We start from the raw sequence: 55530 nt of genomic DNA on the forward strand, positions 1-55530 counted from the left end.
GGCGCGTCCTGGCCTTCGTGCGTTTTGCGGTCACGTCGCCCGGCAGGGACGCGGCACCGGGGGCGGAGGTCGTATCGGCCATCGGTCAGCCCTCCCTTTTGTCGAGGTTCGTCATCACGGTGTAGAACACCCAGGAGATCGCGAGGATCACGAGGAAGTACATCAGCGAGAAGGCCGCCGCCGGGCCGAGGTCGAACTGTCCCAGCGCCATCTTCACGAGGTCGATGGACAGGAGCGTCGTGGCGTTGCCGGGACCGCCGCCGGTGACGACGAAGGGCTCGGTGTAGATCATGAAACTGTCCATGAAGCGCAGCAGGATCGCGATCATCAGGACGCCCATCATCTTGGGCAGTTCGATGAAGCGGAACACCTTCCAGCGCGACGCCTGGTCGATCTTGGCTGCCTGGTAGTAGGCGTCGGGGATCGACTTCAGACCGGCATAGGCCAGGAGCGCCACGAGCGAGGTCCAGTGCCAGACGTCCATGACGATGATGGTGATCCAGGCCGCGACCGTGTCCTGCGTGTAGTTGTAGCTGATCCCGATGGCGTCGAGAGTGTAGCCCAGCAGGCCGATGTCGACGCGGCCGAAGATCTGCCAGATGGTGCCGACCACGTTCCACGGGATGAGCAGCGGCAGAGACATGAGCACGAGGCACAGGCTCGACCAGAAGCCGCGCTTGGGCATGTTGAGTGCCACGAAGATGCCCAGCGGGATCTCGATCGCGAGGATGATGGCCGAGAACATGAGCTGGCGCCCCAGCGCGTTCCACATGCGCTCGGAAGAAAGCATTTCCTCGAACCATTCGAGACCGGCCCAGAAGAACTGGTTGTTCCCGAAGGTGTCCTGAACGGAGTAGTTGACAACCGTCATCAGCGGGATGACCGCCGAGAAGGCGACCAGCAGCAGGACGGGAAGGACAAGGAACCAGGCCTTCTGATTGACTGTCTTATCCATCACGCGGCCTCCCCTGCCGGTACGCTCCGCCCGAGGGGGGCGACACGCCAGTCGTTGGCGTAGACGTTGACGTGGTCCGGATCGAAGACGACGCGGTTCATGTCTGTGCTGACCTGCTCGTCCTCTCCGGCGATGATGTTGATGTCGTGGCCGAAGACCTCGGCCCGGATGATCTTGTGACGGCCCACGTCCTCCACCCGGTTCACGGTGACCGGCAGCCCCTCCGTCTGGCTGAGGCGGACGTATTCGGGGCGGACACCGATCTCCACCCGCCCGTCGAGCGGCCCGTAGCCATGGGCGAGCGGGATGCTGGCGCCGTCGAGATGGGCGGTGGAGCCCTCGACCCGCGCCGGGATGACGTTCATGCCGGGCGAGCCGATGAAGTATCCGACAAAGGTGTGCTCGGGCCGTTCGAAGAGTTCCTCGGGCGTGCCGATCTGCACCACGCGCCCGTCGTACATCACCACCACCTTGTCGGCAAAGGTCAGCGCCTCCGTCTGGTCGTGGGTGACGTAGATCATCGTGTGGCCGAAATCGTGGTGCAGCTTCTTGAGCTGCGTCCGGAGCTCCCACTTCATGTGCGGGTCGATGACGGTCAGCGGCTCGTCGAAGAGCAGCGCGTTCACGTCCTTGCGCACCATGCCGCGCCCGAGGCTGATCTTCTGCTTGGCATCCGCCGTCAGGCCGCGGGCCTTCTTCTTCAGCATGTCCTCCATGCCGATCATGCGGGCGATTTCCTGAACGCGCTCAGCGACATAGGACTCGTCCCGCCCCCGGTTGCGCAGCGGGAAGGCAAGGTTGTCCTGCACGGTCATCGTGTCGTAGACGACCGGGAACTGGAACACCTGCGCGATGTTGCGCTCTGCCGTGGGCGCGTGTGTCACATCCTGCCCGTCGAACAGGATGCGGCCCTGGCTGGGATGCAGCAGGCCCGAGATGATGTTGAGCAGCGTGGATTTCCCGCAGCCCGAGGCGCCGAGCAGCGCGTAGGCGGCGCCGTCGTCCCAGTCGTGGTTCAATTCCTTCAGGGCAAAGTCGTCCTCGCCCGTCGGGTTCGGCAGGTAGGAGTGGGCGAGGTTGTCGAGCGTGATCTTGGCCATTGTCCCCTCCCTCAGGCTGCCAGCGCGTAGGCGGCGGGTGCGACGAGATTGCCGTCTTCGCCGAAGATGTAGATGTGGCGCGGGTCGAGCCAGACGCTCAGTTCCTCGCCAAGCGACAGGTGGTGAACGCCGTGGATCAGGCCGACCCAGCGCTCGCCGTGGTGGTCGAGATGCACGAAGGTCTCCGATCCGGTCAGTTCGGTCACGCCGAGCGTCGCCTTGAACTCGATGGCTTCGGCGGCGTGGCGCATGATTTCGAGGTGGTTGGGCCGGAAACCGGCCGTGTAGCGGCCATCGGGCAGCGTCGCGATCTGGCCCGTGGCCGGTGCGGTCTGACCGTCGCCGAACGCGATCTGGTTGCCGGTCTTGGTGATCTGCAGGAAGTTCATCGGCGGATCGCTGAAGACGCGCGCCGTCGTCGCATCGACCGGCTGGCGATAGACCGAGGGTGTCGGGCCGAATTGCGTGATCCGCCCTTCCCAGAGCGTCGCGACGTGGCCGCCCAGCAGAAGCGCCTCTTCCGGTTCCGTCGTGGCGTAGACGAAGATGCTGCCCGATGCCTCGAAGATCTTCGGGATCTCGACGCGCAATTCCTCGCGTAGCTTGTAGTCGAGGTTGGCCAGCGGCTCGTCCAGCAGCACCAGCCCCGCGTTCTTCACCAGCGCGCGCGCCAGAGCGCAGCGCTGCTGCTGCCCGCCGGACAGTTCCAGCGGCTTGCGGTCGAGCATCGGGCCGAGCTTCATCATCTCGGCGGTCTCGCGCACGCGGCGGTCGATCTCGGCCTTGTCGGCCCCCATCAGCTTCATCGGGGACGCGATGTTGTCGTAGACGGTCATCGACGGGTAGTTGATGAACTGCTGGTAGACCATGGCGACCTTGCGGTCCTGCACGCGCTGCCCGGTCACGTCCTCGCCGTTCCAGAACACCTTGCCGGTGGCCGGCACGTCGAGCCCGGCCATCAGCCGCATCAGAGACGTCTTGCCCGAAAGCGTCGGCCCCAGAAGGACGTTCATCGTGCCCTTTTCCAACGTCAGGTCGGTGGGGTAGATGTGCGTCTGCCCCTCCACGATCTTGGACACGCCCTTCAGTTCCAGCGTCATCCGGTCCTCCTCGTCATTCGGCCGCCGCAGAGGCGCCGCGCCGGTTCTGCGTCATCCATGTGTTCAGTTCCTCGATCTGCGCGCGATCCAGCCGGAGCCCCAGCTTGTTTCGGCGCCAGACCACGTCTTCGGCGGTGCGGGCAAATTCGCGGTCCATCAACCAGTTCACTTCCGCCTCGGTCATCGTGGCGCCGAAGTCGCGGCCAAGGTCCGTGGCCGCCTTCGCGTCGCCGAGGACCTTTGCGGCTTCGGTGCCGTAGGCCCGGACAAGGCGCTTCGCCCAGAAGTCGGTCAGGAAGGGATATTTCGCCTTCAGCGCGCCGATCTGGTCCGCCACGCCCGTCACCGGGAAGTCCCCGCCCGGCAGCGGAACGCCCGCCGTCCATGCGCCTTTTGTCACCGTCAGTTGCGCGCCGATCTTCTCGAGCGCGCTTTCAGAGAGGCGGCGATAGGTGGTGATCTTGCCGCCGAAGATGTTCAGCATCGGCGCGCCGGTGCTGGTGTCGACCTTCAGCGTGTAGTCCCGAGTCGCCGCCGTGGCGCTGCTGGCCCCGTCGTCGTACAGCGGACGCACGCCGGAATAGGTCCAGACCACATCGTCGTCGGTCAGGTCCTTGCGGAAGTAGTGGTTGGCGAAGTCGATCAGGTAGCGGCGTTCTTCCGGCGTGCATTCCGGCTTCACCGACGGATCTTCGTGTTCGGCATCGGTGGTGCCGATCAGGGTAAAGTCGGTCTCGTAGGGGATCGAGAAGATGATCCGCCCGTCCGTGCCCTGGAAGAAGTAGCACTTGTCGTGGTCGTAGAGACGCCTGGTGACGATGTGGCTGCCGCGCACAAGGCGGACGCCCTCGCGCGAATTCACCCGCACCTTGGTCTGGATGATGTCGCCAACCCACGGCCCACCCGCGTTCACCAGCATGCGGGCCTTGTGCGCCCGCGTCTCGCCTGTCTCGGCATTGACCGTCTCGATGTGCCAGAGACCGTCTTCGCTGCGGGCCGACTGGACCTTGGTCCGGGTCAGGATCTCTGCCCCGCGCGCCGCCGCGTCTCGGGCGTTCAGCACGACCAGCCGGGAATCCTCGATCCAGCAGTCGGAGTATTCGTAGGCCTTCTCGAAGCGGTCCTCCAGCGGCGCGCCTTCGGGGGCGGAGCGCAGGTCGACGGTCGAGGTGCCCGGCAGGATCTTACGGCCGCCAAGGTTGTCGTACATGAACAGGCCCAGCCGGATGAGCCACGCCGGACGGCGGCCCTTCATCCACGGCATGAACAGGCTGAGCAGCTTCGAAGTCGGCGTCTCCGACTCGAAGCGCATGTCCTTGTGGTAGGGCAGCACGAACCGCATCGGCCAGCTGATGTGCGGCATGGCGCTCAGCAGCACCTCGCGCTCGATCAGGGCTTCGCGGACCAGTCGGAACTCGAAGTACTCGAGGTAGCGCAGACCGCCGTGGAACAGCTTGGTGGAAGACGAGGACGTGGCAGAGGCGAGATCGTTCATCTCCGCCAGGGTCACAGACAGGCCGCGGCCCGTGGCATCGCGTGCGATGCCGCATCCGTTGATGCCGCCACCGATGATGAAAAGATCGGTAACCGTATCGGCTGCGGTCTGCGTCACGCGATTCCTCCCCTAATGCGCGTATCTTCATCATTTATGTTCACAAAGCGCACGCCATGCAAGCGTTTTCTTTCGCTTTTGTTCGTTTTGAAATTCTTTGACTGTCCAAGGACTTACCATCGCGGCCCTGTCCGGCGCGCAGATGGACCGCTACAAAACGAAGGTTGAAGGTTGCGAAATTGCGCGTTTGAGGCGACGTTTCCGGAAGCGTCTGCCGATGGTCAGGCAGACCGCGAAGTTGCCATTCGAAAGAAACGAACGTGTCCCAAACATTCCGCCATCCGGAGATTCTCGACATCGTGCGCCGCGACGGCAAGGTCACCGTGGACGGGCTGGCCGCGCATTTCGGCGTGACCCTGCAGACCATCCGCCGCGACCTGACCGACCTCGCCGAAGCCGGGCGGCTGGAACGGGTGCACGGCGGCGCGGTCCTGCCCTCGGGGACGACCAACATCGAATACGGCGAACGGCGGTCGCTCAACCGCGAGGCCAAGCGCGCCATCGCGCTGGCCTGCGCCGAACAGGTGCCCAACGCCATCTCGCTGTTCCTGAGCATCGGCACCTCGACCGAAGCCGTGGCGGAGGAATTGCTTCATCACGAGAACCTCATGGTCGTCACCAACAACATGAACGTGGCCAACATCCTTGCCGCGAACCCGCGGTGCGAGATCTTCCTGACCGGCGGCCAGTTGCGCCGCGCCGATGGCGGTCTGGTGGGCAACCTGGCGGCAGAGACCATCCGGCAGTTCAAGTTCGACCTGGCGGTGATCGGCTGTTCGGCGCTGGACCGCGACGGCGACCTCTTGGATTTCGACATTCAGGAGGTCAGCGTGAACCAGGCCATCCTGCGCCATTCGCGCAAGACCTTCCTCGTGGCGGACCAGACCAAGTTCGCCCGGACGGCCCCGGCGCGCATCGCCTCCCTGTCGGATGTGGATGCGTTCTTTACCGACAAGCCCCTGCCGCCAAGCCTTGCCGCGCAGTGCAAGACATGGGGAACACGGGTCGTCACGCCGAAGTGACGCGACGGGCTGCCCTGCCCCACTGACGGGCGTTCAACTCGTTCAGTTGGCGGATTTCGCGGCCAGCCCGATCACATCCTCGCGCTCGTCGGGAATGACGTGCCGCAGGCCGCTGAGCGTGGTCCGGTAGTGGTCCGCCAGGAGGTCGCAGGCCCGGTCCGGATCGTGCTCCAGCACCGCGTCCAGAAGCGCCTGATGTTCGGCGGCCGCCCCTTCGCGCCGCGCGCGGCTGGGGTTGGTGTTCATCGACAGGTTCCGGTAGCGCACCGCCTGATCCATCATCGTCGAACAGAAGTTCAGCAGCCAGGACGACTCGCAGCGCGACAGCAGGAGCAGGTGGAACTCCTTGTGCCGCTCTTCCCATTCCTCCGCCGCTTCGCGCCCGGCCTCCGCCGGAAGACGTCGATGGGTGCGGGTCAGCCGGTGACAGCTGACGACCAGCGCCTCTTCCCAGGCCTCGTCGCCGTTGGCCATCGACTCCCGCAGGGCCAGCGTCTCCAGCCAGATCCGCGTCTTCACCAGTTCCTCGAGGTTGGCCATCGAGATGGCGGTGACGAAGAAACCCCGGTGGCTCTTGCGCTCCACCAGCCCCTCCGAGGACAGGCGGTTGAGCGCCTCGCGCAGCGGCACGGAGCCGATGCCGTAGCGCGACGACAGGACATCCACCTGGATCTTGTCGTTGGGGAAAAGCTCTCCGTTCAGGATATCGCGGCGGACCAGGTCATAGGCCTGTTCCGACAGGTTCCTGACGTCGTGTGCCTTTCCCTCGTGTGCGCTCATTCAGCCGATACCTCCGGGCTTGGACGACTTGTTCCAGAAGACGAAGTAGCGCTGCATCCAGACCACGGTGAAGTAGAGCGCGAGGCCGAGAAGGCTGAGATAGAGGATCAGCGCGAAGACCCGCGGCGTATCGAGCTGGCTGGCCGATTGCCGGATCAGCGCGCCGAAGCCCTTGCCGCCGCCCAGGAATTCGCCGGTGATCGCCCCCGCCATGACACCCACGGCCGCGATCTTGAGACCGGTGAAGATGTAGGGGAGACCGGTCGGCAGCTTCAGCCGGATGAGGGTCTGTATGCGGCTTGCGCCCATGGACTTGAAGAGCATCCGTTCGTTGTCGGTTGCCGCATATAGGCCAGCGGCCGTCGCAACCACAATCGGAAATGTCGCGATGAAGGCGGCCAGCGCGACCTTCGAGGCGATGTCGAAACCGAGCCAGGCAATGAACAGCGGCGCAAAGGCGACCTTCGGCATGGTGTCGATGGCGACGAGGTAGGGCATCACCGCGCGCTCGCCGAACTTCGTCTCGCCGACGAGGACGCCCAGCGAAAACCCGATGCTCACCGCGATGGCAAAGCCGTAGAAGACGGTGCGCGTCGTGGTCCAGAGCGCCTCGAGCATGTAGCCGCCGCTCAGGAGGTTCTCGCCGACAAAGCCCAGGTCCGCGAGGGTTTCGGCAGGCGTCGGCAGGATAATGGCAGAGACCCAGCCCATGCGGGTAACGATGTCCCAGATGCCGACCACCAGAACAAAGAGGAAGGTCATCGCCACCCAGCGCGGGATGCGGTCGATGAAGGCTTCGCGTTCTTCCCAGACGGTGTCTTCCAGCTGGTAGGCGTTGGTGGTGTCGGTCATTCGTGGGCCTCCTTCCCGAGGAGTTCGCGGATATGGGCGACGATCTCGCCGAACCTCGGCGTGTTGATCATTTCGAGCGTCCGGGGGCGCGGCAGGTCGATGCGCACGTCCTCCATCACGCGTCCGGGCCGCGCCGCCATGACGAGGATGCGGTCCGACAGGATCACCGCCTCGTCGAGCGAGTGCGTGACAAGGAACGCGGTCGCGCCCCTTTCCTGGCAGATGCGCTGCAGCTCCATGTTCATGAAGTCCCGAGTGAGTTCGTCCAGCGCGGAGAACGGCTCGTCGAGCAGGAGCATCGCCGGATCGGCCACCAGCATCCGGCAGATCGAGGCGCGCTGCGCCATGCCGCCGGACAATTCGCCGGGATAGACATCCGCGAAGTCGCCGAGGCCCACCAGTTCGAGCAGGTCCATGGCGCGGGCGCGGGCGGCTTTTGCGGCGCCCCTGCCCTCGCGGATCTCGATCGGCAGCACGATGTTCTCGATCGTGGTCTTCCAAGGCAGCAGGGTCGCCTGCTGGAACATCATGCCGATGTCGGGCCGGGGCCCGAGCACGGGCCGCCCGTCGAGAACGACGCGGCCCGTGGTAGGGGGCACGAGCCCCGCCATGATCTTGAGGAGTGTCGACTTCCCGCAACCGGACGAGCCGATCACGGAAACGAACTCCCCCTTGTGAATCTGAAGAAACACATCGGAGAGTGCCGTCACGCTGTTGCTGGCATACGTCTTCGACAACCGTTCGATCTGATAGACCGGCTGGGTCTGGTGAACGGTAAGGTCCGGTCGGATCGGGCGAGGCTCGGCCATTGGCATCAGGAGTTCCAGACCGGCACGAACTCGTTGGTGTAGACCGCCGACAGGTCCTCCAGCGGCTCGGACAGGGCGCCCGAGGCGACGGCGGAATCGTGGATCGCCTGCCAGTGCTCCGGCGGCTGGTAGCCGTAGCCCTTGTCGATGAAGGCGTCCGTGGGTGTCATCCGGTCCACCACGCCGTCGAACAGCGAGGAAGCGTATTCCTGCTCGGCCTCCTGCGGGTTGCCCGCGGCGCAGTGCGCAAGGCAGGTTTCCTTGTTGGCCGGGTCCGAGGCGAAGACGGTGCCGCGCACCAGTGCCCGACCGAAGGCCGGTGCCAGTTCCGGCATTTCCGCCATCTGGCTTTCGAGCATGGCGATGCCGTTGCCGAAGAAACCCAGGTATTCCTCAGGGGTGATCTCGCGCAGGTTCAGGCCGCGCGCCGCGAGGATGGCCGCATCCGACACCGCGCCCGCGTAGGAGTTGACCTCGTCCCGCAGGAACGCCACCGCAGCCGTGCCGCCGTCACCGACCGGCAGGTAGGTGAAGTCCTCGCCCGGCGTCATGCCCAGATCGGCCATGATGGCGCTGGTGAAGGAGACCTCCGCCCCGTCCGCCGTGCCGACACCGATCACCGTGCCCTTCAGGTCCTCGGGCGTCTGGAAGGTGCTGTCTTCCTTGACCAGAAGGCCGAAGACCGACTTCGGATAGAGGTTGTACAGGAACTTCACGTCGACGCCGCGGGACCGCGCACCGAGCGTCGGCCCCGGTCCGGGGGCGCCGACATGCGCCTGACCGGCGGTCATCGCCTGCAGCACGGCGGACGATCCGTCGATGGCCTCGAGCGTCGGGGTAAAGCCTTCCTCCTCGAAGTAGCCCTCCCCCACGGCGACCCAGTAGGGCAGCCAGGTCAGCGCCGACGGGTTCGGCACGGCAAAGGTGATCGCGGTCTGCGCCCGGACGATGGCGGGGGTGCCAAGGGCCGCGACGGTCGCACTGCCAAGCGCAAGCTGGCCGAATCCGCGGCGGGTGATGTGACGTCTTTTGGTCATCAGTTTTCTCCTCCCAGTCGGCTGTTCTCCGCATCGATGGATTCGCGCGGACCAGCCAGATTTGAGGTTATACGATTCTATCCCCATCTCAAAATATTATAAAAAACGTCTCGAATGCCGGTTTATTATCTTGAACTGGAGCGGCATCCGCTGAATCCTGAGACAAGCGCGAGTCGCCGGCCGCCTTTCGCGGCGTCGGCAGCGCAGGGTACGAGGAGGACGTCCATGACCACTTTCGCCGTTTCGCCCCCAGAGGAGGCGTATCTCGACATCACCGGGTCGGAAGAGAAATTCCCGGTGCGCCGCATCTACTGCATCGGCAAGAACTACGTGGCGCATATCATCGAGATGAACGCCGACGAGCGGGACCCGCCGGTGATCTTCATGAAGCCGCGGGATGCGATCGTCCGGAACGGCGGGGAAATCCCCTACCCGGTGTTCACCACCAACTTCCATTACGAGACCGAGCTGGTCGTGGCGCTGAAATCCGGCGGCTACAACATCGCGGAGAAGGACGCCTCGGACCACATCTTCGGCTATGCCGTGGGCCTCGACATGACCCGCCGCGACCACCAGGCCGAGGCGCTGGCCAAGGGCCTGCCCTGGGAAGTCACCAAGGCCTTCGACAAGTCCGCCCCCATGGGTCCTGTCACCCGCGTGGAGGACACCGGCGTGATGACCTCCGGCCACGTGAAACTTAAGGTGAACGGCGAGACGCGGCAGGATGCCGACATCTCCCTGCTGATCTGGAAGATCGACGAGATCATCTCGAAGCTCTCCGAGCAGCATGAGCTGAAAGCAGGCGATATCATCATGACGGGCACGCCCGCAGGTGTTGGCGCCGTGGTGTCCGGCGACGTGCTGGAATGCTCGGTAGACGGGTTGGAGCCGATGAAGGTGACGATCGGCGCCCCCGCCGCCTGAACCGAAACCGGAAAGGAGACTGTCATGGCGAAAATCGCGATCATCGGAACCGGGCGCATGGGCACGGCCTTCGCCAGACGGCTTCTCGAAACCGGCAACGACGTCGTGGTCTGGAACCGGACCACGGAGAACACGGCGGCCGCTTCCGATGCCGGGGCGGAAGTGGCCGAAACGCTGGACGCCCTCAAGGGCAGCGACGCGATCCTGTTGTCACTGACCGACGCGGAAGCGGTCGGTGCGGTTGCCGAACAGCTTTGCGCGGGCGGCCTGTCGGGCCAGCTGGTCATCGACACCTCCACCCTGCTGCCGGACGACACCCGGCGCATCGCCGAAACCTTCACCGCCGCCGGTGCGGACTACGTGGACTGCCCGGTCGGCGGCACCGTGGGACCCGCGCTGAAGGGCCAGCTTCTGGGCATGGCGGGCGGCACGGAGGCGGGCTTTGCCAAGGCGAAACCGATCATGGAGCAGCTCTGCAAGCGGGTGGAGCATCTCGGCCCCGCAGGCTCCGGCGCGCACATGAAGCTGGCGGTCAACCTGCCCCTCGCGATGTACTGGAAGACCCTTGCCGAGGCGCTGACCCTGCTTGAGGACAGCGACATCCCGAACGATGTCGCCATCTCGATGATCGCGGACAGTTCCGCAGGGCCGGCCGTCCTGAAGAACCGCGCGCAGGTGGTGATCGACACGCTGAACGGCACGGACCAGCCGGGCACCTTCGACCTGAACGGGTTGATGAAGGACCTCGGGCTGGCGCTTCAACGCGCCGCGCTCAAGGAAAGGCCAATGCCCTTGTCGGAGGCCACGCGCGCGGGCTACGAGAAGGCAATTGCGGCGGGCCTCGGCGGCTGCGACGGCGCGAGCCTGACGAAATTCCTTCTGGATCGGTGACTTGGACATACTAGCCAACCAAACAGTATTGATAGAGATTGCGGCGGCGCTCGTTCTGGCGGGCGCCGCCATAGGTTTCCTGGCCGGTCTCTTCGGCGTCGGCGGCGGGGCGATCTCCGTCCCCGTCTTCTACGAGATCTTCGGCGTGCTCGGGTATCCGCCCGAGGTCGCGATGCCCGTCGCCGTGGGCACCTCGCTGGCCGTCATCATCCCCACCTCCATCGTCTCGGCCCGCGCGCACAACGCGAAGGGCACGCTCGACATGGCGATCCTGAAGACATGGGCGGTGCCGGTCCTGATCGGCGTGATGCTCGGCTCCTTCATCGCGCGCTACGCCGCGCCGGAGGTCTTCCAGGCCGTTTTCGTCATCATCGCCACCGTCAACGCGGTGAAGCTTTTGCGCAAGGGCAAGAGCTGGCAACTGCGCGACACGCTGCCCGGGCCATTGGTCATGCGGCTGGGCGGTGGCGGCATCGGCCTCGTCTCGGCGATCATGGGAATCGGCGGCGGCGCGGTGTCGAACCTGTTCCTCACGCTGCACGGCGTGCCGATCCATCGCGCGGTCTCGACCTCTGCGGGCGTGGGCGTGCTGATCGCCATTCCGGGGACCATCGGCTACATCCTTGCGGGGATGGGCAAGGACGGCCTGCCGCCCGCATCTCTGGGCTTCGTCTCGCTCGCCGCCTTCGCGCTCACCATCCCGACATCGCTGCTGACCACCCGTTTCGGCGTGGCCATGGCGCACCGGATGGAGCGGCGCTCGCTCGAACTGGCCTTCGGCACTTTCCTTGCGCTGGTCGCGTTACGCTTCCTCTACGCGCTGTTCGCCTGACCGCTGCGGGTCACGGCGTCCGCGCCGTGACCTCTTCAACGCAGGCGCTGATCTCGCGCATCATGACCTTGGACACGGTGGTGCAGATCCGCGGCAGGGTGCGTTTCACGCTGAGCGCGAGGCTGATCGACTGGCTGCGGACCTGCGCGTCGGAAATCGGGATGGCCACCATGCTTCCGCTCGTCAGCTCCGCCGCCGCGTCCAGTTGCGACGTCAGCGCCAGATGCGTTCCCGCCCCCACGAGCTGTTTAAGCAGTTGCAGCGAATTGGTGACCACCGGAGGCTGCGCATCGGCGAAGAGCCAGGTATGGCGCGCCTCCAGCATCCGGCGAATGGCGAGCGCGCGGCTCTGCACCACAAGCGGATAGGCCCGCACCTCCTTGATCTGGATCGACGCGCGTGACGCCGCCGGATGATCCGGCGCGCAGACACAGACCAGCGGCAGGTCGGCCGACCACAGGATGTGCAGGTCCCGCGTCGGACGCAGGTTGAACCCAAGCACAAGGTCCGCCAACCCGTCGACTACGGCCGCCACCGCATCGTCGGGGGTCATGATCTCCACCTCGACCTGCACCCTTGGAAACTCCTCGGCGATGGCGGCCAGGATGCGCGGCAAAGGCCCGTTGGCGAGGCTGTCCATCGTCGCCAGCCGGACAAGCCCTAGGTCGATCCCCTGCATCTGCTTCACGTCCGACAGGATGGCGTTCTCATCCGCCCGCCAGCGCCGCGACAGGACGATGAACATCTCGCCCGCCGCCGTCGTCTCCATCCCCGTGCTCTGGCGGTCGAAAAGCTGCAGGTCCAGCCGGTCCTCCAACAGCTTGATCTGCCGGTCGATGGCCGACGCGGAAATGCCGAGCGCCCGCGACGCCGCCTGGATCGAGCCGTTCTCTGCCACCGCTTCGACGTAGCGCAGGACGCGGGGCACGAGGTGCAGGGACATTGTCACGCCTATCCTAATTTTTCGAATGGAGTGTGGCTTTTTATATTATGGAAAGCAACGCCGCGAATCTTCTAACGTCGGTGTCAGGAAACAACGGACATCTTCATGACACCCGCTCTCAACACGCTGAACACGGTTCGGCGCGAACAGGCACTTGCGGCCATTGCGCCCCTTGTCGAACGCTCGCCCTGGGTGGCCGAGGCCGCCGTCGACCTGCGCCCCTTCGCCTCTGACGAGGCGCTTGCCGAGGCGCTGGTGGAGGTCATCCTGACCGCCTCTCCGGAGCAGCGGCTGGCGCTGTTCAACGTGCATCCCGAACTGTCGGGCACCGAGGCCACCGAGGGCCGCATGACCGCCGAAAGCACCTCTGAGCAGGGGCGGCTGGGCCTGATCGGATTGCCCGGTGACGAGGCCCGGCGCCTCGATGCGCTGAACGCCGCCTACCGCGCGCGCTTCGGCCATCCGTTCATCATCGCGCTGCACCGGGTGCCGGACCGCGCGACGCTTTTCACGATCTTCGAACGGCGCCTGAAGGCGACCCACCTCGAGGAACACACCACCACGCTGGCCGAGATCGCTTCGGTGATCCGGTCGCGCTGCCGCAATGCCTTCGGCGCGGCGGACCAGACGACCCGGAACGATCCCTCAACCTCCCTCCCGGAAACAGAAACGCAGGAGAACTCCCAATGAAACGCCAGATCTTCGCCCTTGCCACCTCCGTCCTCGCCCTTGCCGCCGCGGCGCAGGCCGACACCATCCGCGTCGCGGGCAACTTTGCCACCGATCACTCCTCCTCCGTCGCGATGGAGACCTTCGCCGAGAAGCTGGCAGAGCTGTCGGGCGGCGAGTTCGACGTGAACCTCTTCCCCGCCCGTCAGCTGGGCGGCGCGGCCGAGAACGTGCAGGCGGTGAAGCTGGGCGCGGTCGAGATCATCTGGGTCGGCACCGCCTACCTCACCCGCACCGTGCCTGAACTGGAAATCGTCGGCCTGCCCTTCCAGTTCGAGACCCGCGAAGACGCCTTTGCCGTGGTCGACGGCCCTGTGGGTGACGCGCTGGACGAGAAGCTGGCCGCGCAGGACATCATGTCGCTCGGCTACATGGAGCTCGGCTTCCGCCAGCTCACGAACTCCGTCCGCCCGATCGAGACGCTGGAGGACATCGCCGGGCTGAAGATCCGCCTTCAGCCGAACGAGACGCACCTTGCCACCTTCCGCGCGCTGGGGGCGAACCCGCTGGCGATGGACGTGAACGAGCTTTACTCCGCGCTCGAACAGAAGGTGATCGACGGACAGGAAAACCCGTTCTCCATCATCCAGGTCGCCGGTTATCCGGAAGTGCAGGAATACGTCTCCAACACCGGGCACTTCTTCGACTTCATCTCGGTCGTGGCCAACAAGAAATGGTTCGACGGCCTCTCCGAGGAAAAGCAGGGCTGGGTGACGGAGGCGATGGACGCCGCCGTGGCCGAGCAGCGCGTGCTGGCCGCCGAGCAGGACGGGGCCGCGCTCGACAAGATCGTCGAGATGGGCATGACCTACACCGAGGTTTCCCCGGAACTGGCGGCCGCCCTGCGCGAGACCGTGGCAGGCGTCGCCGCCGAGACCAAGGCCCGCCTCGACCCGGAACTGGTGGAACTGCTGGACGCCCAGACCTCCGGCGTCTCGAACTGACACCGATGAAGACGATCGTTCCCTCGATCCTTGCGCGCGCCGACAGTGGCGCGCGCCTTGTCGCGATCCTCGCGGCAGCCATCATGGTCTGCGTGGTCACCGCACAGGTGGTCATGCGCTACGGCTTCAACGCCTCCTTCGACTGGGCGGACGAGGTGTCGCGCCTCGCCTTCGTCACCACCATTTTCCTCGCCATCCCGCTTGGCATCCGCGACGGCACGCATGTGGGCGTGGACCTGATGGTCGACCGCCTGCCCTTGCTGCCCCGGCGCCTTGTCCGCCGTTTCACCAGCGCGCTTGGCGGGGCGATGCTGCTGATCGTCACCTGGGCCACCTTCGACGTTGCCGCCGCCACCTGGACCGAGCGCATGGGCGCCATCGACATCACTTCCTCTGTCTTCTTCTTTCCCGTCATCGCGGGCGCGCTGCATTCGGCGCTGCACCTGCTGCACATGGCGGTCGACCCGGACACCCCCCTGCCATGAGCCTCGCCGTCATCGCCTGTTTCTTCGTCCTGGGGTTCCTCGGGATGCCGCTCGCCTTTTCGCTGGGCTGTGCCGCGCTGTTCGGCCTGTGGCTGGCGGGGTTCGATCCGTCGATCATGCCGAGCCGCATGATGAACGCGGTCAACTCCTTCCCGCTGATGTCCATCCCGCTTTTCATGATCGCCGGAGAGCTGATGCTGAAAGGCGGGATCATGGACCGGCTGGTGGACTTCGCCAACGCCTTCATCGGGCGGATGCGCGGCGGGCTGGCGCAGGTGTCGATCATCGCGGGCGCAGGGCTGGCCTCCGTCTCGGGCGCGGCGGTGGCGGATGCTTCCGCTCTGTCGTCGACCTTGGTGCCCTCGCTCAAGAAGCAATACGGCCTTGGCTTTTCTTCGGGCGTGGTGGCGGCTGCCGCCAACCTCGGCCCGATCATCCCGCCGTCGGGCGCGATGATCGTCTATGCCTTCATGGCGGGGTCCACCGTTTCGGTCGGCGGGCTGTTCATGGCAGGCGTCGTGCCCGGCCTCATCCTGTTCCTGACGCTCATGGCGCTCTGCTGGTTCATCTCGTGGAAGCGGGACTACCCGCTTGTCGGCGACGGTTTCACCTTCCGCAACGCCCTGCGCCAGACGCGGCGGTCGCTCATCGTCTTCATGATGCCCGTGGTCGTCATCGGCGGCATCGTCGCGGGCGCCTTCACACCGACCGAGGGCGCGGCCATCGGCGTGTGCTACGCAATGGTCATCGGCTTCTTCGTCACCGGCAAGCTTAAGGTCTCGGACCTGCCGGGCGTGCTGCTGACCGCCGCCAAGACCACGGCCATGGTCGGCGCGATGATCGCCTTCGCCTCCACCGTGACCTTCCTTTTCACCATCGACCTGCTGCCTATTAAGCTGGCCGGCGCGATCAAGGGGCTGACCGACAGCCCGATGGTCTTCCTGCTGCTTGTCGCGCTGATGATGCTGGTGGTGGGCATGTTCCTTGAATCGAACGCCGCCAACATCATGCTGGTGCCCCTGTTCCACCCCATCGCCCTGCAGTTCGGCATCGACCCGTTGCACTTCGGCTTTCTGTTCGTGCTGAACCTCGTGATCGGGATGCTGACGCCGCCGGTGGGCGTGATCCTCTTCGTGGTCTGTGGCATCACCGGCGTGAAGATGACGGAACTGGTACGCGAAAGCTGGCCCTTCATCGCTGCGATGTACGCGGTGCTGTTCCTCTGCATGATCTTCCCGGGGGTGGTGACGGCCCTGCCGCGCGCCATGGGCTACTAGGCCCCCGGTCAGTCCCCGCGGAAGAAGCGCGTCAACGACGGGTCCAGTCCGGTCATCGCGATCCCGGAAGGCCGGGCAAGACCACCGGCGGAGGCCTTCGGTAGACCCAGCCGGTGGATCATCTCGGCCATGCAGACCGCCGCGCCCACGGGCGAGACCACGGGCACCGGCACCTCCGGCTGGATACGGGCGGCCATCCCCTCCATCGAGCCTGCGCCAAGGACGATGACATCGGCGCGGTCCTCTTGCACCGCGGCCAGCGACAGGGCAATGGCCGCCGCATCGCCGCGCGGCTGGTCCTCGGTCAGTTCCGTCCCGGTCAGGCCGACGTCTCGGATCGAGACGACGCGGTCCGACAGCCCGGTGGCGGCCACCGTCTCCTCCGTCATCCGCCGCGCGGGCGCGCCGATGGACAGGATCGAGAGCGCCTGCCCGAGCAGCGACGCCGCCGCCAGCCCCGCCTCGCCCGTGGCGATCAGCGGCACCGGGCACATTTCCTTCGCCGCCGCCGTGACCGCCGGCACGATGAAGGCCCCGACAATCACCACGTCATGGCCGTCGTAGTGCCGGGCCAGCGCCGACAGGAGCGCGTGACCGGCCACTGCCGCCTCCCCCCGGGTGGCGATATAAGCCGATCCGAAGGGGGCCGAGCACACGTCGATCACCGTATCTGGCGCGGCGATGCGCCGGGCCTCAGCCGCCATGACCCCGGCCATGGCCTCCGACGTGTTGGGGTTGGCAAAGAGGATGCGCATGGATCACCCGACCGCCAGCGCCGGATCCGCGAGGACCGCGTCGTAGATCTCGGACGGGGTGGCACACCAGACGCCGTCCGTCCCCGCCACCTCGGCCAGCGCCTGGGCCACGGGCCGCAGCCGCCACGGCTGGCCGGATATGAAGCTGTGCAGCACGACGCTCATCACAACCGGGTGCTTCGATGCCAGCAGTTCCGCCGCCTCGTCCCGGATCATGGCGGCAAAGCTGCGCGCGTCCGCCTGGCGGCCGATCATGGTGGTGCTGTCGTTCAGTTCCGCGGCGTAGGGGATGCTCAGCAGGCGCCCCGCCCCGGCCCTAAGCCATACCGGCTGGTCGTCCAGCCGCAGGTCCAGCAGGTATCGGTAGCCCGCGCCCTGAAGGCTGGCCAGCGAGGTCGGCGTATGCGCCAGCCAGGGCGAGGACCAGCCGCCGGGCGCGGCCCCCTCTTCCGCGGCGATACGCGAAAGGACCCCGGCGACATAGCCCGCCTCAGCCCCTTCGGGCAGCGCCGTCAGGCTGTCGGAGTTGGAGCGCCCGTGGCCCACGATCTCGGCCCCCGCGGCGCGGGCGGCGGTCAGGACCTCGGGCGCCTCGTCATAGACATCGGTGTTCAGAAGCACCGCCGGGCGGATGCCCACGGCGGCCAGCCGGTCGAACAGGCGAAACGCCCCTGCCCGGTTGCCGTAATCCCGCCAGGCTGTGTTCACGAGGTCGGGCGCGGCACCACGCGGCAGGATATCCTCCGTCATGCCATCGTCGGGCCGGTAGCTCTCGACCCCTACCGCCACCCAGAGCGCGACCTGCGCGCCGTTGGGCCATGTGCCTGCGTGGCGCGCAGGAAGCGCGGAATAGGACCACGGCAGGGTCATGCCAGTCCCCTTGTCAGCTTGCGGGTCATGCCGACATCGCGCAGAGCCGCGCGGTCGTGCATCGCGCGATAGACCGGCAGCAGATCAGACACTTCATCCGCAGCACGGCGCAGGATCGGAGCCATCCCGCCGAAGACCTCGCGCGCCTCGGCCAGCAGCGCAGCCTCGTCCACCGACGTGACGCACCCGCCTTCCGCCACAACGCGGCCCGCCACCATGGTCAGCCGCACCGAGCTGCCGTTCTCCACATGGACAAGCTGGCGGATGATGTCGTTCATCGGCAGGAAGGCCAGCGACGAAAGGTCGACGAGGATCAGGTCCGCCGGTGCGCCCGCGTCAAGTGTGCCAAGGCCGGGACGGCGCATGACCTCTCCGCCGCCGACCGTCGCCGCGTGCAGCACCTCGCGCGCCGTGGGCCAGCGGTCCGGATCGTCGCCGGACAGGGTATGGATCATCCCTGCGGTCTTCATCACCGACCACATGTTCACCGCGTCGTCGGCGATGGCCTCGTCCACGCCGAGCGAAACGGAAATTCCGCGGTCCAGCATCTCGCGCAGGGGCATCACGCCGGAGCCGAGCCGCAGGTTGCTGATCGGGTTGTGCGCCACCTTCGCCCCCGCCGCCGCGATCAGGTCGAGGTCCGCGCCGTCGACCCAGATCGCATGGATCACCTGCATCCGGTCGGACAGGAGGCCCAAGTCATGCGTGTATCGCACAAGGGACCGTCCGCCGAACTTTTCGTGGCCGAGGACGCGCTGCAGCTTTGTCTCCAGCATGTGGGCAAAGACCGGCAGATCGTGCTGGCGGCTCAAAGCGTCGAGTGCGGCGAAATAGTCCGGGCTGACACGCTGCGGCGCCGAGCAGGAGACCGCAGCACTGATGCGCCCCTCTTCTGCCCCGTGCCAGCGCCCGATCAGGTGGTCGTAAAGCGCCAGCAGGTCCTGCGCGCCCAGCTTCGGACGGCGCGCCAGTTGCGGACGCAGGTGCGCGGGTGCCAGTTCGTCGAGGAAGGGCAGCTTTTCCAGCTCCGACAGTTCGGGCTCGTCCAGGGCCAGCGTCGCGCGGATGCCACTGTCGGCATAGGCCTGCGCCACGGCATCGATGATTTCGGGCGTGGGTTCGGGGACGAAGAAGCAGTCGTCCATCACCGCCGTCGTCCCGCCGCGCAGCATCTCGATACAGCCGAGCATGGTGCGCAAATAGGCCTGCCGGGGCGTCGGGCGCAGCGTCTCCAGCGCCGGGCTCTCGTAGAGCATGAAGAGTTCGAGCGGCAGGCAGGGCAGACGCCCCTTCATGTGGTTCACGGACGAATGGAAATGCGCGTTGACCAGACCGGGCATCAGCAGGTCGCCCTTGCCGTCGATGACCGTCGCGCCGGGTGGCACGGTCAAGGCGTCGCCGGAACCGACGATCCGGCCATCGGTCACCAGAAGGGCCGTCGCCGCGGTCATCCCGTCGTCGCTCTCGCGGTCGAGCAAGTGCACGTTCCGGAACAGCGTGCTGGTCATGACGGGACGTCTCCGGCGATCAGCCGGGTCAGGGCCGGGGAAAGGCCTATGGTTTCGGCAATGGGTGTCGGGCGAGTGGGCAACGCTGCGCCCTTTGCGACACGCTCGACGCTGAGCGCCACCGCCGCCGCCCCGTCGCTGACCGGAATGGCGACGCGCGGCGCGAGGCGCGCGGCCATGCCGACGATGGCCGCGCCGAGTATGACCGCCGCACCGGCCCCGGCCTCCGCCAGCCGCTCCACGGCCGCCAAGACCGCCTCGTCCCGTGCTTCGGCGATCAGGTACTCCGCCCGGGTGGCGAACTCGATCACCTCCCATGCGACAGGCGCGTATCCGTAGCCGTCGAGAAGATGCTGGTAGAGCGGCAGGCTTGACGCGCCGAAGATCACCACGCCGACCGGCGCGTCCCCTGCTGCGGCCAGCGCCGCTTCCGTCAGCCCAGTGACCGGCACCGGCAGCAACTCCGAAAGGGCGCGCAGGGCCGTGTCGAAGGAGATGGCGAGGATCATCCCGTCAACCCCCTCCGCATGTCGGGCGGCGAGTTCCAGCGCTGCATGGGCGGCGATCAGGTTCTCTGCCTCCGTCGTCACGATGCGCGCGCCAAAGCCGCCCGTGACGCCCTCGACCGAGACGCCGGGCGGCGCGATGCGCAGGGCTTCGGCCACGAAGGCCTCGGTCACCTCGGCCGAGGTGTTCGGGTTCAGCGCCAGCAGCCGCATCACAACAGCCCCGGGAAGATCGCGATCAGTGCCACGACCGCGAGGATGCAGGCGAGAAACGGCAGCACGCCGAGGATGACCGTGCCGACCTGCCCCCGTCCGCGCACGCTTTGCGTGACGTAGAGGTTCATGCCCACGGGCGGCGTGATCAACGCCAGTTCGCACATCATCACGAGGAAGATGCCGAACCACACGCTGTCATAGCCAAGGTGCGTGACCACCGGCAGGACGATCGGTATCGTCGCGATCATCATCGCCAGCGCGTCGAGGAAGCAGCCGAGGATCAGGTAGAGCACCACCAGCAGCATCAGCATCGTGACCGGGCCGACCTCCAGCCCCGAGACGAAGGCCGAGACCTGCGCAGGGACGCCCAGCACCCCGAGGATGAAGTTCAGGTAGAAGGCCGCCACGAGGATCAGCAGCGTCATCGCCGTGGTCGTCACGGTCGACAACATCGCCTCGCGCAGCATCGGCCAGGTGAGGGAGCGGTAGGCGCCCGTGAGAATCAGCGCGCCCACGACACCCACGCCCGCGGCCTCGGTCGGGGTGGCGAAGCCGAGGTAGATCGACCCCATCACCAGCACGAAGATCGCCAGCGGCGGCAGGAGGTCGCCCAGCCGCTTGCGACGCTCGGGCCAGGGGGCCATGCGCTCGGGCCGTCCGGCGACGGCGGGGTTCAGGAGGCTCGCCACGATGATCACGCCCATGAAGGCCAGCGCCAGCACGATGCCCGGCAGGATGCCTGCAAGGAACAGCGCCCCGATGGAGGTGTTGGTGATCGCGCCGTAAATGATCAGGTTGATCGAGGGCGGGATGAGAATGCCCAGCGTCGCGCCCGATGCCACGCTGCCGGCCACCCAGGCTTCGGAATAGTTCTGCCGGCGGAAGGTCGGGAAGGCCACCGTTCCGATGGTCGCCGCCGTGGCCACGGACGAGCCCGAGATCGCGGCAAAGACCGTCGAGGCGGCGATGTTGGTGTGCAAGAGCCCCCCGGGCAGCGGCCGTGTCCAGTCGGCCAGCGCGCGGTACATCCGTTCGGTCACGCCGCCCCGGACAAGGATCTCTCCCATCAGCACGAACAGCGGAATGGCGACCAGCAGGAAGTTGTTCAGCGTGCCCCACATCATCGTCCCGAAAGGCCGCAGCATCGCGTCCCCGAAGAACAGCCACGCGCCGGTCAGCGCCACGATGAACAGCGCCGTCGCAATGTGCTGTCCGATGAACAGCAGGAACAGCAGCAGGCCGAAGCCGATGGCCGCGCCTTCAATTCCGAGCATCGTCGCTCTCCCCGGTGTGGTCGATATAGTGGCCGACTTCCTCGTCGACGGTGGGCGGGCCATAGCGTGCCTCGACGGCGCGGGGATCGGTCCGCAGCAGCCAGAGCCCATGCGCAGTGGTCAGGCAGGCGACCAGCGCGAAGATCGCCGTCCCCGCCACCCAGATCGCCTGCGGCACCCAGAGCGGCGTCTGCAGCGGCGTGTTCGTGACCGCGCCGAAGCGCATCGTCTCAGACAGCTCGCCCCAGGCGTGCCACGTCATGAACAGGCCAAGCGCCGCGATGGTGGCCTGCGCCAGCACATGCAGCGCGGCGCGCAGGCCAGGCGGGAACATCCGCAGGAAGATGTCGATCTTCGGATGCCCCCGGTTCAGCAGCGTCAGGGACAGGCCGAGCGAGCCGACGAAAGCCAGCACGTAGCCGCCCAGTTCATCCGTGCCCTGGATCGAGACGCCGAAGACGTCCCGCCCGATGATGTCGATGAAGATCAGCACCGCGAGGACGAGGACCGACGCACCCGCGACAAGCGCGAGTGCGAAGGCCAGTCCCCGGGCAACGCCCAGCGTCCGGAGCATGATCCGTTTACTGCGTATCGAGCGAGATGGTCAGGCCGCGCGCCGCGCCCACGGTCTCGTTCCACAGGTCCACGCAGCCTTCATAGGAGGCTTCGCACCGCGCGCCCCACTCCGGCAGGATCTTCGTGGCGGAAATCTCGGCCACCTTCGCCTTGTCCTCGTCCGAAACCGGCACCAGCGTCATGTCGTAGGATGTGTAGATCCCTTCCGGGCACTCGCCGCCGGTGGAACACGCCTGCGCCGTGCCGTTGGTGGTGATCGCCAGCTCCCAAAGCGCCGCCTCCAGATCGGCCATGACCGTCTCGAAGGCCGCGCGCTTGTCGTCGTCGAGGCCGTTCAGCCAGTCGAGGTTGACCACATGCGCCTGCACCGACCCGGACACCGACAGCGGGTAAAGGTGCGTCGTCACCTCCGGCCACTTGCCGGTGTTGGACGAGGTGGGCGAGGTCACGCCGCAGGAAGCGACGCCGCGCTGCAGGGCCGGATAGACCTCGGGGAAGGACAGGGTCACGGGCGTCGCGCCCAGCTCTTCCAGCAGCATCGACATCGAGGCGGTGAAGGACCGCACCTTCAGCCCGTCCAGATCGCCCAGCGTGGACATGTCGGCGTTGCACAGGAAGACCTGCGGGCCGAACGGCCAGATCGCCATGGCCTTGGCGCCGAATTTCTCGCCCAGGCGGGCGTTGAAGGCCTCGCGGTAGGCATCGACCGCGCCTTTCAGGTCCTCCATGTCGGTCGAGACGCCGATCAGGTCGATGCCTTCGAGGAACGGATCGTCCTTCGCGGCACTGCCCACCTGCACCGTGGCAAGGTCGAAGGCGCCCGAGCCCACCAGCCGCAGCGCATCGGCAAGGTTCACGCCCAGCACCTGGAATTCGTTCCGGGTGACCTCGAAGCCCGCCTCACCGGCAGCTTCGATGGCGGCGATCTCGGCGGGGTATTGCGCGGCGCTTTCCTGGCTTTGGGTCAGCCAGCGCAGGGACTGGGCTTCGGCGGGGGCCGTCAGGGCCAGACCGGCAGCAGCCGCCAGCGAGAGAATCGAGACACGGGAAAGACGAGGCATGGCAGGGAGCTCCTGTTGCAGAGGTGAAATCCGTGGCGCCCGCTCAGACATCAGAACGGTTACGGCGCCGACCGCTCAATCAAGGGGCAGGATTGTTAACAATTCAAATTTATTTTGTGCGCAATTTTTGCGCCAAGCCGGTGAAGGTGGATGCGGAACTGGATATTTTCACGCATTTTCATATACCTAACTGACACACCCCGTTTTCGGGCCCGAACAGGGCAGGATTGCGTGCCTCCCGGCCAGTGCCTAAGATTCACGCGTCACAGCCACACGAGATCGCAATTGGCCCGCCTCAACGTCGCAGAGACAGAAGTCTACGAACGAATCCGCACCGCCATCGGCGACAGGCAGCTCTTGCCCGGCCAGCGGCTGCGCGAGGTGGAGTTGTGCCGGATCTTCGACACCACCCGCGGCACGATCCGCAAGGTGCTGGCGCGCTTGGCCTTCGACGGCCTGGTGGATCATCAGCCCAACCGCGGCGCCTCTGTCGCGCAGCCGACGGTGAAGGACGCCGCCGACCTCTTCGTCGCCCGCCACTGCATCGAACGCGCCATCGCCCACGAGGCCGCGGCGCGCATCGACACCACGGCGACGGGACGGCTGCGCGCGCACATCGAGAAGGAGAAGGCGGCCCACGCCAGCGGCGACCGGCAACGCATGATCGCCCTGTCCGGAGAGTTTCATCTGCTGCTCGCCCAGATCTCCGGCAACACCATCCTGGGCCGCTATCTCGCCGACCTGATCGCGCGTGAATCGCTGATTATCCAGCTTTACGAGATCCCCGACCAGGGCAGCTGCTCTCATGACGAACACGCCGAGATCGTGGAGGCGCTGACCGGAGGCGACACCGACCGGCTCGACGCGGTGATCAAGGCGCATATCGACGGCATCGCGGCGACCCTCGACCTCGAACCCGTCCACGCGGAGCGGCCCAGCCTCGAAGAGATCTTCAACCGCTGACCGCCTGTGCAAGCCTTTCGACGGGACACGACCCGGCGGCCCTTACGGATGACGGCAATCGTCATAGTTACCTCCGCGCCTTGCACCCTCTACCCCGCCGCCTCATGCGCGATCACACGCGACAGCGCGGGCGGCAGCCCGACAGACCCCTTGGCGACCGGCTTGCACGCCCTGCCCTCAAGACGCAGGCGCAGGGAGGCCAGCGTCATGGCCTGCGCCACGGCGGCGGCGATGGGATCGATGACGATGCCCGGGATCTCCGAGGCGACCTCCGGCGCAAGCCCGGCCAACGGCGCGCCGCCAAGGATGACCACGTCGGCACCGTCCTCGGCCACGGCGCGCCGCGCCAAGGCCACCAGTTCGGCGCGCATGTCCCGCGCGGCATTGGCCACGTCGTCGCCATGGGCATCCGGAGTGCGCACCCCAGCGAAGCGCGCGCCCAGCCCGGTCGCGTGAACGCAGTCGGTGTACCAGCGCCGCATCACCGGGGAAAAGGTGACGATGGACAGCCGCTCGCCCAGCATGGCGGCGGTCAGCACGGCGGCCTCCGCCATGCCCACGACGGGCACGTCGAACACCTCACGCGCACCAGCAAGCCCCGGGTCGCCAAAGGCTGCGATCACCACCGCATCGACGTCCTCGATGTGCTCGGCGATCATACCCAGCGCGATGCCGCCTGCGACCTGCGCCTCCGCCCGCGAAGCGATGTAGGGGAACCCGGTCGTCGCCGTCAGCGGCACGATCTCTGCCCGGTCGCCGGCAAGGTTGCGGGCGATGTCGGACATGGTGTCCGTCATGGCCTGTGTCATGTTGGGATTGACCAGCAGAATGCGCATCAGGTGGCCCTTTCGTGCTCTTTCGGGGCCAAGGCGGCCGTGATGGTCCGTGCGGTCGCAAGGAGGTCGGCGTCGCGCCCCCGCGCGGCAATGATCTGAAGCCCGATGGGCAGGCCCACGTGTGTACGGGCAAAGGGGATCGTCAGCGCGGGACAGCCCGCGTGGTTGGCCTGCGGAGTAAATGCCGCATGATCCCGCGGCGCACAGGGCTGTCCGCCGATCTCCTGCGGGGCCAGTTGATCGACGGGCCAGGCGGGACATGGCGTCGTCGGCACCACAACCAAGCCGAAGCGGCCGAGAAAGCCGTTCAGGATCGCGCCCATGCGGGCCGATGCGCTTTTCGCCTCGGCAACTCCCGCGTCTTCCAGTCCCAGTCCGGTCTCGATCTGCACGGCAAGGTCCGGGTCGAAGATGGCCGGGTCCTCCTGCCAGGCCGCACCGAACAACCGCGCAAGACCGGCGTGCTGCAAGGCCATGACGGAACCGCCGTTCAGCCCCTGCCACTCCGGCGCCGCCTCGGTCATCCCGAACCCTTGCGTTTCAAGGCACCTGACAACCGTGTCGAAGGCGGCGGTGACGTCCGCGTCGAGGCGCTGGCCAAGGCCGAAATCCGCGCTCCACGCATAGGGGCCGGGGATGGGCGTGCCGGGGGGCAGATCGCCCAGAACGGACATGGCAAGCGCGATGTCCTCCAGCGTCCGCGCAATCGGGCAGATGACCGAGATGCCGTCCACCGGCTCCTCGAAGCCGGGCCCGTAAGGCACGATGTCCTGCGTCGGCTTGAAGCCGTAAAGGCCGGTGTGCGCCGGGGGACGCCGGGACGATCCGCCCGCATCCGTGCCGAGCGCCAGCGGCGCCATGCCCGCCGCCACCGCAGCCACCGGCCCGCCAGACGATCCGCCCGTGGTGAGGTCCGGGTCCACCGGGTTGCGGGTCTTGCCGTGTAGCGGCGTGTTGGTCACGCCCTTGCAGGCAAACTCCGAACAGGTCGCGATGCCGAGGATCATGGCCCCCGCCGCGCGCAGCCTCAGTACGGCCTGCGCGTCCTCCGGGGCGACGAAATCCGCGAACAGGCGGGACCCTTGCGTGACCGGCAGTCCCCTGACCCAGATGTTGTCCTTGATGACCACCGGCACGCCCGCAAGCGGCAGGTCCTCTCCGGCGGCGAGACGCGCGGCCACATCCGCCGCCTCATCCTCCAGCGCGGGGTTCAGGGCCGTCATCGCGTTCAGCGCCGGATTGCGCTCCGCCACGCGCGCCCGCGCAGCCACGGCCACCTGCGCCGGGGTCATCTCGCCTGAACGGACACGCGCGGCAAGTTCCGCGGCGGAGAGGTCCATGGGATTCATGCCGCGCCCTTCTGCGCCCCGGCCCAGCAGGCCGCGATCTCGCGCCGCGGGGCGATCCAGACGTCGTCCTGCGCCGCGATATGGGCCAGCACGTCCTCCAGCCCTCCGATCCGGCCCGGCCGCCCGATCAGGCGCAGGTGCAGGCCGATGGACATCATGCGCGCCGCCTTCCCACCCTCGGCATACAGCCGGTCGAACGCGCCGATCACGTACTCGCTGAAATCCCGCGCCTGGACGAAGCCGCCACCGGGCGAAAACCGCATGTCGTTTGTGTCGAAGGCATAGGGCAGGATCACGTGACCACCGGTCATCCGCGGGATGTCGTCGTCGTAAACGTCGCTGTCATAAAGGAAATCGCCACGCGCGATCAGAATGTCGCGCGTGTTGACCGAAGGCGCAGAGCGCGTGTGCCAGCCCACCGGCGCCACGCCGCAGGCCGCCTTGATCGCGGCATGGGTGCGCTCGATATCCGCCTCTTCCTCTGCCCTTGTCATGTGCGCGTGCCGCTGCCAGAGCCAGCCGTGACAGGACACCTCGTGCCCGCGCGCCACGATGTCCTGCATCAGCCAGGGGCTGCGTTCCGCCACCCGGCCGCAGGTCGAAAAGGTCGCCTTAACCCCGTAGCGGTCGAAGGCGCCTGCGATGCGCGCATAACCCTGCCGCGTGCCGTAGGCGAAGTGCGTCTCCATGCACGGATCGGGTGCGCCCTCCACCTCCTCGCGGATCTCGTAGACACTTTCGTTGCGCGGGTCGCCGTCGCCGATGGACAGCTCCGCCCCCTCTTCCACGTTCACCACGAAGGACACCGCAAGCCGCGCGGCATCTGGCCAGCAGGGCGCGGGCTCGGCGCCGAAGTAGCCTTTGAAATCGCGTCGGTCGTTCATGTCCTCACCCCTGGATCATGCGGTTCAGGCCGACCGTGCGCGCGCCGAAGACCAGCACAAGGATCGCCAGCAGGATCAGCCCCGAAGACATGGCCGCCAGCGACGGATCGGGCTGTTCCTCGAGGTATTGCAGCATCTTGATCGGCAACGTCTTGTTGCGCGCATCGGTCAGGAAGATCGAGATCGGGTAGTTGTCCATCGACGCGAGGAAGGCGAAGAGGCCCGAGGTCAGGTAGGCCGGCGCAAGGTTCGGCACCAGCACCTTCAGGATCGCCTTCGGATAACTCAGCCCCAGCGTCCGCGCCGCGTCGATCATCGAGAAATCGAATTGCGCCATCGACGCCAGCAGCGTGCGCATCACGAAGGGCAAGGTGATGACGATATGCCCCAGCAGCAGCGAGACATAGGCGTCGCGCAGCCCGATCTCGCGGAAGAACTGCAGGAGCGCGACACCCACCACCAGCCCCGGCATCATCAGCGGCGAGACGGCGAAGGTGGCAATCGCCTCCCGCCCGCGGAAGTTGCCGCGCGTCACAGCGATGGAGGCAAGCGTGCCCAGCACCAGCGAGATCAGCGTCGACACGAAGGCCAGGTTCAGCGACAGCACCACCGCATCCCAAAGGCCCGAGCGCCGTTCCAGCGAGGCGTACCAGCGCAGCGACCATTGCGGCGGCGGCAGCGTGTAGACCGGCGAGGCCGAGAAGGACGCGGCCACGGTGATGAAGATCGGCAGCATCAGGAAGACGACGCAAGCGAGGGCGATGATCCAGCTCAGGACACGGAAGATGCGGTCGGTCTGGGTCATTGGCGCGCTCCGAGGCGTCGGGCCAGCCAGCTCGAGAACACGACCACGAAGATCGCGATGGCCAGCAGCACGGCGGATATGGTCGACCCCAACGGCTCGTTGCGCAGGTAGAGGAAGCTGCGGGCGATCAGCATCGACAGGGTCTGCTGGCGCTCACCCACGATCAGCGAGGGGATCACGTACATCGAGATGGCCATGGAGAAGGTGAAGGCCGACCCCGCCACCACGCCCGGCAGGGTCAGCGGCAGCGTGACGTGGAAGAACCGGAAGAACGGCCCGGCGCCAAGCGAGGCCGCCGCCTCCGGCAGTCCGCGGTCAAGCTGGCGCACCACGGCGTAGATCGGCAGCACCATGAAGGGCAGGAAGACGTTCGCGGCACCGATCACCAGCGCGGTTTCGGTGAACAGCATCCGCACCGGCTTTTCCGTCAGGCCGATCCATTGCAGCGTCGTGTTGATGAAGCCGTTGGCGCGGAACAGGATCGACCAGGCGAAGGCCTTTACCACCACGCCCAGCGACATGGGCAGCACCATCGCCACGAGGAAAACGGTCAGCCAAGGCCCCTTGGCGCGGCTCATGACGAAGGCGGTGGGATAGGCGATGAAAAGCGCCAGCAAGGTCGTCAGCGCCGCGACCCGCAACGTCCGCCAGAGGACACGAAGGTTGTACTCGTCGGCAAAGAAGGCGCGGTATTCCGACAGCGAAAACCCCTCGGCCGTCTGCACCGACTTGGCGAGCAGCATCAGCAGCGGCAGCGCGTAGATCACCGCGAGGTAAGCCAGCCCCGGCACGGCGAGAAGCGCGATGCGGTCGACGCGAGAGGTCATGCCGCGACCTCGTAGGCCAGCGTGTCCTCCACGCCCCAACCCAGCGTGACCTCCTGTCCGCGGGTCAGGCCGCTGCGGATACCGGGCAATTCGCACAGCACCCGGTCGTCCTCCTGCGCCGCCCCGTGCAACACGGTCTTCGAGCCCAGCACCATGACGTCGACCAGTCTAGCGGTGATGGTGTTCTCTCCCGCGCCGACAGAGATCAGCTCGGGCCGGACGCCCAGCAGGACCCGGGTGCCGACGGCGGCGTCGCTCTTGGCGCGCAGCTTGCCATAGGGCGTATCGACGGTGATCGTTCCTCCGGCTTGCTCGGCCACCGTGCCGGTGATCCGCGTGGAGAGGCCGACGAAGTCCATCACGAAGGGCGACGTGGGCCGCGCGTAAAGCGTCGAGGGATCGGCGAACTGCTCGATCCGGCCGGCGTTCATCACCGCGATCCGGTCGGAGACGCCCATCGCCTCTTCCTGGTCGTGGGTCACGAAGATGGCGGTGATGCCGCGATCCAGAAGCAGGGATTTCAGTTCGACCTGCATCGTCTCGCGCAGCTTGCGGTCGAGGGCCGAGAACGGCTCGTCCAGCAGGAGCAGATCCGGCCCGACCACCAGCGCGCGCGCCACGGCGACCCGTTGCTGCTGGCCGCCCGACAGCGCCGCGATGGGCCGGTCGGCAAATTCCGTCATGCGCACCAGCGACAGCGCCTCCGCCACGGGCGCACCCGTGGCGCCCTTTGCCATGCCCCGCGCGCGCAGCCCGAAGGCCACATTCTCGGCCACGGTCAGGTGCGGGAACAGCGCGTAGTTCTGGAAGACGACCGACACGTTGCGCTTGTGTGCAGGGAACCGCGTGATGTCGCGGCCGTCCAGCACCACCGATCCCTCGTCCGCCTCCAGAAGGCCGGCGACGATGCGCAGCAGCGTGGACTTGCCACAGCCCGAGGGACCGAGGAGAGACACAAGCTCCCCCCGGTTCACCCGGAAATTCATGTCGGACATGACCCGTGTGCCTTTGAACGATTTTTCCACGCCCACGACGTCGAGGTAACGGGAAACCGGTTTGCCTTGATCCAGAGCCATGTCCGCAGTCCGCCTCAGAGCGCCATGAGCTTGTCGAAGCGTTCGATCCACGCGCGGCGGTTCTCGGCGACGAAGGCCCAGTCAGGGGAGTAGATCTCAACGCCCTCGGGGATGACGGCGCCCGCGGTGACGGTGGTGTTCGCAGGGACCGACGAAGCGAAATCGGCAATCGCCGCCTGCATGGTCTCGCCCAGCATCTCGTTGACGTAGGCCTGCGCCAGTTCCGGGTTCGGCCCGCCCTTCACGAGGCAGATGCCCGACGGCATGGCAAAGATGCCTTCCTTCGGCGCGGCCAGGTCGACCGGCACGCCCTCTGCCTTGCGCGGCAGCGTGTAGGACGAGAAGTTGCCCGCCAGCATGGAAATCTCGCCCTGCTCCAGCAGGTTGAAGGCCTGAGACATGGTCGTGTAGACCGACAGCAGGTTCGGCTTCAGTTCTTCCAGCTTGGCAAAGGCCGCGTCGACCTCGTATTGCGCCTCCGAGAACGGCTTGCCCGATCCCAGCATCGCGGCGACGAACATGGTCCACATGCCTTCGGTGTTCTGCAGTGACGGGATGATGACCTGCCCCGCATTCTCCGGCGCCCAGAGCGCCTCCCACGACGGCACGCCCTCGGCGAAATCGGTATTGTAGGCCACGCCCGCCCAGGGCTGGACGTAGTTGCACCACATGCCGTCCATATGCACCGCGTCGGCGCGCAGGTCGGTCATGTTCGGCACGGCGTCAGCGGTGATCGGGGTCAGCAGGTCGGCCTCGACCGCCTGGATCATCACCGGGTCGTCCATCTGCACGACCGAAAGGTACGGCGCATCCTTGTTGGACGCCATCTTTTCGAGGTTCACGGACGACTTCGTGCCCTCGAACAGGATGTCGGCGCCGATCGTTTCCTTCATGTGCGGTGCGACGATCTCTTCCATCCAGGCGGTGTGCGAGCCGGCGCAGCCGATGACGATCTCGCTCGACTGGGCGCGCAGGATGGAGGGGGCCGCCAGCGTGCCGACGGCGGCCATGGCGGAGGTGCGCAGCAGGGTGCGGCGCGTGAGTCCGGCTTTCTGAATCTGTGTCATGACGTTCCTCTCTGTTCGGGTCATGAGACCATTTCGGTGTCTGAAACGCCGGTTCTTCTGCCGACTTGAAAATGGAATGCCATTTGTCTTAGCTCGATTCTGAGGGCCAGATGCGAGGCTCCACCCGCTATCGGCGGCTCGGAAACATAAAGACGTCAAATTTTACGCCCTCTCCGGCGGTGACGCCCAACTCGTAGGCTAAAGGAAAATCAAAATGGCATCCCATTTGAGAAACGTCACGATCGTCTCACCCGGCGCACCGGTCCTGAAGGACGCGGAGATCGTCATCGGCGACGACGGATTCGTGGCAGAGATCGGCCAAGGTCTTGCCACGCCCGAGGGCGCAGAGGTCACCGACGCCAAGGGCGCACTGTGCCTGCCCGGCTTCGTCAACAGCCACAACCATTCGCCCCTGACGATCGTGCGCGGCATGGTCGAGGACAGGGGATTTGCCCCCGCCTACATCCCCGGCGTCCCGCAGGGGCACTGGCTGTCAGAGGAAGAGACGCTCGCACTTGCCCGGCTGGGCGTTCTGGAAATGCTGATGGCCGGGGCCACAACCATCGTCGACTACTACCGCTGCCCGGAGGCGCTGGCCCGCGCCGCAGACGAGATGGGCCTGCGCGCCATGGTCGGCGGCCGCGTCATGGACATGGACACCGCCGCCCTGGCCGAGGGCCGCTTCGAACGCGCCCCTGCCCTGGGCGAAGAAACCCTGCGCGCCGCACTAGACCTCGTGGCGAAGTGGGACGGGCACGAGCGGATCGGCACCATCCTCGCGCCGCACGCCCCGGACAGCTGCTCCCGCGACATGTTCACGGAGTTCCGCGCCCTTGCCGACCGCACCGGCAAACAGGTGCACACCCACCTCAGCCAGTCGCAGATGGAGGTGGATCAGCTCCTCGCCCGAGAAGGCATGACCCCGACCGAATTCCTGGACGACGTGGGGCTGCTCTCGCCTGACCTGATCGCCGCGCATTGCATCTTCATGTCCGACAGCGACATCGCCCGCTTCGGCGCGGCGGGCGGTGTCGTGACCCATGCCCCCATAGGCAACGCCAGCTTCGGGGCTGCCGCGCCGATCAAGGCGTTGCGCGACGCGGGGGCCACCATCACGCTCTGCACCGACACGAAATCCGCCGACATGTTCGAGGCGATGCGCATGGCCATCGCAACGGCACGCTGGCGCGCGGGCATGTCCTTCGACCTCGACGCCGCAGAGGTCTTCAGCTGGGCCACCTCCGGCGGGGCGGACGCGCTGAAGGGCCACGCGGCCACCGGGCGCCTGCGGGTCGGCGACCCCGCCGATCTGGTCCTGCTCGATCCGCTTGCGCCCAACCTGCGCCCGGTCATCGATGGCGTCGGCGTCCTCGTGCACTCCGGCTCTGCCGGCAACGTGACGGACGTCATGGTGCAGGGCGACTGGCTGGTGCGCGACCGCAGACCGACCCGTGTCGACGCAGCCGAGGTGGTGGCAGAGGCGCAGCGCGTGTCGGACGGGCTCTGGGCCCGGGCCGCAGCCGCCTGAATGGTCAGAGAAGCGCGGCGACGGTCTGGCCGGTGTGCAGCAGGTGCTGTCGCCAGATCCGCGCCGCGTGCTCCGGGTCCCGCTGCCGCATGGCCTGCATCAGCACCTCGTGCTCCGACACGGCCTCTGTCAGGCGCTCGGGCTTCATGATCGCCAGGAACCGCCCGCGCCGCGCCCGCGCCATCAGCCTGCGGTGCGTCTCGAACACGATACCATTACCGCAACGCTCCACGATGAAATCGTGGATCTCGGAGTTCGTGTCGAAGTAATCCGCGTGGTTGCCGATCTTGTGGTAGGTCAGCATCCGGTCGTGCATCTCTTCGAGCGTGTCCAGCGCCTCCTCGTCGATGGTCTCGGCCAGCCTCTCCGCCGCGAGGCTTTCCAGCGAGGCGATCACGTCGAACAGTTCCAGCGCCTCGGCGGCGCCGTACTGCAGAACCTGCGCGCCCTTGTTGCGGGAAATTGCGATAAGGCCGTCGGCGTCGATCAGCTTCAACGCCTCGCGCACCGGCGTGCGCGACACGTCGAGTTCGGCAGAGATCTTGCGCTCCACGATGCGCGATCCCGGCGGGTAGACGCCCTTGACGATCCTGTCGCGCAGGATGTCGGCCACCCATTGCGCCGTCGCCGTGGGCGCGTCCGTCGCGCGTGTGCCCTCGATTTCCTCGACCATCAGACGATCCGATACACTGACAAAAAATGGCATTCCATTTTCACTGTCGCGTTTCGGGAAATCAAGCGGGCAGGACCGGCTTTTCACGAAATCCGCCCGGACGGCCGCGAGGTGCCGAAGACACGGGCGCAACGGTCCCGCGTCCGGGCTCCATTACAGACCCATCCTGGCACCCGGAACGCGGCAACCGGACGGCCGCCGCGTCCAGCCGATCAGACCGTCATGACGACCTTGCCGAAGTGCTGCCCGGCCTCCAGTTCGCGATGCGCGCCCGGGGCATCCGAAAGCGAGAACACCCGGTGGATGACCGGCTTCACCGCGCCGCTTTCCAGCAGAGGCCAGACGTGCTGCGCCAGGTCGGCGGCAATCAGGCCCTTCTCGGCAGGAGTTTGCGGGCGCAGAGTGCTGCCACACAGGGTCTGCCGCTTGCGGACCATGCCCTCGACGTCGACCTCCGCCTTGCCGCCGCCGAGGAAGGCGATGACGACCAGCCGCCCGCCGATGGCGAGGGAGGCAAGGTTGCGCGCGAGGTAATCGGCGCAGATCATGTCGAGGATCACGTCGACGCCACGCCCCTCCGTCAGGCGCGCGATCTCCTCCTCGAACTTCGAGGTGCGGTAGTTGATCGCGGCCTCTGCGCCCAGCTCCAGACAGGCGGCGCATTTCTCCTCCGTCCCGGCGGTGACAAAGACCCGCGCCCCGAAGGCTCGCGCAAGCTGGATGGCGGTCGTCCCGATCCCGCTGGCGCCGCCGTGGATCAGGACCGTCTGCCCCTCCCGGAGACCGCCGATGCGGAACAGGTTCGTCCAGACGGTAAAATACGTCTCCGGCAGCGCGGCGGCCTCGACCGCCGAAAGGCCCTTCGGCCAGGGCAGGACCTGCTCCACCGGGGCGACACAATATTCCGCGTATCCGCCGCCAGCGACCAGCGCGCAGACCTTGTCACCGGGCCGGTAGCCTTCCACGCCAGCGCCAACCTCCACGACCTCGCCTGCGACCTCCAACCCCAGCGCCTCGCTCACGCCCGGCGGCGGGGGATAGCCGCCCAGGCGCTGGCGCAGATCGGGGCGGTTCACCCCGGCGGCCTCCACCCGGATCAGCACTTCGCCGTCGCGCGGCTCGGGCATCGGCGTTTCGCGCAGTTCCAACACTTCGGGACCACCCGGCTCACGGGCGAAAACGGCGTTCATTGTGGTTGGCATGGTGTTCACCTTCCTAGGGACAGATAAGTTGCAGCGGCGCAGAACAGGCTGGTGACCGCCAGCATCAGCAGCGTCAGACGGAGGTTGTCGGACCGCACCAGTTCGCCGCCCGGCAGGCCCATCACCCGGCCCGCGATCAGCACGTTCGCGGTAAAGGGCGAGGCGGCGGCAGTGATCCCCCAGCCCGTCTTGGCCGCGACGGCCATCCAGATAAGGATGCTTTCGGGCACGAGCGGATGCAGCACACCCAGGAGGATGCTGGTCGACACGATGGGATTGACCGCAACGAGGCCCGCCCCGACCATCACGAAGGGGATCAGCCCCACGGCCAGCGGGAAAACCGCATCGGGCGGCACCGGCAGGCCCCCTGTCTGGCGGGAGATCGCCTCGGAAATCACCGCCCCGATGAAGCCCGCGCCGCCCACGATGACGATCTCGTTGACCGTTGTGGCGACGGAGACTGCGGCCTCCTGCGCGATGCCGGGACGGCGGGGATCGCCGGACTGCATCGCCCACCACCCCAGCGCAAAGGCCAGAACGGCGAACAGCACCGCTTCGGGCAGGGTCAGCGCGGTGACCTGCTGCAGCGCGATGGCGCCGCAGACCAGCAGGCCGACCCGCAGGACCACCCGGCCAAGCACGCGGCGGTCCGCGCGTCCGGGCATGGCGCGCGTCGTGGACGGCGGCTGCGGCGCGGCGCCCCTGCGCGACATGACGTAGCCTGCGGTCATGTAGAACGCGGCGGCGGCGAGGCCGAAGGGCAGCACCTCGAAATAGCCCACCTCCGGCAGGATCGAGAGGGTGATAATGGTCGACAGCGCCAGAGGCGACCACATCGGCATAGCCCCGAACCCGCGGATCATCGACAGCGTCAGGTCCCTCAGCGCGTTCTGCCGCACGAGGGTCTCTCGGCTCTGCGCAAGAAGCGCGGCAATGACGCTGACCGCCCCGAAATTCAGGAAGATCGAAAAGACGTGGGTGCCCACGGTGACGAAAAGGTAGCGCGCCCCGCGCGGGCGGCTGGCCACGACCTCGGCCGCGTCGCGCACATCGGGGGAGCGTGACGCCGCGCGGCTGAGCATGTTTAGCGACATGAGCAGCACCGACAGGAAGGTGACCCGCGCCATCGCCCCGGTGGGCCCCAGGATCCCCGTCGCCAGCGACCAGACGAACAGCACGGCGACGATTGCGCCGATCACGGCGGCCGAGCGTGTCACTTCCAGCCGGTTCACGAAGACGAAGACGGCCAGCAGCAGGGCGACCGGCACTCCGGGCAGCGGCAGGGGCAAGGCGATCTGCGCCGTCGCCGCCACCAGCAGTCCCAGCGCCACGACGAGGTTCAGCCCGTCCCTCGCCGTCATCTCTGCCGCGTGCGCATCAGCCGTCCACCACCTGCCGGACGCTGGCGGAGAGCCCGCCGTCGACGATCAGCTCGGTGCCGGTGATGTAGCCCGCCTTGTCGGAGGCGAGGAAGACCGCCGCCTCCGCGATGTCCCAGGCCGAACCCATCCGCCCCATCGGGCATTGCCGGGCACGGGCCGCGCGCATCTCCTGCCCGGACTTGTCGCCATAGCTGTTGGCCAGCGTGACGCCGATGCGCGGCGTGTCGATCAACCCCGCGATGATCGCGTTGACGCGGATGTTCTCGGGGGCCAGTTCCACCGCCAGCGCCCGCGCGAACTGGTTCGCGCCCGCCTTCGTCGCGGAGTAGGCCAGATGCGGGTAACCCACGTTGCGGATCGAGGCGATGGAGGAGGTCACGGTGATGACCCCCCTTCCCTGCGCGCGCATGTGCGGCAGAACTGCCTGCGCCGAGACGTGCAGCGAGGTCAGGTTGGCGTCGCTGATCCGCCGCCAGTCGTCGGGCGTGGTCTGGCCGGACGGCCCGCTTTTGCCCAGCCCCACGTTGCAGTGGAGGATGTCGATGCGGCCATGCCGGTCGGCCACGCCCTGCACCAGACGGACGATGCTGGCGTCGTCCAGAACGTCGACGACCGCCGCCTCGGCGTTGAACCCCTCTTCGCGGATCAGGTCGACCGTCTGCGCCGCCGCGTCCTCGTTGGCGTCGGCGCAGACGACAAGGGCCCCCTCGCGCGCGAGACCCATGCTGATGGCCCGGCCGATCCCGATCCCTTCGGCAATTGCACCGGCGCCGATGACGATGGCCACGCGATCCTTCAGCTGCATGGAGGAGCTCCCTGTCATTTCGCCTCCGCCGAGCGGAGGGCGCTGCGTTTGGCGCGTGTCATGCGCAGTTCCCGGCGCACGCCCACGAACAGCGAGAATGCGGTTATCGCGATGAAGATCCAGCAGATCGGGCTGCGGAAGAAGATGCCGATGTCCTCGGAAATCAGGAACGAGCGCCGCAGGTTGTCCTCGAACAGCGGCCCGAGGATGAAGCCCATCAGGAACGGCGCCGCCGCCATGTTGATCTTCATCATGATGTAGCCCAGCACGCCGAAGGCCAGCATCACGCCCACGTCGAACATCTGGCTTTGCACGGCGTAGCTGCCGAAGACGCAGAACAGCAGGACCACCGGCAGGAGGATGTGGCGCGGGATGTCGGCGATCTTGGCAAAGTAGCGGATCGCCAGCTTGCCGGAACCGAACAGCACGATGGAGCTCAGCATGATGCCGATGAAGATCGCGTAGATGATCGTGATGTTGTCCTGGAACATCAGCGGCCCCGGCGTCAGCCCCTGCAGCATGAAGGCGCCGAGGATCACCGCCGTCACCACGTCGCCCGGGATGCCGAGCGCCAGCAGCGGGATCAGCGTCGCCCCGGCCACGCCATTGTTCCCGGATTCTGAGGCGGCCACGCCCTCGATGTTGCCCTTGCCGAAGGTCTCTGGCGATTTCGACGTGCGCCGCGCCTCGCCGTAGGACAGGAAGGCCGCCGCCGTCGCCCCGGCACCGGGGATGGTGCCGATGATGACGCCGATGAAGCTGCCGCGGATGATCGTCAGCAGGCTGCCCTTGAACTCCTCCATCGTGACGCGGCTGCGGTCGGCAGCCTTGATGGTGTGCGGGGCGATCTTGCGCATGTAGAAGTCGATGACCTCGGGCAGCGCAAAGAGGCCGATCAGCAGCGGGATATAGCTGACCCCTGCCATCAGGTTGAAATTGTCGAAGGTGAACCGCTGCGTGCCGTAGACGAGGTCGAGCCCGATGGTCGAGGTCAGCAGCCCCAGGAGGCCGGAAATCAGGCCCTTGGTCAACGACGATCCGGAGATCGAGATCACCACCGTCAGCGAGAAGCAGATCAGCCAGAAGTACTCCGGCGGGCCGAAGGCCAGCGCCAGCCCGGCAATCAGGCTCGCGAAGAAGATCAGCGACAGGTTCGACAGGAAATCCGCGATGCAGGACGCGTAAAGCGCCATGTTCATCGCCTTGCCCGCCTGCCCCTTCTGCGCCAGCGGGTAGCCGTCGAGCAGCGTGCAGGCGGCGGCGGGCGTGCCGGGCGCGCGGATCAGGATCGCGGTGATCGACCCGCCGAAGACCCCGCCCTTGTAGACCCCCACAAGCAGAAGGATGCCCGTCACCGGGTCGAGGTTGAAGGTGAAGGGCAGCGCCAGCGCCACGGCCATCGTCGCGGTCAGGCCGGGAATGGCCCCGACCGTCACGCCGAGGCAGACGCCGATGGTGATGGCCAGCAGGTTCTGGAAGGTCAGGAAAAGCTGGAACCCGGTTGCGATGTTCTCAAGCATGGGTCACATCCAGTCTTCGAAGATGCCGGCGGGCATGGGCACCTGCGCCACATGCACGAAGAAAAGGTAGATCAGCAGGGGCACCGTTATGCCCACACCCAGCAGGATCAGGGGCCTGCGCTCCCCGCCCATCGCGATCAGCACGATGGTCACGACAATGGAGGTCAACAGCATCCCCAGAGTCTCCGGCACAAGCAGGTAGATCAGCAGCAGCAAACAGAGGGCCAGCAGCCGCGGCTTCCACTGCGCGTGCACGTTCGGGGCGGCCGCGTCCTCGTCGGGAATATGCGCGGCGAACACCGCCTCGAGCAGGTGGACCAGCGCGAACAGCGCGACCCCCGCGGTCAGCACATACGGCAGGAATGCCGGTGACAGCGGCAGATGCTTGACCGACGCGGGCGTCGTCACGCCTGCCGGTATGACGATCGCCGCGAACAGGATGGCCGCGATCAGTGTCAGCGATGCAAAGATGATCTCCCGGCGGCGCCCTTTCCGGGCGTCCGGTCCCTGCGACGTGTCGCTCATTGTCCGCCCCTCCCTATGGCCGACGTATCAGGTCCGCAAAGGCGACCCGACCGGGCCGCCTTTGCAGTATGGCATGTCACTCGACGGTCACGCCCGCCTCGTCGACGACCGTCTTCCAGCTCGACAGTTCGTCCTCGATGAACTTGGCGAACTCCTCCGGGCTGCCGCCTTCGATCTGCGCGCCGCGCGTGTCGGCGAAGGTGACGAAGGACTCGCTGGCAATGACCTCGTCCAGCGCCGTGGACAGCGTTGCCACGATCTCCGGGTCGGTGCCGGCAGGCGCCAGCAGGCCGAACCACGAGCGCGCCGCGAAACCGTCCAGTTCCGGGATGTCGAGTTCATCCAGCGTCGGCACGTCCTGCAGCTTGTCGGACCGCGAGGGCGTCGTCACCGCCAGCGCGCGCAGGGCGCCGGACTGGATCTGCGGCATGGCCGACGGCAGGTTGTCGAACATCACGTCGACGTCGCCCGCCAGCAGCGCGGGCACCGCCTCGCCGCTGCCACGGAAAGGCACGTGCGTCATGTTCGCCCCGGTGCGCGACTTGAACATCTCGCCCGACAGGTGGATCGAGCTGCCGACGCCCGAAGACCCGAAGGTCTTGCCTTCGGCCTTCGCCGCGTCGAGGAACTCTGCCGCCGTCTGGTAGGGGCTTTCCTTGTTCACCACCATGACGTTGGGGATGGTGATGAGCAGCTTGATCGGCGCGAAGTCCGCGACCGCATCGTACTGCAGGTTCTTGTAGACCGCCGGAGCGATGCCGTGCGACGACACCTGCCCCATGAACAGCGTGTAACCGTCGGCCCGCGCCTTGGCCGCCATGGTCGTGCCCAGCGTCGCGCCGGCACCGGGACGGTTTTCGACCGTCACGGTCTCGTCCAGCACCTTGGTCAGACCGTCCGCCACCTGGCGCGCCAGGATGTCGGTGGACCCGCCCGCGCTGTAGGGCACGATGATCGTGATGCGCTTGGTCGGATATTCCTGCGCCTGGGCAACCGTGCCCAGGGCCAGCATCGAGACCGCACCGAGCGCGGCAAGCGTGTGCCTTCTGTTGATGTTCATTTTCATTCTCCTCCTCCAGATTGAATCAGTCTTGTCTTCCGGCCTGCTGCCGATGGCAGTCAGGCCGAACCGATGGTCATGCCGCCGCAGACGTACAGGACCTGCCCCGTCACGAAGCCCGCCCCCTCCGAGCAGAAGAAGCCGACGGCCTCTGCCACGTCCTCCGGGGTGCCGGTGCGCTTGACGGGTACGGTTTCGATGATCTTCTCGGTGCGCGGATCGCCCGGCGGGTTGACCTTGTTGAACAGCTCGGTGGCAATGGGGCCCGGCCCGACCGCGTTCACGGTGATGCCGTGGCGGCCCAGTTCCAGCGCCCATGTCTTTGTCATGCCGTGCAGCCCGGCCTTCGTCGCCGCATAGGCTGTGCGCAGTTCCTTGCCCAGGGCCACCCGGCTCGAGATGTTGACCACACGGCCCAGCCCCGCCGCCTTCATCGACGGCAGCACCGCCTGAAGACAGACCAGCGGCGCGCGCAGGTTGACGGCGGACACCTGGTCGATGGAGGCCGGATCGGTCTCCTCGACAGTGGCCGGCATCACGATGCCCGCGTTGTTCACCAGCCGCGTCACGCGCCGTCCTTCGCAGAAACGGGTCAGCGCGTCGCGCGTCGCATCCACGTCCGAAAGGTCCAGTTCGATGAACGCGTCGGCATGGCCATGCTGGGGCGCGATCCGGTCGACCACCGCAACCGACAGTCCGTCCGCTTTCAGCTTTTCGGCAATCGCCGCGCCGATACCGCGCGCCCCGCCTGTCACGATGGCATGATCCGTCATGGTGTCAGTCTCCGAACGGCATTGCCTTGTCGACCGTCTCCCAGATGAAGCGGCCCGACGGTTTCTGTTGTTCTTCGGCGATATGCGCCACCAGACCCGCCGCGCGGGAGATGACGGCAAAGCCGCGCATGAGCTCGACCGGGATGTCCATGTCACCCAGCAGGGCCGCCGTGGCGCCTGTCGCGTTGATCGTGATGTGCCGCCCGAACTCTGCATCGACGGCCGCCGACAGCTCCAGCAGCGCGTCGATGTGCCGGGTCGAGGCACTCTCGGCCTTGCCGATCTCGATCAGCTTCAGCGCGCGCGGATCGTCGGGACGGTGCAGGTGGTGGCCGAAGCCCGGCAGATGCGCCTTGCGGGCACGATGCTCGCGCACGATCTCTGCCGCGCGGGCCGCCTGCGCCTCGGTGTCGAGGTCCACGAGCTCTGCCAGAAGGCGGGCGTTGTTCTCGATCGTGCCGACGAACTGGCTGCCCACGGCCAGAAGACCCGCAGCCACAGCCCCCTGCAGGTTCTCCGGCGCCGACATGTAGATCGACCGCGTGGCAATGGCGCTAGGCGTCAGGCCATGCTCCATCATCACGATCAGAATGGCGTGCATCACCCGCTGCTGCGCGGGCGTCACCTCGCGCCCGAGGATGTGGCTCATCATCACCGAGACGAAGTCCGCCTGACCCGACAGCAGGTCGTCGACGAGATTGCGGTCGCGGTAGAAGATTTCTGTGTCCGTGTAACGGCACAAGGACGTGGTCGGCGCCTGCGTGGGCATGGTCATCCCTCCTTCACTGCAACCGCCATCTCGGCGAGATGTTGTTCGGCGAGTTGCGATTTCTGTAGTTTTCCGATGGCGTTGCGCGGCAGATCCGCCATGAAGCGCACCGACTTCGGCGTCTTCACCGGCCCCAGCCGCTCCCGGACGAAGGCGATGATCTCTTTCCCGGACACCTGCGACCCGTCGCGCACCTGAACCGCGGCATGCACGGCCTCGCCCCACTTGTCGTCGGGCACGCCGAAGACGGCGCAATCGACGATGTCGGGGTGTTCGCCCATCACCGTCTCGACGTCGGCGGGATAGACGTTGAACCCGCCGGTGATGATCATCTCCTTGGCGCGGCCGCGGATGTAGACGTAGCCGTCCGCGTCCTTCATCCCGAGGTCGCCGGTGTGCAGCCAGCCGTCCTTCAGCGCCTTCTCGGTCGCCTCGGGCTGGTCCCAGTAACCGGTCATCAGAAGGTCGCCGCGAATGACGATCTCCCCGGTCTCGCCGGTGGGCAGGATCTGCCCGTCAGGGCCCATCATCTCGACCCGCGACAGCAGCGTCTCGCGCCCGACGGATGTGCGTTTCTCCGGATCGGCCAGTTCCCGGGCCGAGATCATCGTGGCAATTTGCGGCGCTTCGGTCTGGCCGTAGGTCGACGCGAGGCACGGGCCAAAGATCTCTTGCGCACGGCCGATGGCCTCGGGCCGCATCGGACCCGCGCCATAGATTAGGTTCTTCAGATGCGCGTAATCCGCATCGCGCACGTTCGGCTGCTCCATCAGCATGTAGAGCACGGTAGGCGGCACGAAGGTCGTGGTGATTCGTTCCGCCTGCAGGAACTGCAGCGTCTGTTCCGGGCGCGGGCGATCCAGCAGCACCAGTGTGCCGCCGGTCGCCAGCGTCGGCAGAATGTAGGTCGAGGTGCCATGCGTGATCGGCGCCGCGGCAAGGTAGCGCTGCCCCTCGCCCAGCGACCATGCGGCGATCTGGATGGCGATGTTGGTGTTCCACGCCCGGTAGGGCTGCATGACGCCCTTGGGGCGCCCGGTGGTCCCGCCGGTGAACTTGATGGCCTGCGTCGCCGACAGCGGCAGGTTGCCCGCCTTAGGCGCCTGCCCGGCATGGGTTCGGCACAGCGCCGCCGTCGTGTCGGTCTTGTCCGACCGCGCGTCGGCCATCACGAACCGCGCCTGCGCGCCGGACAGCTTCTGCGCCGTCTCCGGCTGCACGATGACGATGCTTGCCCGGGTGAATTCCACCGACCTCAGCAATTCCTCCTGCGCGTTCATCGGCTGGAGCGGAACCCAGACCTTGCCCGCCGCCAGAACCGCAAGCCACGCCACGAGGTGCTCGACCGTGTTGTAGCAACAGATGCCGACCCGCGAGCCGAACTCCGGATCGATGGCCTGCAGCCCCGCCGCCAGGGCTTGCACCCGGTCGTGCAGGTCGCTGTAGGTGACGACCTCGCCGCCGCATTCGACCGCGACATGATCCGGCCAGAGGCGCGCCGCACGGTCGAAGAAATGGATGGGATACATGGATCTTCCCTCAGGTCTTGAAGCCGGCGCGCTCCAGCGCGTCCGTCATTATGGAAACGACTTCCTTGCGCCGCTGCCCGCCCAGCCGCGTCTTCAGCGCAGAGACGGACACCCCGGCCAGCAAGGTGTCGGACGCGTCGAAGACCGCGACGGCAATCGCGCTGACGCCCGCAATGATCATCGAGTTGTTCACGAGGTACCGGTGGCTCTGCCAGTGGGCGACCATGCGGCGCACCTCTGCCGTGGTCAGTTCGCCGTAGCGGCCATAGACCTCCCGGTGCGACGCGATCAGCCTGTCCCGCCGGTCCTGCGGCATGGCGGCCAGGATCGCCGCGCTGCCCGCCCCCACGCCCAAGGGACGCCGGGACCCAACGTGCAAAGTGTTCGCCGAGATCGGGTAGGAGCCGGTCGCCGTGTCGATGCAGATCGCCTCGTCCCCGAAGGGCACGGTCAGATAGACCGTGTCGCCCGACACCGCCGCGACTTCCTCCACCACGGGGCGCAGGTTCATTCGCAGGCTGTCGAACTGGCGCGGCGAACCGGGCGCCCCGGCCAGATCGAACAGCCCGATGCCCAGCGTGTAGATCTTCGAATACGGGTCGAAACTCAGGAGCCCGCCATCCACCAGCCCCTGCAGCAGCCGCCGCGCGGTGGCCGTCGTCAGGTCGGCCTTGCGCGCGATCGTCGACAGGTTGACCCCGGTCGCATTGCGCTCCGCGACGATCGGCAAAAGCCGTATGGCCTTCGCAAGCGACGTCTCGGATCCCCGACTGGTTTCGTTCTCGTCCTGCACGTTTCCTCCCCTGCGTGTCCGGTGACTTCGGGCACGTGTCAGGGGGAGTCATGCTTGCCGGCATGTCGCGATGCAAACTTTTTATGTCGAAATGCAATCTTTTCTTATCGATATACGATAAACTTATCACTTACATACTGTTATAAATATACTTTTTATGCAGGAATTTTCGGCCCAGATTATCGCAGCTTCCCAAGGATTGCGCGGAACCGTTGGCTTGCAGCAAGGCATGGCGCGGACCAGTCGCAGCCTTGTAACCCACCGAAATCGAAACAGGCCTGCGCCCCGGCCACGACCGGACCAGCAAGTTCGCGATTGCCCAGCTGGTCGAGAAGGCCGACAGGCGGACAGCATGGGAGTTTCTGGAGTACCTTCTGGAGGCCGTTCCTTACCGCATCCACACGATCCTGACCGAGCGAGCCAGCGAGGCGCCATCGGTCCGGGCCCGATGGCGAGCGGCATCCAGTTCGCCGAACAGCCGCGCAACCGGAACACCGCCTTTTCTCGGCAAATGCGCTTCGACATGATCTGCGAAGCCAATGGGATCGAATACCGGCTGACAAAACCCAATCATCCATGGACCAACGGCCAGGTCGAGCGGATGAACCGGTCGATCAAAGACGCCACCGTCAAACTCTACCACTACGGCAGCCACGATCAGCTTCGCAGCCACCTCGCCGACTTCTTGAATGCCTACAACTTCGCTCGTCGGCTCAAACCACTCAGCGGGCTCACGCCCTACGAATACAACTGCAAAATCTGGACTTCAGAACCGAACATAATCATTGTCGATCCGATCCACCAGACGCCGGGACAGAACGACTAGGCTGGTCGGCGCGTGGGACTTTGGCAGCGGGAGCGGCTGAGGGGGCGTCTGTGCGACCCTCTCGCATTTGCCTGATTGGGCCTGACCGCTCCGACTGCCGCCCCCCGGTTCGGAACCCCATCCGCTCGGCTGACGTTTTACCGAAGGAGGTGGCTACATGACAGGATTGCGTTCGAGGCTTTTGACCAAGCCCATTCACGCTTGGGCGAAGGGGGTTCTGCCGGCCTTGTCCCAGACCGAAAGCGAGGCGCTCAACGCCGGGGAAGTCTGGTGGGAGGCCGAGCTTTTCTCGGGAAATCCGGACTGGTCCAAGCTCCTCGCCGTCAAGCCGCCGACGCTCAGCGCAGAGGAGCAGGCCTTCCTCGACGGGCCCTGCCGTGACCTGTGCCGCATGATCAGCGACTGGAAGATCAACCACAACGACGCCGACCTGCCGCCCGAGGTCTGGGCCTTCCTGCGAGAGCAGGGCTTCTTCGGCATGATCATCCCCAAGGCGCACGGCGGACTGGGGTTTTCGGCCTTCGCGCATTCCGAGATCATCCGCTTCATCTCTACCCGCTCGGTCGCCACGGCGGTCACGGTCATGGTGCCTAATTCGCTTGGACCCGGCGAGTTGATCCACCAGTTCGGCACCGACGCGCAAAAGGAGCACTGGCTGCCGCGCCTCGCCGACGGGCGCGAACTTCCGGCCTTCGGACTGACCAGCGCCGAAGCGGGCTCCGACGCCTCGGCGATGGTGGACGAAGGGGTTATCTGCAAGGGTGAGTGGCAGGGCGAAGAGGTGCTCGGGATCCGGCTCAACTGGGCCAAGCGCTACATCACGCTGGCGCCGGTCTGCACCGTGCTGGGCCTTGCCTTCAAGCTGCGCGACCCCGACGGGCTGCTGGGAGAGGCCGAGGACATCGGCATCACCTGCGCCCTCGTCCCCACCGATCTGGAGGGGGTGGAGACCGGACGGCGGCACCTGCCCTCCTCTACCATGTTCATGAACGGGCCGACCACCGGCAAGGACGTGTTCATCCCGCTGGAGAACATCATCGGCGGGCCGGACTATGCCGGGCGCGGCTGGATGATGCTGATGTCCGCGCTCGCCGCCGGGCGCGGCATCTCGCTGCCCTCGATGGGCTGTGCCGCCATCGCCCTTTCGGCGCATACGACCGGCGCCTATGCCCGCATCCGCCAGCAGTTCAACCTGCCGATCGGCAAGTTCGGCGGCATCCAGAAGCCGATGGCAGAGCTTGCCGCCGATTCCTACGCCATGGACGGTGCCCGCCGCCTCACCTGCGCCGGGCTCGACGAGGGCCGCGCGCTCTCGGTGATCTCGGCGATCATGAAGGCCCATGCCACCTACCGGATGCGCGACGCGCTGAACCACGCGATGGACGTGCACTCCGGCAAGGCGGTGATCGACGGGCCCTCGAACTACCTGCTGCCGCTCTACCGCGCCGTCCCCATCGGCATCACCGTGGAAGGGGCGAACATCGTCACCCGCTCTCTGATAATCTTCGGGCAGGGCTCGATCCGGGCGCATCCGCATATGCTCGACAACATGATGGCATTGCAGCAGCCCGACCCCGAGAAATCGCTTGAGGCCTTCGACAAGAGCTTCTGGGCCCATGTGGGCCACACCACCCGGACGCTGTTCCGGGCGTGGGGCCGGGCGCTGACCGGCGGACGCTTTGCCCCCGCCCCCGACGCGGGCGCCGCCGCCCCGATCTACCGCGAGTTGTCGCGCTGGTCGGCGGCCTATGCGCTGACGGCGGATTTCGCCTTCCTCACGCTGGGCGGCGCGCTCAAGCGCAAGGAGATGATCTCGGGCCGGATGGGCGACATCCTGTCGGAGATGTACATCCTCTCCGCCGCGCTGAAACGCTGGGAGGACGAAGGCCGTCAGGAGGCAGACCTGCCCGCGCTGCGCTATGCCGCCGCCGAAGGGTTCAAGCGCATCCAGATCGCGCTGGACGAGGTGATCGCAAACCTGCCCGCCCGCTGGGCGGCTTGGGTGCTGCGGGTCTTCACCTGGCCCGGATCGCCGCGCCGGGGGGCCGACGACCAGCTGACCGAAGAGGTGAGCGCGCTGATCTACGAGCCCTCCGAGGCGCGCGACCGGATCACCGGCCGCGTCTTCGAAGGCTGCGACCGTGACGGCGTTCAGGTGCTGAACCAGTGTTACGCCAAGGTGGTCGAAATGGCCCCGGTGATGAAACGGCTGCGCGATGCACGCAAGACGCCGCAGGAAGCGCTCGAGGCGGGCATCCTCAGCGAGGCCGAACTGGCCGAGATCGCCGCCATGCAAGCGCTGGTGGACGAGGTGGTGGCCGTCGACGACTTCACCCCCGAGGCGCTGTCCGACCTCTTCCCGAACCGTGCCACAAACCGCGATGCCACCCGCGACACCAACCGGGGCGACACCCCGCGCGAGGCCGCGGAATGAGCCCCGATGCAAGCCAACGCGTGTTCCTCGTCGACGGCGCGCGCACGCCCTTCCTCAAGGCCCGCAGCGGCCCCGGCCCCTTCACGCCCGTCGATCTGGCGGTGCAATGTGGTCGCCCGCTGCTGGCGCGCCAGCCCTTCGACCGCACCGCCTTCGATCTGGTGATCCTCGGCTGCGTGAACGTCATCGCCGACGAAATGAACCCCGCGCGCGTCGCAGCGCTGCGGTTGGGTCTGGGCGAGCAGACGGTGGCCTTCACCGTGCAGATCAACTGCGGCTCGGGGATGCAGAGCATCGACACCGCCTACCGCTACATCCGCGACGGCTCTCACCAGATGATCCTCGCGGGCGGGGCCGAGGCCCTCAGTCATTCGCCGCTGGTGCTGCGCCAGTCCGCCGTCGAGTGGTTCGGCAGGATGAGCACCGCTAAGGGCCCGCTCGATCAGGCCAAGGCGCTGGCGGGGATCCGACCCGAGTTCTTCAAGCCCGTCATCGGGCTGGAACGCGGCCTGACCGACCCGATCACCGAACTGAACATGGGGCAGACCGCCGAGGTTCTGGCCCACCGCTTCGGCATCACCCGTGAAACCGCCGACACCTACGCCATGCAAAGCCACCACCGTCTCGCCGCCGCCCAGACCGAAGGGCGGCTGGCCGACGAGGTGATGCCCGCCATCGACCGCGACGGCACCGTCTACGACCACGATGACGGCGTGCGGCCCGACAGCGACATGGCCGGGCTCGCCAAGCTTAACCCGGTCTTCGAAAAGCCCTACGGCAAGGTGACGGCGGGCAATTCGAGCCAGATCACCGATGGCGCGAGCTGGTGCATCCTCGCCTCCGAGCGGGCGGTGGAGGCCCACGGCCTGACCCCGCTGGCCGAGATCAAGGACAGCGAATGGGCCGGGCTCGACCCTTCGATCATGGGTCTTGGTCCGGTGCTGTCCACCGCCCCCATCGCGCAACGCCACGGGCTGGGGGCCGAGGATATCGACCTTTGGGAATTGAACGAGGCCTTTGCCGCGCAGGTGCTGTCCTGCCTCGCCGCTTGGGCGGACGACGATTTCTGCCGCGAGGTGCTGGGCTATGACACCGCCTTCGGGCGGATCGACCGCGACAGCCTGAACATCGACGGCGGGGCGATCTCGCTTGGCCACCCGGTGGGCACCAGCGGCAACCGCATCGTGCTGCATCTGGCCAACGCCATGAAGGCGCGCGGCGCCCGGCGCGGCATCGCCACCGAATGCATCGGCGGCGGGCTGGGCGGCGCCATGCTGCTGGAGGCTGTGCAATGACCGGACACGTGCTTGAATTCCTGGGCGAAACGAAGCTGGAGCTTGGCGGCGCCACCCGCCGCGAGGGCAACTGGCGCGCGGGTCGCGACGGCGACGGTGTCCTCTGGCTGGCGCTCGACAAGGCCGACAGCGGCACGAACACCATCTCCGAGGAGGTCATCCGCGAGCTGGAGGGCCATGTCGCCGCCGCCGAGGCGGACCTGCCCAAGGCACTGGTGATCCGTTCGGCGAAACCCGGAGGCTTTGCCGCCGGGGCCGATATCGCAAGCTTCGACGCCCTGTCCGACGGCGGCGCGGAGGAGATGCTGAAGCAGGGGCACGCCGTTCTCGACCGGATCGAGGCGCTGAATTGCCCGACGATCTGCGTCGTCCACGGCGCGGCATTGGGCGCGGGCTTCGAACTGGCGCTGGCCTGCGACACCCGCATCGCCACGCCGGGCGCCTCCTTCGGCTTTCCCGAGGTGCTGCTTGGCCTGCATCCGGGTCTCGGGGGCACCGTCCGCCTGCCCGCGCTGATCGACCCGACCGAGGCGATGACGCTGATGCTGACCGGCAAAACCGCGCATACGAAGAAGGCAAAGTCGCTCGGTATCGTTGATGCGGTGGTGGAGGAACGTCATGTCGCGGCCGCCGTTCTGGCCGCCGCGCAGGGTCAGATCACCCCGCCCGCGCCGGGGCTGAAAGCGCGCGCCTTCGGCTTCGATCAGGCGCGCAGCCTCGCCGCGCGGCAGATGCGCAGCCAGACCGAGAAGAAGGCGCCCAAGGCGCATTACCCCGCCCCGCACGCGCTGATCGACCTGTGGGAAGAGCATGGGGACGACCCGGCCGGGATGCAGAAGGCCGAGATCGCCTCCTTCGCGCGGCTTCTCGACAACGAGACCTCGAAGAACCTGCGCCGCGTGTTCTTCCTGCGCCAGGGCCTGAAGGGCGCAGGCGATGGCGAGGACGGCATCGCGCATGTCCATGTGATCGGGGCCGGTGCGATGGGCGCCGAGATCGCCGCGATGGCAGCAATCAAGGGCAAGCGGGTGACGCTGGGCGATGTCGAGACCGCGCCGTTGGGCAAGGCCCTGAAGCTGGCGGCCAAGATCTGCGACGACAAGCATCTGAGCCGCATCGAGACCCGCGACGCGCTCGACCGGCTGATGCCCGACCCGAAGGGCTACGGCCTCGCCAGCGCCGATCTCGTGATCGAAGCCGCGCCGGAAGACCTCGACGTGAAAAAGAAGGTCTACGACAGCCTGACGCTCAAACCCGGCGCGATCCTCGCCAGCAACACCTCAAGCCTGTCGGTCGATACGCTTGCGGCGCAGGTGGCCGACAAGGCGCGCTTTGCCGGGCTGCATTTCTTCAACCCGGTCTCGAAGGTCGATCTGGTCGAAGTGGTCCGCAGCAGCGCCACCGAGGACGACACCGTCCGCCGCCTTGCGGCCTTCTGCGTCTCCATCGGCAAGCTGCCCGCCCGCGTGGCCGACTATCCGGGCTTCGTCGTCAACCGCGCGCTCACGCCCTACCTGATGGAGGCGATGGTGCTGATGGACGAGGGCGTTCCGAAAGAAGTGATCGACAGTGCCGCGCTGCGCTTCGGCATGCCGATGGGGCCGGTGACGCTGGCCGATCAGGTCGGCCTCGACATCGGATTGCACGTGGCCGAGTCGCTGCGCGACAGCCTCGACAAGCCGATAGCCGAGATCTCCGACAGCCTGCGCGCCAAGGTGGCGGCCGGGGAGTTGGGCAAGAAGACCGGTCAGGGTTTCTACGACTGGTCGGAGGGCACGCCCCACCCCGATGCCAGTCTCGACGACGCCCCCGACGACCTGACCGACCGCCTGATCCTGCCCATGCTCGACGCCTGCGTCGAAGTCCTGCGCAAGGGGGTGGCCGAAAGCGCCGATCAGATGGATGGCGCCATGATCTTCGCGACCGGCTTCGCACCGTTCCGCGGCGGGCCGATGCACTATGCGAAGACCCGGGGGCGCGACGAGATCGTCGCCCGGCTGAAAGAGCTGGAAGAGGCGCATGGACCACGCTTCGCCCCGGATGAAGGCTGGTCCACCCTTGGCTGAGGGCGGGCCGCGCTTCACCGACGCCGATGCGATGGCCCGCGCCATCTTCGACAGGGTCGGCGGTGAAGTGCGGCTGGCCCTGCCGCTCGGCCTCGGCAAGCCGGTCACGCTGGTCAACGCCCTGACCCGCGCCGCCGTGGACGATCCGGGGCTGAGGCTGTCGATCTTCACCGCGCTCACCCTGCGCCGCCCAGACCCCGGCTCTGACATGGAGCGCCGCTTTCTCGAGCCGGCGATGGACAGGCTCTTCGGGCGCTACCCCGCGCTGCTCTATGCCGAGCTGATCGAGGGGGACGGCTTGCCGGAGAACATCGAGGTCTCGGAGTTCTTCTTTCAGGCTGGCACATGGCTCGGCAACGACTACGCCCAGCGCCAGTACATCTCGGCCAATTACACCCACGCCCGCGACGTGCTGATTGCGCAGCGGCCCAACGTGCTGGCGCAACTGCTCGCACGGGAGGGCGACCGCTTCAGCCTGTCGTGCAACACCGACATCTCCGCCGACCTTTTCGAATTGCGCCGCATTGGAGAGATGGACTTCGTCGCCGTGGGCGAGGTCAACGACGCGCTGCCTTTCATGCCGGGGCCTGCCGAACTGACGCCGGAGGCGGTGCAGATGCTGCTCGAGCCCGCCGAACCCTTCGAGCTCTTCTCGGTGCCGCGCCGCCCGGTCTCCGACAGCCAGCACGCCATCGGCCTGCATGTCTCGCGGCTGGTGCCCGACGGCGGCACCCTTCAGATCGGGATCGGCGCCATCGGCGATGCGGTCGCAAACGCGCTGCTCGCCCGGGATCGCAGCGCGCTTGGCCCGCTGTGGGACGCGGCCCCGATGCCGCTGACCGGCGCGGAAACCGAGCCCTTCGACACCGGGCTTTATGGCGTCACCGAAATGCTCGTCGGCGGGATGCTGGCCCTTTTCGAACAGGGCGTTCTCCGCCGCGAGGTGGACGGCGCCGCCATCCACGCCGGGTTCTTCGTCGATGCGCGCGACATGTACGAGCGCCTGCGCGCGATGCCGACCGGGCAGCGGGCGAAGATCGCGATGATGCCGGTCAGCTTCACCAATGCACTCTACGGCGACGAGGCGGCCAAGCGCGCCGCGCGGTGCCATGCGCGCTTTGTCAACGGTTGCATGCAGGTCAGCCTGCTGGGGGACGCGATGTCCGACGCGGCCACGCCCGGGCAGGTGGTCAGCGGCGTGGGCGGGCAGTTCAACTTCTTCGAGCAGGCCTTCGCGCTTGAGGACGGCCACGCCATCCTGACCCTGCCCGCCACCCGTCACAGCAAGGGCAAGGTCACTTCCAACCTCGTCTGGCAGCTTCCCGTCACGACCGTGCCCCGCCACATGCGCGACATCGTGGTCACGGAATATGGCGCGGCACACCTGCGCGGCCAGACCGATGAAGAGGTGATCAAGCGGCTGCTCGCGATCGCCGACAGCCGGTTTCAGGACGGCCTGCTGGAAGAGGCCAAGACCGCAGGCAAGATCGACGCGGGATACGAGATTCCGGCAGCGCAGCGACACAACACGCCCGAGGCGATTGCCCGCTGGCTCGGCGCCTTTCGCGAGACGGTTCTACCCGACTTCCCACTCGGCACCGATTTCAACACGGTCGAGAAGCAGCTTCTCCCGGCGCTGTCGGCGCTCGGCAAGGCCGCAGGAAACACCCGCACGCTCCTCGGGCTTGTTTGGGCCTCGGTGACCCAGCCCCCGCATCCTGCCGAAGGCGAGGCGATGGAGCGTATGGGCTTCGAGCCCACCCCCCGGCTCACCGAGCCGCTTCAGGCACGGGCCTTGCGCGGTGCGTTGCGGACAAGCACCGGCGTGCGGTATGACCGGGCTTCATCGGCAGGGAGATCCGCGACGTAGGGCGGTCCCGAGCGCTGGACTGGAGTGGGAGGTTCATGGTCCAGACCAACCCTGCATGGGGCCGCTCGTGATCGTCACAGAACTGCGCCACACATGGACAAGGGACCCATTAAGTCTGCAATTGACACCATCGCCTAACAACAGATCCAACCCGCGCTAAACGCGCATCTCGGCAAGTCGCATGATCAGCCTGAAGAGAATGCCGGCGCTCCAGCCGAATTTCATGCGCGTCGGCACAGTATCTGCAAGTTCGGGATAGCCAGGCGGGCGCGAAATCGCCTTTGTTCGCAACGCCTTCAATCTTGTGACCCGGAAGTTCTGACGATACCGTCCGGCTATCTGGTCAAGCAATTGTCTGGGGAGTTCCCGATGAAGTTGCCTGAAATGCCCTTCTCCGTGACGGACTGGTCAAAAGTGGAACCTATCGACTATCCGGGCGAAACCGGCATCGCGACCTGGCGGACGTTCGAAGCAGGCGACCTGCGGGTCCGCATGGTCGAATACTCGCCCGGATATCTGGCCGACCACTGGTGTGATCGCGGCCACGTTTTTCTGGTTCTGGAGGGCTCCCTCGTCTCCGAACTGAAAGACGGCCGCCGCACCACCATGACCGCCGGGATGAGCTATCAGGTTTCCGATTTCGGAGACTCCCCGCACCGATCATCATCGGAAACAGGCGCGAAGCTTTTCATCGTCGACTGAGGGCCGGGACCTCTACCGCCCGGCCTCGGGCTTGATATTCGTTTCCAGATAGTCCCTCGACCAGAGTTCGAGATCATCAAGGATCGGCCTGAGCGCCAGGCCGTGCGCACTCAGCGAGTATTCGACCTTGGGCGGCACCTCGGGATAGACCTTGCGGTCGATGATCCTGAAGGCCTCAAGGTCACGCAACTGCTTGGTCAGCATGCGCTGCGTGATGTCGGGCATGGCACGATGCAGTTCTCCGAACCGCATGGTGCGTCGGGACAGGCACCAAAGGATCATCCCCTTCCACTTTCCGCCGATGATGCCCAGGGCGGTTTCCGTCGGGCAGAACAACTGTTCCTCGTTGAAGGGGGCCGGCATCGCATGTTCCTTACTTACATTATGGGCAGTATAGGCCAAAATTGTGCATTCTTGCGGGTTTTGCATGTGCCCGCCAGTTTGTCGAGGTCTGCAACAGAAGGCCACGCACATGACAACCCACCCACCCCTTCATCCGGCGCTTCGCCCCGGCGCGCTCCAGCATCTGCAACTCGCGAACCGCTATGTCGTCGCGCCCATGTCCCGCGCCAGCGCCACCGATGATGGCATCCCGACCGAAGCGATGGCGCGCTACTACGCCGGCTTCGCGACGGGCGGCTTCGGTCTCATCATCGCCGAGGGCGCCTATACCGACCTTTGCCATGCGCAGGCCTACGGCAATCAGCCCGGTCTCTGCACCGATGCGCAGGAAGCGGGCTGGCAAGAGGTCACCGACGCCGTGCATCGCGCCGGGGGCCGGATCATACTCCAGCTGATCCATGCCGGGGCCGTGTCCCAGGCGGTTAGCGTTCCGCATGCGCCCTCGTCCGTGCGCCCCACAGGCAAGATGCTCGACGGCTACGGGCCGAACCGCGGCCCTTACGGCACGCCCAGAGCGCTGAGTGCGCAGGACATCCGCGATATCAAGGCCGGGTTTGTACAGGCGGCCGTGCGCGCGCAGTCGGCCGGGTTCGACGGGGTCGAGGTGCATTGCGCGAACGGCTACCTGCTCGACCAGTTCCTGACGCCAGAGACCAACCTGCGGGACGCGCCGTATGGCGGCTCGGTCGAGAACCGGATCCGCCTGACAGCCGAGATCATCACCGATATTCGCGCGGCGACTGGCGGGCATTTCCTGACCGGGGTCCGCGTGTCGCAGGCCAAGGCGACCCAGCCGGACTATTTCTGGCATGGCGGTCTGGAGGATGCGGAGCGGATTTTCACGGCGGTCGCAGAGGCCGGCGCGGGGTTCATTCATCTCGCCAGTGAGACCAAGGGCTATGCCTACCACAGCAGCACGCCCGGTGGAGAAAACCTCTGCCACTTTGCCCGCGTGACCACCGGATTGCCGGTCATCGCCAATGGCGGGTTGCAAGACCCGGATCTGGCCCGAGATGTGCTGAACAGGGGTGAGGCGGATTTCCTGGCGATCGGCAAGGCGGCGATGAACAATCCCGACCTTCCCGACAGGATTGCTAGGGGCCGTCCGGTGGAGACTTTTACCTACGACCTGTTCTCCCACGGGGTATCCATCGAAGGTCAGGCAAAATGGCAGGCCGAACGCAGCCGCATCACGGCTGTCGGGGCTTGAGTTCATGCGGGGGCGCAGACGTTGTTTCTGCGCCCGCGTCAGCCGCCACCAGAAACGGCGTACAGGTACGCCTCCAAGGCCATCGTGACGCGCTCCGGCAGTCCCTCTTCCGGCAGGACACCTTCGCCGGCAGCGTTCACCAGCGACCGGCCGATGATAACGGCGGTCAGAAGATCGGTCGAGTTGAGTTGCCCGAAGCGACGGGCCAACAACCCAGAAGAGATCGAAGCGATTTCTCTTGCCATGTCGTCGGCTTCTTCCCCCAGAGGGAAGGAGACCTCGATATGTTCCAGCGCGGAGGCCAGTTTCGGCCGCGCGAACTGGTGACGGACGGAGGCGGCCACCATCTGCTTCAAGGCCTCTTCTCCGTTATCCTGGATCGCGCGCAGCTCAGCCAGGAGGGCCTGCCGTTCGCGGCGGATGAGCGCGACAAGGATCGCCTGTTTGTCGGGAAAGTACTGATAGAGCGTCCCGATGCTGACCCCGGCGCGTTCAGCGATCCGGTTGGTGTTCAGCGCGTCAGGATCCTGCGTTTCCAGAATGCGAGCCGCAGCTTCGACAATCGCGGCGCAGGTTTCGACCGCGCGGCGTTGCTTCGGTAATTTTCTGGGCTGTGGCGCGGCGACAGACATGCGGTTCCGATGCGAGTAGAGAAACTGAGCAATTGCTTGGATACTGCCGGTGCTTGCCTACTTTTTGCAACCTGAAAGGCCGGATCAATGACCGAAACCAAGTCCCGCTACAAACCCCTGACCCTTTTCCTGCTGGTGCGCGCGCTGCCTTCCTGGCTGGCGCTGCCCAGACCGCAACGCCGGGAGATTGCCATCGGTGCCGTCCCGGGCGGGGACATAAAGTTGCGCCAGTTCGACTGCGAAGCCTTCTCCGCCATGTGTTCCGATATCTGGATGCTGACCGCGGACTCCGCTGGCGCAATGAACACGGCGATGGAACGGCTGCGCGACACGCCACTGTTCGCTCAGCCCTATTTCGAGTTCGTCGCGATCCTTCCCGCAATCGAAGACGGGTGGAAGGCGTTTGAAGCCGCGGAGGTTGACCATGTGTGACCTACGTCCCATCGTCGTGACCGGCGCCAGCCGGGGGAGCGGGCTGGAACCGGTGCGGCTTCTGACTGCGCGGGGACAGCCGGTCATCGGCATGGCTCGCGATGAGCCCGGTCTTTGGGAACCTCTTGGTCCCTTTCATCCGCTGCGACCTGTCGGACCGGGTCGCTGTCAGAACGCTCACCCAGGATCTGGCACAACTGCGCCCAAGGGGCTGATCATGGAGAAAAAGGCCGCCCC

Annotated in this window: 53 protein-coding genes and 2 pseudogenes (1 of these 55 only partly in view); 18 read left to right on the forward strand and 37 right to left on the reverse strand. The window is 66.5% G+C overall.

The window, feature by feature from the left end:
• The 5 genes in view from ACU0DV_RS24020 to glpD are tightly spaced (at most 13 nt apart) and all read right to left on the reverse strand, a layout consistent with a single transcriptional unit that may run on beyond the window.
• A protein-coding gene (locus ACU0DV_RS24020) for a carbohydrate ABC transporter permease (protein WP_198521734.1) crosses the window boundary here: on the reverse strand, positions 1-82 show its 5' portion. The gene continues 809 nt to the left of window position 1, outside the view; the window shows 82 of its 891 coding nt (coding positions 1-82); it begins with the start codon at positions 80-82; its stop codon lies beyond the left edge, outside the window.
• Between the two features lie 3 nt (positions 83-85).
• On the reverse strand, positions 86-955 hold the full coding sequence (locus ACU0DV_RS24025; protein WP_100929527.1) for a carbohydrate ABC transporter permease: 870 nt from the start codon (positions 953-955) through the stop codon (positions 86-88).
• Positions 955-2055 (reverse strand): ABC transporter ATP-binding protein, encoded by a 1101-nt coding sequence (locus ACU0DV_RS24030; protein WP_446240652.1) that lies wholly within the window; start codon positions 2053-2055, stop codon positions 955-957. The genes ACU0DV_RS24025 and ACU0DV_RS24030 overlap by 1 nt, the downstream gene beginning before the upstream one ends.
• An 11-nt stretch (positions 2056-2066) precedes the next feature.
• Positions 2067-3155: an ABC transporter ATP-binding protein gene (locus ACU0DV_RS24035; RefSeq protein ID WP_370316127.1), complete on the reverse strand. Its 1089-nt coding sequence runs from the start codon at positions 3153-3155 to the stop codon at positions 2067-2069.
• 13 nt (positions 3156-3168) lie between these two features.
• Complete coding sequence (gene glpD / locus ACU0DV_RS24040) at positions 3169-4767, reverse strand: glycerol-3-phosphate dehydrogenase (protein ID WP_446240651.1); 1599 nt, start codon at positions 4765-4767, stop codon at positions 3169-3171.
• A 260-nt stretch (positions 4768-5027) separates the two neighbouring features.
• On the opposite strand from glpD, the gene ACU0DV_RS24045 reads away from it, so the two are divergent.
• On the forward strand, positions 5028-5789 hold the full coding sequence (locus tag ACU0DV_RS24045) for a DeoR/GlpR family DNA-binding transcription regulator (protein ID WP_100929523.1): 762 nt from the start codon (positions 5028-5030) through the stop codon (positions 5787-5789).
• A 42-nt stretch (positions 5790-5831) separates the two neighbouring features.
• On the opposite strand, the gene ACU0DV_RS24050 is transcribed toward ACU0DV_RS24045, so the two are convergent.
• Genes ACU0DV_RS24050 through ACU0DV_RS24065 form a run of 4 tightly spaced genes read right to left on the reverse strand, consistent with a single transcriptional unit; the run spans position 5832 to position 9267 of the window.
• A complete protein-coding gene (locus tag ACU0DV_RS24050) occupies positions 5832-6569 on the reverse strand; it encodes a GntR family transcriptional regulator (protein ID WP_100929522.1) in 738 nt (245 codons plus the stop codon).
• Positions 6570-7421: an ABC transporter permease gene (locus ACU0DV_RS24055; RefSeq protein WP_100929521.1), complete on the reverse strand. Its 852-nt coding sequence runs from the start codon at positions 7419-7421 to the stop codon at positions 6570-6572. It abuts the gene before it with no gap.
• Entirely contained in the window at positions 7418-8236 is an 819-nt protein-coding gene (locus ACU0DV_RS24060) for an ABC transporter ATP-binding protein (RefSeq protein WP_100929520.1), read from the reverse strand. The genes ACU0DV_RS24055 and ACU0DV_RS24060 overlap by 4 nt, the downstream gene beginning before the upstream one ends.
• Entirely contained in the window at positions 8236-9267 is a 1032-nt protein-coding gene (locus tag ACU0DV_RS24065) for an ABC transporter substrate-binding protein (protein ID WP_100929519.1), read from the reverse strand. Before ACU0DV_RS24065 ends, ACU0DV_RS24060 begins: the two co-directional genes overlap by 1 nt.
• Positions 9268-9492: 225 nt before the next feature.
• On the opposite strand from ACU0DV_RS24065, the gene ACU0DV_RS24070 reads away from it, so the two are divergent.
• The 3 genes and pseudogenes from ACU0DV_RS24070 to ACU0DV_RS24080 all read left to right on the forward strand — a co-directional run bounded on the left by ACU0DV_RS24070 (position 9493) and on the right by ACU0DV_RS24080 (position 11914).
• A complete protein-coding gene (locus ACU0DV_RS24070) occupies positions 9493-10191 on the forward strand; it encodes a fumarylacetoacetate hydrolase family protein (RefSeq protein WP_370316124.1) in 699 nt (232 codons plus the stop codon).
• A gap of 21 nt (positions 10192-10212) precedes the next feature.
• Positions 10213-11082: pseudogene (locus ACU0DV_RS24075) on the forward strand (NAD(P)-dependent oxidoreductase); the annotation flags it as partial.
• 1 nt (position 11083) lies between these two features.
• Complete coding sequence (locus ACU0DV_RS24080; RefSeq protein ID WP_446240650.1) at positions 11084-11914, forward strand: sulfite exporter TauE/SafE family protein; 831 nt, start codon at positions 11084-11086, stop codon at positions 11912-11914.
• Positions 11915-11924: 10 nt separating this feature from the next.
• On the opposite strand, the gene ACU0DV_RS24085 is transcribed toward ACU0DV_RS24080, so the two are convergent.
• A complete protein-coding gene (locus ACU0DV_RS24085; protein ID WP_446240649.1) occupies positions 11925-12857 on the reverse strand; it encodes a LysR family transcriptional regulator in 933 nt (310 codons plus the stop codon).
• 105 nt (positions 12858-12962) lie between these two features.
• On the opposite strand from ACU0DV_RS24085, the gene uraD reads away from it, so the two are divergent.
• Genes uraD through ACU0DV_RS24105 form a run of 4 tightly spaced genes read left to right on the forward strand, consistent with a single transcriptional unit; the run spans position 12963 to position 16292 of the window.
• Positions 12963-13547, forward strand: a complete 585-nt coding sequence (gene uraD, locus ACU0DV_RS24090; protein ID WP_446240648.1) for a 2-oxo-4-hydroxy-4-carboxy-5-ureidoimidazoline decarboxylase — start codon at positions 12963-12965, stop codon at positions 13545-13547.
• Entirely contained in the window at positions 13544-14530 is a 987-nt protein-coding gene (locus tag ACU0DV_RS24095) for a TRAP transporter substrate-binding protein (RefSeq protein ID WP_283980989.1), read from the forward strand. Before uraD ends, ACU0DV_RS24095 begins: the two co-directional genes overlap by 4 nt.
• Positions 14531-14535: 5 nt before the next feature.
• Positions 14536-15015 carry a TRAP transporter small permease gene (locus tag ACU0DV_RS24100; RefSeq protein ID WP_283980990.1) on the forward strand — a complete coding sequence of 160 codons (480 nt, stop codon included), beginning with the start codon at positions 14536-14538 and terminating at the stop codon, positions 15013-15015.
• Positions 15012-16292, forward strand: coding sequence for a TRAP transporter large permease (locus ACU0DV_RS24105; protein ID WP_446240647.1), 1281 nt, complete (start codon positions 15012-15014; stop codon positions 16290-16292). Before ACU0DV_RS24100 ends, ACU0DV_RS24105 begins: the two co-directional genes overlap by 4 nt.
• A gap of 8 nt (positions 16293-16300) precedes the next feature.
• Here the strand turns inward: ACU0DV_RS24105 and ACU0DV_RS24110 are convergent, their stop codons facing one another.
• From ACU0DV_RS24110 to ACU0DV_RS24140, 7 genes are read right to left on the reverse strand one after another with little or no spacing between them, the layout of a single operon-like run.
• Positions 16301-17047, reverse strand: a complete 747-nt coding sequence (locus ACU0DV_RS24110; protein WP_446240646.1) for an aspartate/glutamate racemase family protein — start codon at positions 17045-17047, stop codon at positions 16301-16303.
• 3 nt (positions 17048-17050) lie between these two features.
• Positions 17051-17917: a polysaccharide deacetylase family protein gene (locus tag ACU0DV_RS24115; protein WP_446240645.1), complete on the reverse strand. Its 867-nt coding sequence runs from the start codon at positions 17915-17917 to the stop codon at positions 17051-17053.
• Positions 17914-19425 carry an amidohydrolase family protein gene (locus ACU0DV_RS24120; protein WP_446240644.1) on the reverse strand — a complete coding sequence of 504 codons (1512 nt, stop codon included), beginning with the start codon at positions 19423-19425 and terminating at the stop codon, positions 17914-17916. The genes ACU0DV_RS24115 and ACU0DV_RS24120 overlap by 4 nt, the downstream gene beginning before the upstream one ends.
• Positions 19422-20144, reverse strand: coding sequence for an aspartate/glutamate racemase family protein (locus ACU0DV_RS24125; RefSeq protein WP_446240643.1), 723 nt, complete (start codon positions 20142-20144; stop codon positions 19422-19424). Before ACU0DV_RS24125 ends, ACU0DV_RS24120 begins: the two co-directional genes overlap by 4 nt.
• Complete coding sequence (locus ACU0DV_RS24130; RefSeq protein ID WP_100929506.1) at positions 20144-21421, reverse strand: TRAP transporter large permease; 1278 nt, start codon at positions 21419-21421, stop codon at positions 20144-20146. The genes ACU0DV_RS24125 and ACU0DV_RS24130 overlap by 1 nt, the downstream gene beginning before the upstream one ends.
• On the reverse strand, positions 21408-21995 hold the full coding sequence (locus tag ACU0DV_RS24135) for a TRAP transporter small permease (protein ID WP_446240642.1): 588 nt from the start codon (positions 21993-21995) through the stop codon (positions 21408-21410). Before ACU0DV_RS24135 ends, ACU0DV_RS24130 begins: the two co-directional genes overlap by 14 nt.
• A 7-nt stretch (positions 21996-22002) precedes the next feature.
• The gene (locus ACU0DV_RS24140) at positions 22003-23058 is read right to left on the reverse strand and encodes a TRAP transporter substrate-binding protein (protein ID WP_370316114.1); all 1056 of its coding nucleotides are present in this window, start codon (positions 23056-23058) and stop codon (positions 22003-22005) included.
• Between the two features lie 285 nt (positions 23059-23343).
• On the opposite strand from ACU0DV_RS24140, the gene ACU0DV_RS24145 reads away from it, so the two are divergent.
• Positions 23344-24021, forward strand: a complete 678-nt coding sequence (locus ACU0DV_RS24145; protein ID WP_446240641.1) for a GntR family transcriptional regulator — start codon at positions 23344-23346, stop codon at positions 24019-24021.
• A gap of 89 nt (positions 24022-24110) precedes the next feature.
• Here the strand turns inward: ACU0DV_RS24145 and ACU0DV_RS24150 are convergent, their stop codons facing one another.
• From ACU0DV_RS24150 to ACU0DV_RS24180, 7 genes are read right to left on the reverse strand one after another with little or no spacing between them, the layout of a single operon-like run.
• The gene (locus ACU0DV_RS24150; RefSeq protein WP_446240640.1) at positions 24111-24857 is read right to left on the reverse strand and encodes an aspartate/glutamate racemase family protein; all 747 of its coding nucleotides are present in this window, start codon (positions 24855-24857) and stop codon (positions 24111-24113) included.
• Positions 24857-26206 (reverse strand): amidase, encoded by a 1350-nt coding sequence (locus ACU0DV_RS24155; protein WP_446240639.1) that lies wholly within the window; start codon positions 26204-26206, stop codon positions 24857-24859. Before ACU0DV_RS24155 ends, ACU0DV_RS24150 begins: the two co-directional genes overlap by 1 nt.
• Complete coding sequence (locus tag ACU0DV_RS24160) at positions 26203-27090, reverse strand: allantoinase PuuE (protein WP_446240638.1); 888 nt, start codon at positions 27088-27090, stop codon at positions 26203-26205. Before ACU0DV_RS24160 ends, ACU0DV_RS24155 begins: the two co-directional genes overlap by 4 nt.
• Positions 27091-27094: 4 nt before the next feature.
• Positions 27095-27895 (reverse strand): ABC transporter permease, encoded by an 801-nt coding sequence (locus tag ACU0DV_RS24165; protein ID WP_446240637.1) that lies wholly within the window; start codon positions 27893-27895, stop codon positions 27095-27097.
• A complete protein-coding gene (locus tag ACU0DV_RS24170; RefSeq protein ID WP_446240636.1) occupies positions 27892-28722 on the reverse strand; it encodes an ABC transporter permease in 831 nt (276 codons plus the stop codon). The genes ACU0DV_RS24165 and ACU0DV_RS24170 overlap by 4 nt, the downstream gene beginning before the upstream one ends.
• Positions 28719-29798, reverse strand: a complete 1080-nt coding sequence (locus ACU0DV_RS24175; RefSeq protein WP_446240635.1) for an ABC transporter ATP-binding protein — start codon at positions 29796-29798, stop codon at positions 28719-28721. The genes ACU0DV_RS24170 and ACU0DV_RS24175 overlap by 4 nt, the downstream gene beginning before the upstream one ends.
• A gap of 14 nt (positions 29799-29812) precedes the next feature.
• Positions 29813-30865, reverse strand: a complete 1053-nt coding sequence (locus tag ACU0DV_RS24180; RefSeq protein WP_446240634.1) for an extracellular solute-binding protein — start codon at positions 30863-30865, stop codon at positions 29813-29815.
• Between the two features lie 214 nt (positions 30866-31079).
• Between ACU0DV_RS24180 and ACU0DV_RS24185 the strand changes: the two genes are divergently transcribed.
• Positions 31080-32393 carry an amidohydrolase family protein gene (locus tag ACU0DV_RS24185; protein ID WP_446240633.1) on the forward strand — a complete coding sequence of 438 codons (1314 nt, stop codon included), beginning with the start codon at positions 31080-31082 and terminating at the stop codon, positions 32391-32393.
• Between the two features lie 4 nt (positions 32394-32397).
• On the opposite strand, the gene ACU0DV_RS24190 is transcribed toward ACU0DV_RS24185, so the two are convergent.
• The 11 genes from ACU0DV_RS24190 to ACU0DV_RS24240 form a co-directional block, all read right to left on the reverse strand.
• Entirely contained in the window at positions 32398-33099 is a 702-nt protein-coding gene (locus ACU0DV_RS24190) for a GntR family transcriptional regulator (RefSeq protein ID WP_446273612.1), read from the reverse strand.
• Between the two features lie 179 nt (positions 33100-33278).
• Positions 33279-34268 (reverse strand): NAD(P)H-quinone oxidoreductase, encoded by a 990-nt coding sequence (locus ACU0DV_RS24195; RefSeq protein ID WP_446240632.1) that lies wholly within the window; start codon positions 34266-34268, stop codon positions 33279-33281.
• A 5-nt stretch (positions 34269-34273) separates the two neighbouring features.
• Positions 34274-35629, reverse strand: coding sequence for a hypothetical protein (locus ACU0DV_RS24200; RefSeq protein ID WP_446240631.1), 1356 nt, complete (start codon positions 35627-35629; stop codon positions 34274-34276).
• A 16-nt stretch (positions 35630-35645) separates the two neighbouring features.
• The gene (locus ACU0DV_RS24205) at positions 35646-36455 is read right to left on the reverse strand and encodes an SDR family NAD(P)-dependent oxidoreductase (protein WP_446240630.1); all 810 of its coding nucleotides are present in this window, start codon (positions 36453-36455) and stop codon (positions 35646-35648) included.
• A gap of 14 nt (positions 36456-36469) precedes the next feature.
• Positions 36470-37975, reverse strand: a complete 1506-nt coding sequence (locus ACU0DV_RS24210) for a tripartite tricarboxylate transporter permease (protein WP_100929491.1) — start codon at positions 37973-37975, stop codon at positions 36470-36472.
• 3 nt (positions 37976-37978) lie between these two features.
• The gene (locus ACU0DV_RS24215; protein WP_446240629.1) at positions 37979-38500 is read right to left on the reverse strand and encodes a tripartite tricarboxylate transporter TctB family protein; all 522 of its coding nucleotides are present in this window, start codon (positions 38498-38500) and stop codon (positions 37979-37981) included.
• Positions 38501-38576: 76 nt separating this feature from the next.
• Positions 38577-39560 carry a Bug family tripartite tricarboxylate transporter substrate binding protein gene (locus ACU0DV_RS24220; protein WP_100929489.1) on the reverse strand — a complete coding sequence of 328 codons (984 nt, stop codon included), beginning with the start codon at positions 39558-39560 and terminating at the stop codon, positions 38577-38579.
• A gap of 59 nt (positions 39561-39619) precedes the next feature.
• The gene (locus ACU0DV_RS24225) at positions 39620-40333 is read right to left on the reverse strand and encodes an SDR family NAD(P)-dependent oxidoreductase (protein ID WP_446240628.1); all 714 of its coding nucleotides are present in this window, start codon (positions 40331-40333) and stop codon (positions 39620-39622) included.
• A 4-nt stretch (positions 40334-40337) separates the two neighbouring features.
• The gene (locus ACU0DV_RS24230; RefSeq protein WP_446240627.1) at positions 40338-41102 is read right to left on the reverse strand and encodes a citryl-CoA lyase; all 765 of its coding nucleotides are present in this window, start codon (positions 41100-41102) and stop codon (positions 40338-40340) included.
• Positions 41103-41104: 2 nt separating this feature from the next.
• Positions 41105-42631 carry a class I adenylate-forming enzyme family protein gene (locus ACU0DV_RS24235; protein WP_446240626.1) on the reverse strand — a complete coding sequence of 509 codons (1527 nt, stop codon included), beginning with the start codon at positions 42629-42631 and terminating at the stop codon, positions 41105-41107.
• A gap of 10 nt (positions 42632-42641) precedes the next feature.
• The gene (locus tag ACU0DV_RS24240; protein WP_283981015.1) at positions 42642-43424 is read right to left on the reverse strand and encodes an IclR family transcriptional regulator; all 783 of its coding nucleotides are present in this window, start codon (positions 43422-43424) and stop codon (positions 42642-42644) included.
• Positions 43425-43717: 293 nt separating this feature from the next.
• On the opposite strand from ACU0DV_RS24240, the pseudogene ACU0DV_RS24245 reads away from it, so the two are divergent.
• From ACU0DV_RS24245 to ACU0DV_RS24270, 6 genes and pseudogenes are all read left to right on the forward strand, one after another.
• Positions 43718-44250: pseudogene (locus ACU0DV_RS24245) on the forward strand (integrase core domain-containing protein); the annotation flags it as partial.
• A gap of 157 nt (positions 44251-44407) precedes the next feature.
• Positions 44408-46684, forward strand: a complete 2277-nt coding sequence (locus ACU0DV_RS24250) for an acyl-CoA dehydrogenase (protein WP_446240625.1) — start codon at positions 44408-44410, stop codon at positions 46682-46684.
• Positions 46681-47979: an acetyl-CoA C-acetyltransferase gene (locus ACU0DV_RS24255; RefSeq protein WP_446240624.1), complete on the forward strand. Its 1299-nt coding sequence runs from the start codon at positions 46681-46683 to the stop codon at positions 47977-47979. The genes ACU0DV_RS24250 and ACU0DV_RS24255 overlap by 4 nt, the downstream gene beginning before the upstream one ends.
• The gene (locus tag ACU0DV_RS24260) at positions 47976-50045 is read left to right on the forward strand and encodes a 3-hydroxyacyl-CoA dehydrogenase NAD-binding domain-containing protein (RefSeq protein ID WP_446240623.1); all 2070 of its coding nucleotides are present in this window, start codon (positions 47976-47978) and stop codon (positions 50043-50045) included. The genes ACU0DV_RS24255 and ACU0DV_RS24260 overlap by 4 nt, the downstream gene beginning before the upstream one ends.
• Entirely contained in the window at positions 49999-51915 is a 1917-nt protein-coding gene (locus ACU0DV_RS24265; protein WP_446240622.1) for an acetyl-CoA hydrolase/transferase C-terminal domain-containing protein, read from the forward strand. Before ACU0DV_RS24260 ends, ACU0DV_RS24265 begins: the two co-directional genes overlap by 47 nt.
• Positions 51916-52284: 369 nt before the next feature.
• Entirely contained in the window at positions 52285-52617 is a 333-nt protein-coding gene (locus ACU0DV_RS24270; RefSeq protein WP_446240621.1) for a DHCW motif cupin fold protein, read from the forward strand.
• A gap of 12 nt (positions 52618-52629) precedes the next feature.
• On the opposite strand, the gene ACU0DV_RS24275 is transcribed toward ACU0DV_RS24270, so the two are convergent.
• A complete protein-coding gene (locus ACU0DV_RS24275) occupies positions 52630-52980 on the reverse strand; it encodes a winged helix-turn-helix transcriptional regulator (protein ID WP_446240620.1) in 351 nt (116 codons plus the stop codon).
• Positions 52981-53089: 109 nt separating this feature from the next.
• Between ACU0DV_RS24275 and ACU0DV_RS24280 the strand changes: the two genes are divergently transcribed.
• Entirely contained in the window at positions 53090-54229 is a 1140-nt protein-coding gene (locus ACU0DV_RS24280) for an oxidoreductase (protein WP_446240619.1), read from the forward strand.
• Positions 54230-54267: 38 nt separating this feature from the next.
• Here the strand turns inward: ACU0DV_RS24280 and ACU0DV_RS24285 are convergent, their stop codons facing one another.
• On the reverse strand, positions 54268-54861 hold the full coding sequence (locus ACU0DV_RS24285; protein WP_446240618.1) for a TetR/AcrR family transcriptional regulator: 594 nt from the start codon (positions 54859-54861) through the stop codon (positions 54268-54270).
• 87 nt (positions 54862-54948) lie between these two features.
• Here ACU0DV_RS24285 and ACU0DV_RS24290 point away from each other — a divergent pair, with 87 nt between their 5' ends.
• Positions 54949-55293, forward strand: a complete 345-nt coding sequence (locus ACU0DV_RS24290; RefSeq protein WP_446240617.1) for a darcynin family protein — start codon at positions 54949-54951, stop codon at positions 55291-55293.
• Positions 55294-55530 lie beyond the last annotated feature (237 nt).

Source organism: Sagittula sp., assembly GCF_052825245.1.

Bases quoted from the DNA above. Each gene is read 5' to 3' on its own strand.
- ACU0DV_RS24120 (WP_446240644.1), bottom strand. From the start codon at position 19,425: ATGACCAGCACGCTGTTCCGGAACGTGCACTTGCTCGACCGCGAGAGC.
- ACU0DV_RS24170 (WP_446240636.1), bottom strand. From the start codon at position 28,722: ATGACCTCTCGCGTCGACCGCATCGCGCTTCTCGCCGTGCCGGGGCTG.
- ACU0DV_RS24070 (WP_370316124.1), top strand. From the start codon at position 9,493: ATGACCACTTTCGCCGTTTCGCCCCCAGAGGAGGCGTATCTCGACATC.
- ACU0DV_RS24175 (WP_446240635.1), bottom strand. From the start codon at position 29,798: ATGGCTCTGGATCAAGGCAAACCGGTTTCCCGTTACCTCGACGTCGTG.
- ACU0DV_RS24235 (WP_446240626.1), bottom strand. From the start codon at position 42,631: ATGTATCCCATCCATTTCTTCGACCGTGCGGCGCGCCTCTGGCCGGAT.
- ACU0DV_RS24205 (WP_446240630.1), bottom strand. From the start codon at position 36,455: ATGCAGCTGAAGGATCGCGTGGCCATCGTCATCGGCGCCGGTGCAATT.
- ACU0DV_RS24085 (WP_446240649.1), bottom strand. From the start codon at position 12,857: ATGTCCCTGCACCTCGTGCCCCGCGTCCTGCGCTACGTCGAAGCGGTG.
- ACU0DV_RS24125 (WP_446240643.1), bottom strand. From the start codon at position 20,144: ATGCGGCTGCTGGCGCTGAACCCGAACACCTCGGCCGAGGTGACCGAG.
- ACU0DV_RS24055 (WP_100929521.1), bottom strand. From the start codon at position 7,421: ATGACCGACACCACCAACGCCTACCAGCTGGAAGACACCGTCTGGGAA.
- ACU0DV_RS24060 (WP_100929520.1), bottom strand. From the start codon at position 8,236: ATGCCAATGGCCGAGCCTCGCCCGATCCGACCGGACCTTACCGTTCAC.
- ACU0DV_RS24280 (WP_446240619.1), top strand. From the start codon at position 53,090: ATGACAACCCACCCACCCCTTCATCCGGCGCTTCGCCCCGGCGCGCTC.
- ACU0DV_RS24065 (WP_100929519.1), bottom strand. From the start codon at position 9,267: ATGACCAAAAGACGTCACATCACCCGCCGCGGATTCGGCCAGCTTGCG.
- ACU0DV_RS24030 (WP_446240652.1), bottom strand. From the start codon at position 2,055: ATGGCCAAGATCACGCTCGACAACCTCGCCCACTCCTACCTGCCGAAC.
- ACU0DV_RS24210 (WP_100929491.1), bottom strand. From the start codon at position 37,975: ATGCTTGAGAACATCGCAACCGGGTTCCAGCTTTTCCTGACCTTCCAG.
- ACU0DV_RS24215 (WP_446240629.1), bottom strand. From the start codon at position 38,500: ATGAGCGACACGTCGCAGGGACCGGACGCCCGGAAAGGGCGCCGCCGG.
- ACU0DV_RS24230 (WP_446240627.1), bottom strand. From the start codon at position 41,102: ATGCCCACGCAGGCGCCGACCACGTCCTTGTGCCGTTACACGGACACA.
- ACU0DV_RS24105 (WP_446240647.1), top strand. From the start codon at position 15,012: ATGAGCCTCGCCGTCATCGCCTGTTTCTTCGTCCTGGGGTTCCTCGGG.
- ACU0DV_RS24265 (WP_446240622.1), top strand. From the start codon at position 49,999: ATGGACCACGCTTCGCCCCGGATGAAGGCTGGTCCACCCTTGGCTGAG.
- ACU0DV_RS24110 (WP_446240646.1), bottom strand. From the start codon at position 17,047: ATGCGCATCCTCTTTGCCAACCCCAACACGTCGGAGGCCATGGCCGGG.
- ACU0DV_RS24140 (WP_370316114.1), bottom strand. From the start codon at position 23,058: ATGCCTCGTCTTTCCCGTGTCTCGATTCTCTCGCTGGCGGCTGCTGCC.
- ACU0DV_RS24165 (WP_446240637.1), bottom strand. From the start codon at position 27,895: ATGACCCAGACCGACCGCATCTTCCGTGTCCTGAGCTGGATCATCGCC.
- ACU0DV_RS24275 (WP_446240620.1), bottom strand. From the start codon at position 52,980: ATGCCGGCCCCCTTCAACGAGGAACAGTTGTTCTGCCCGACGGAAACC.
- ACU0DV_RS24185 (WP_446240633.1), top strand. From the start codon at position 31,080: ATGGCATCCCATTTGAGAAACGTCACGATCGTCTCACCCGGCGCACCG.
- ACU0DV_RS24200 (WP_446240631.1), bottom strand. From the start codon at position 35,629: ATGACGGCGAGGGACGGGCTGAACCTCGTCGTGGCGCTGGGACTGCTG.
- ACU0DV_RS24100 (WP_283980990.1), top strand. From the start codon at position 14,536: ATGAAGACGATCGTTCCCTCGATCCTTGCGCGCGCCGACAGTGGCGCG.
- ACU0DV_RS24260 (WP_446240623.1), top strand. From the start codon at position 47,976: ATGACCGGACACGTGCTTGAATTCCTGGGCGAAACGAAGCTGGAGCTT.
- ACU0DV_RS24220 (WP_100929489.1), bottom strand. From the start codon at position 39,560: ATGAACATCAACAGAAGGCACACGCTTGCCGCGCTCGGTGCGGTCTCG.
- ACU0DV_RS24155 (WP_446240639.1), bottom strand. From the start codon at position 26,206: ATGAATCCCATGGACCTCTCCGCCGCGGAACTTGCCGCGCGTGTCCGT.
- ACU0DV_RS24285 (WP_446240618.1), bottom strand. From the start codon at position 54,861: ATGTCTGTCGCCGCGCCACAGCCCAGAAAATTACCGAAGCAACGCCGC.
- uraD (WP_446240648.1), top strand. From the start codon at position 12,963: ATGACACCCGCTCTCAACACGCTGAACACGGTTCGGCGCGAACAGGCA.
- ACU0DV_RS24160 (WP_446240638.1), bottom strand. From the start codon at position 27,090: ATGAACGACCGACGCGATTTCAAAGGCTACTTCGGCGCCGAGCCCGCG.
- ACU0DV_RS24130 (WP_100929506.1), bottom strand. From the start codon at position 21,421: ATGCTCGGAATTGAAGGCGCGGCCATCGGCTTCGGCCTGCTGCTGTTC.
- ACU0DV_RS24115 (WP_446240645.1), bottom strand. From the start codon at position 17,917: ATGACCCTGCCGTGGTCCTATTCCGCGCTTCCTGCGCGCCACGCAGGC.
- ACU0DV_RS24190 (WP_446273612.1), bottom strand. From the start codon at position 33,099: ATGCCATTTTTTGTCAGTGTATCGGATCGTCTGATGGTCGAGGAAATC.
- ACU0DV_RS24050 (WP_100929522.1), bottom strand. From the start codon at position 6,569: ATGAGCGCACACGAGGGAAAGGCACACGACGTCAGGAACCTGTCGGAA.
- ACU0DV_RS24195 (WP_446240632.1), bottom strand. From the start codon at position 34,268: ATGCCAACCACAATGAACGCCGTTTTCGCCCGTGAGCCGGGTGGTCCC.
- ACU0DV_RS24035 (WP_370316127.1), bottom strand. From the start codon at position 3,155: ATGACGCTGGAACTGAAGGGCGTGTCCAAGATCGTGGAGGGGCAGACG.
- ACU0DV_RS24225 (WP_446240628.1), bottom strand. From the start codon at position 40,333: ATGACGGATCATGCCATCGTGACAGGCGGGGCGCGCGGTATCGGCGCG.
- ACU0DV_RS24290 (WP_446240617.1), top strand. From the start codon at position 54,949: ATGACCGAAACCAAGTCCCGCTACAAACCCCTGACCCTTTTCCTGCTG.
- ACU0DV_RS24255 (WP_446240624.1), top strand. From the start codon at position 46,681: ATGAGCCCCGATGCAAGCCAACGCGTGTTCCTCGTCGACGGCGCGCGC.
- ACU0DV_RS24025 (WP_100929527.1), bottom strand. From the start codon at position 955: ATGGATAAGACAGTCAATCAGAAGGCCTGGTTCCTTGTCCTTCCCGTC.
- ACU0DV_RS24150 (WP_446240640.1), bottom strand. From the start codon at position 24,857: ATGCGCATTCTGCTGGTCAATCCCAACATGACACAGGCCATGACGGAC.
- ACU0DV_RS24180 (WP_446240634.1), bottom strand. From the start codon at position 30,865: ATGACACAGATTCAGAAAGCCGGACTCACGCGCCGCACCCTGCTGCGC.
- ACU0DV_RS24270 (WP_446240621.1), top strand. From the start codon at position 52,285: ATGAAGTTGCCTGAAATGCCCTTCTCCGTGACGGACTGGTCAAAAGTG.
- ACU0DV_RS24250 (WP_446240625.1), top strand. From the start codon at position 44,408: ATGACAGGATTGCGTTCGAGGCTTTTGACCAAGCCCATTCACGCTTGG.
- ACU0DV_RS24095 (WP_283980989.1), top strand. From the start codon at position 13,544: ATGAAACGCCAGATCTTCGCCCTTGCCACCTCCGTCCTCGCCCTTGCC.
- ACU0DV_RS24135 (WP_446240642.1), bottom strand. From the start codon at position 21,995: ATGCTCCGGACGCTGGGCGTTGCCCGGGGACTGGCCTTCGCACTCGCG.